The sequence below is a fragment of the Halalkalibacter lacteus genome, from assembly GCF_036663595.1.
Taxonomy (GTDB): domain Bacteria; phylum Bacillota; class Bacilli; order Bacillales; family Bacillaceae_D; genus Halalkalibacter; species Halalkalibacter lacteus.
Window position 1 is genome coordinate 1 of record NZ_JAWRVL010000015.1, and the last position, 57,671, is coordinate 57,671.

Here is a 57,671-nt window from a genome sequence, read left to right on the forward strand (position 1 = left end):
GCGGGGGACGGATTTGAACCGCCGACCTTCGGGTTATGAGCCCGACGAGCTACCAGACTGCTCCACCCCGCGTCGTTTTAAAGTAAACGATGATGCCATTTTTTAGATGTTGTCTTTTCCTCTACTCGATTCACTCTGATGCGTATGCGTCAAGAGGAAATACTTTATTTATTACTATAGAAATAAAATGGAGGAGGAAGAGGGATTCGAACCCCCGCGCGGTTTGACCCGCCTGTCGGTTTTCAAGACCGATCCCTTCAGCCAGACTTGGGTATTCCTCCGAAATCTTTTCTTGGTGGATCCTGTAGGACTCGAACCTACGACCAATCGGTTATGAGCCGACCGCTCTGACCAACTGAGCTAAGGATCCCAACTATAAATAGCGGCGGAGGGAGTCGAACCCACGACCTCACGGGTATGAACCGTACGCTCTAGCCAGCTGAGCTACACCGCCACAACATCATATTGGTGGAGCCTAGCGGGATCGAACCGCTGACCTCCTGCGTGCAAGGCAGGCGCTCTCCCAGCTGAGCTAAGGCCCCATTAGATTATGATAGAAGATTAACAACTTTCTAATCTGAAAGCAGGAAACTAGTAACAACCCTCGTCCTTAAAGCTAAATAGCAAGAGAGCGAATCTAGCTTATCGCTACCATCATACTTTTTCCGGCTCAGAATTTATACTCTACCACAAGATAATTCAAATAACAACAGGATGTTGGAAGTTTTTGTTCCAGTTCCACCTTAATCATGAATTAAATTTGCTGAGTCCAAGCACCGTACGTCAGTTTCGTATTCTTCCCCGGTAAAACACTACCATTCCGGGGGAGGCACGAAACCTGCGCTAACATGCTCTTACATCTACCTACCCTTTAACTCGATTCACCAACGGCTCAAATCCACTAATCCGCGATTCAACAACATCGCCGTCTCGAATGACGACTGGGTTAGGGGTGCCGGTCATAATAATATCTCCAGGAAGTAATGTCATGACTTTAGAGTGAAAGGCGACAAGATATGAAGGATTGTACCTCATATTAGCAACCGTATTCTGATGTTCCACTGTCCCATTTAACACCGTTGAAACTTCTAAAGTATGGACATCATCGCACTCATCGATCGTTATATAAGGTTATTCCTTTCGAGAAAGTTCTCATCTAAAATGGAAAAACAAGCGCTTGTTAAACAACTTTTAACACCCTTCTACGACCCTATAATCTTGTTCATAGCTAGGTTTCTTCACGTTATGGTGGACTTGCCTAAGAACCGCGAATTCATTTGTTTTTAGCGGTCTCATGTGACAGATTTTGTTTCTGATGTTGATTGTTTTTTGTAGGAGAACATATTTTTCTTTTGAGGTATAAAGTAGATTATGCATCTCGGCGATGTTGATGAGACTCCCGTAAGATTGCATGTTTGCTTGATATCTAGGAGACAACCGTTCCTCGATAAGATGTTTCAAGTGGGTTTCGATGTCATAAATGAGAGCAAAGGCTTGTAAGTGGTTGATTTTGTTTAGGTCCATTTATAACCTCCTTATGATATTCGTACAACCTTTTTCTTCGTAAAACGGTTATTCCCCTTCTTTTTGGAAATTTTATAATGAAACATTATATTACATATGTGTACATACCTCCATATCTATATATATGGAATTGATTGCAAAAAAATTCTAGGTAACCTGTAGAATTAGTTACCTAGATACCATTCTTATTGGAACAACCCATCCACGACTCTCCCTACATTCCCCACTAAATCCCTTTTCGACAAAAACCGGGCGGTAGCACCCGGAAAGATGTTTATGCCCGTTCAAATGTGGTAATAGAAAATATGGAGTATTATTATTGAATAAGATAAGATATAGACATATTAATTGCCAAATATGAAACTCTATAAAAAACGAAATGTTTGGTCCAGTAGGAAAAATAAAAAAGTTGTTTTACGATAGGGGGATTGGGATGGAATTCATTCCTGACGACATGTTAGCCTCTCTCATACCCTTGCTCCTTAGCATCTTGCTCAGTGGACTTATTGGGTTTGAAAGAGAAATAAAAAATCACCCTGCAGGATTACGCACGCATATATTAGTCGGGTTAGGCGCTTGTTTATTAATGCTTCTGTCTCTCAATGGTTTTTCTAGTTTTATTGAAAGTCATCAAGACACAGCAAGAGTCGATCCAGGTAGAATCCCTTCCTATGTAATAAGTGGGATCGGGTTCTTAGGAGCCGGAACCATTCTTGTTCAAGGCGGCTTGAGTGTGAAAGGCTTAACGACAGCTGCATCGATTTGGATTGTTGCCGGAATTGGGCTTGTCGTAGGGGCTGGCATGTATTTTGAAGCAATCGTCACTACACTGATTGTCTTAATCGTTTTATTTACGTTAAATAAGCTTGAAACGAAAATACTTCATAAGCAAACGGAAACAGTCTTACTTACGGTAACCGCAGAAAAAGGTGATCAAATCTTTACCGAAGTCTATACCCTTTTAAACGAAACACCCGTTACAATCCTAGAGACGAAAATGGAGAATAAAAACGAGGGCGAATCGATCTATTCATTTTTAATGAAAGAAACGAAGACAATGGAACTAATGGAGAAGCTCCAACAACTCAAAAAGATAAAGAAGATATCAGTCGTAAAACATCCGTAATAATTCCGTACATTTGGAATTATTACGGATGTTTTCTCATGAGGGAGGAAAAAAGAGGTATCTTAAAAGGGTCAGACACTTACTTATTAATTACTGTTTGTTTATCATCTAAAGAACGCTTCGTTAAAACAAGTCCTTTCAATGACACCCAAAATGTCGTTCCAATACCTACCTCGCTTATGACACCATATTTACCATTCATTAGCTTAGTAAGTTGAGCAACAATCGCTAACCCTAAACCTGTTCCTTTCCATTTGCTCATACACGTTTCACTTCTATAGAAGGGTTCAAAAATTAATTCAAGTTCATCACTTTGTATCCCAATACCCGTATCTTGAAAATACAATTTCATTTCTTCATTGTTTGTATCATACTCGGCATAGATACATACTTTACCACTTGGTTTATTATACGTAATAGCATTGTTTAATAAATTTGTTATGACTTGATTCAAACGTAATGGATCAGCCTCAATAAAAATAGCGTCATCCATATTTTCTATCTCAACAGTAATATCTGAATTGTTTGTATCAAAAATAGAGCTTACACAATGGTTAAGGAACGTTTTTAAGTGAATTTCCTCTAAGTTTATGCTTATTTTACCTGATTCCATTGCTGAAAAATCTAAGATTTCCTCGATTAACTGCAATAAATGCTTAGATGCATAAAGTATTTTTTGAACATTATATTGATAGTTTTTTTTGTGATTATCCAAAAGCATGATCTGTGAATAGCCTTGTATCGTATTTAATGGAGTCCGTAAGTCATGACTCATTTGTGATAAAAAAATATTTTTCATATAATTCGCTTTTTCTGCGTTTACCTTTGCAAGTTTAAGATGCTGTTCTCTTTCTTTTTGACGAGCCTTATCAACTAATAACCTCTGATTTTTTTTCTTTAACATTTTATTTTCTCTCTCAATCTTTAACAGCCGATCTCTTTCGGAATTTGATATCGTTAACAAATGGTTTTGATGGTAGAAAGGAGATTTCACAATTTGATCATCAATCATAAGATATTTATGCACTTTCAGCATTTCGGTTTGTATAACAGAAGAAGTAGTAAGTGAATTATACGAACAAACGGCTAGTATACTCTCTCCTCCCAAAAATTTATCGCACTCACACTCGTACATTCTCAACTCATAAACCAAGGAATTCTCGACTAAAACCTGTCCCCATATTCTCGTCATTTGCTTTTTATCTATATGAGGTTTTAATATTTTAACAAGGTTTTGAAAACTATCTTCAGCATTAAATTTACGATCTGAAAAATAATAGTCAGAATTACAAATATATGAAATCGATTCCAATTGATTGTTAGAATACCCTTTTAATAGTAATTTTTCTTTTACAGCATCGATAAATTCTTGACTTTCAACAAGTATTACTTTATCGGCTTTATCAATTCCCCCAGCTATAAAATCAGTAGCATTATTAATATACTTATCATACTCATTAAACATATATAGGATATGAGCACCATTTGAATCTAAACGATTATCTATTAGCTTTTGAAGAGTAAGGGCCTCTTTATTAACTCCTGATGCATAATCTTGTGCTGACATGACATGTTACCCCTCCATAAATTCTTATTATTAAATTAAGACCGTTACTTGACCCTGATTTGTTAACACTTCATCATGAAATAGTTTACATATAAAACTGTATTATCGATAATCAGAATTGTCAACTGAGTTAACACAAAATTTTGAATAATAAGACCTAGTACCCATGTAGCATTCATTGATTTCAAGTATCTTTCGCCGTTATCAACAGGCGCGCGGCGGAACCTATAAGTTGGCAGTGAAAGAGAACGATGCTACCAGAAGACTGGGCAATTAGTAAAGGTTGTCAAACGAGGGAAATTACAAAGTGAAATTGAAAAAGAGTTCGTATTCGTGGAAATGCCCACCCGGAGATGGGCTAGGAGTTGAGCAAAGGAGAAGTGAAGATACGATTTTAATGGTGATGAAAATGTACACAGTAGATAAAGCTAGTAGAGAAATATTGTAGGAGACTAAGAGAACAAATGATTAGCAGTCTGTAACGTTCGTAATCGCCATTCCGACCTCAAGGTACGGTAAGCTTTACATACCAAATATTATTTCGGTTGTTCGCGGAACCGCTTACAATAAAATCGATATAGTTCCTTCTTTCAAACACTATCAATGATGTTACCTAAAGTAGAATTTACTGTTAGAATGACCGTATCAATTTCAAAAGGTTTTTCTATATATTGTTTTATTCCAAGTTTTCCAATAAAATATTTCATTCGATAATTCGTTTCCTCAACGACACATATTAGTCCTGATGTGGTTACAGAAAACTCTGTTTTTCGTAATAATTGAAATAAAACCTCAAATTGATGGAAAGACTTAACTTCTAAAATTATAACGTCTGGCCTCAATAATTCGTAAGTCGTTACGATATGCTCAACTTGATTTACTGTATAAACGTTTTGATAACCTGCATTACTTAGGGAACATTTCAATAGTTTATTTAACCCTTCATATTCCTGGAAAATGAGTATCTTTCCTTTCAAAACACTAGTCATTTTCATCAACTACTTTCCTCGTATTATAGAAATATCGGGTATGTGTAGTTTAGAGGAAAATGAATCTTTTTGTCTACTTATGTTAGACCCCTTTCAACTAGTATTATTGCCACTTCAGCTTTTTTATATGCCCTTTCAGAAGCTATTTTTAACATTTTGTCAGATTCAATTTTCAAGACGGTTCTTTAGGAAACAACGTTGTTAGTGTCTCCTGTTCTTAGAAATAGTCGTTCTTGCATTTGTCCTTTACCATTCGTAAGTTTTATTACCGCTTCGTCTATATATTCCATAAGCATGGTTATCCATTTTAAGACACAACAAAAGACCTAACATAATAGGTCTTTTATTTGACGATTTTGCAACCCTATTATACTACTGAATTAGCTTTTGCACTTCGCTTATTTTCAATTTTGAAATATGAGCCGTTTCAGGATAGTTATCGAAATACGCTAAATATGTCTTTCCGATTGTCTCTACGCATCGCACATGATTAAGGTTAACAATATATGAGCGATGCGTTTGAAAGAATGCTGGATGAGAAATATTTTCAGAGAGCGTTTTGAGTGATTCAAGAGTTGTATAAGTCTCATTTTTTGTATGGATGACCGTCTCTTTTCCGGACTTCTCGATAAAATAAATAGCATTTATAGGAATATAAAAAGTTGACCGACCTTTTCTTAAAATTAACTTATTTTGATTATTATTTAATCCCTTTTTCTTACAGTCATTTTCAAGATTTATTAAGTTAAACGCTTTCTGAATTGCTTCAAATAATCTTTGTTGTTCAATAGGCTTTACGACATAATCAATTGCCGATATATTAAATGCTTCTACCGCATATTCATTATATCCAGTAATAAAAATAAACTTCAAATTAGGAATAAACTTCGTGCAAAGTTTAATTGCTTCCATCCCATTCAAGTTTGGCATTCCTATATCTGCTAGAACTAAGTCAATTTCTATTTCCTGTTTTGATACTAGTTCGAATAACTCTTTCCCATCTTTTACTTGGCTTACTACTTTAACGTCTGGCATATAACTAAGAAAACTCGTTAATATTTCTCTAGAATCTTCATTATCATCAGCAATAACGATATTATATACTGTCATACCTATCCTTCCTTACTGAAAAAACACCATAATTGTAAGTCCGATTAACGTAAGAAGTCCTGGGTTTGTAAGTTTTGTATTTGTATTTGTCATTTGGATATCCTCCTAAAATGTTGATTGATCTCTTTAAGTTGTCTTAATCATATCAATCATGAAAGGAGCTGTAATGGTTTGTGTTAGGTTATATAACACAGAAGAACATATATATTACATACATATTTTAAGATTGACCTAGGAAGCAAGCACACATTCTTTTTACACCGTGAAAAGGTACCTCAACCAAAAAGGGAATAAGTCTGATTCACAACCCCCTTCGCCTTAAATACGGAATATAGAGAAAAGCCTTCTCCATTTCCCTTTAGTTCCCCACTTCTCTTTAGGCTGTTGTATCGCTTCTTCTAAACGTTTATTAAAATCATTTTGTGAACGCCATTCTTTTTGCTGTTCGTCCCGCATTTTTTGTAATTCTTTTTGTAAGAATTCGCTTTTTTGTTTTTCTTGTTGCAGCAATGTTTCATAATTGGTCTTTTGTTGTTCAGTTAATTTCTCAATTTTAGCATGAGTTTTTTGTGCTGAATTTCCAATAGTAGAACTTATAACGTGATGATCTTGCTGGAGCCGGGAAACAGTTGTTTTAAGTTGAGACATACCGTTTGTCAATTGGACATTCATTTCACGTGTCGCTGCAAGTTCATTGCTTACAAACAGTAAGATCTCTTTTAATTGATTGGGATCGTGGGGTAAATTGTCATATGTATCGGGTATCGCTATTTCTGTTTCATTGAATCCTTCTAATCTTTCTTTTTGTTGATACACAAGGTCTTTTGCTGTATCGTCTAGGGGCTTGTCCGTATCGCGTAGCGCTATAAGCGCGTTGATGTCGGATTGAACAAAGATACGCCGTTCGCCATCTTTTAAAAACTCATACCCATTTCGCTCTAAGATTTGGCCATATTTTCGAACAGTCGGTGTTGCAATCCCCGCTTCTTCTGCTGCTTCCTTTGAAGAGAAAGATCGTTCATTCGGTTGGATATCGTGTCGCATATCGTACCTCCTTTTCTATTAAATATGAAGGTTTTTTGACAAATTTGCAAGCTATATCGCCCAGCGATACAGATTGTCATCTGTATCGGGTATCGCTATCTCTGTTTTATTGAACCTTCTACTCTTTCTTTTTGTTAATACACAAGGTCTTTTGCTGTATCGTCTAGGGACTTGTCCATATCGTGTGCCGCTATAAGCGCTTTGGTGTCGGATTGAAACTTAGATACGCAGATCGCAACCTTTTAAAAACTCAGCTATCGTCAAAGTAATTATTTCACGGGAAATACATGATACGACAAATTTCTTTTTTGAACGCACACTAAAAAAATGAGAGCAGATAGCAACTTATCATCCGCTCTCACTTATTAGTTTCATTCGACAAACTTCGGGTGGTGCCATGCACTAAGCCGCTTTCTCAGCAGTTTTTTGCTTTCGGCGATACACGATTTTGGATAATAACACACTACATTCATATAGAAAGAGCAGCGGGATAATAACTAGAATATCAGAAAGAAAATCCGGTGGAGTAATGAGCACCGACGTCACAATCAAGGCAAAATAAGCATATTTTCTAACTTTCTGTAAGCGATAAGGATTTAATATCCCGATACTTGTCAGGAACATAATAATGACTGGAAGTTCAAATAACAACCCGAATGGAAGGGTCATATTAATCAAAAAACGGAAATACTTCTCCGCCGTAAAGAAGTTCATAAACATATCTTCTGACAATGAAAGAAGGAAGTTAAAGACTATTGGAAAAATGAGAAAATATCCGAAGCATATACCAACAATAAAAAGGATAAATAAGGCTGGTATATAAGCAATCGTAACTTTTTGCTCGTTTTTATTTAATGCGGGCCGGACAAACAGCCATATTTGATGAGCTGCAATCGGTATCGTTCCTGCAAGGGCAATCACACTAGATAAAATTAAGTATACCCATAAAATATCACTAGGTCCTAGAATAGCCAGCTTTATTGTTAAGTCCTGAATTAGCCAGTTATAGATATTCTGTACATAAACAAAAGATAAAATAAAAAACACAATGAAGGTACCAACAGTAATGATTAGACGTTTACGCATTTCCTCTAAATGGCCAACAAGATTCATACCGTTTTTTCCCATTATTCACACCTCTAATTACAAAAAGAAGATGCAAGTTACTTAAGCTACTTACATCTTACTAGATTTATTTTGTTACATTGCCTTTTCTTTCTCAGCTTTTGATTGCTTTAATTCTGGCTCTTCATCTGAAACTAATTCTCGCGTTGATTTCTTAAATTCCTTTAATGTTGATCCTACTGCACGACCGAGTTCTGGCAATTTTGAAGGGCCGAAAATGATTAATGCAATAACGAGAACCAAGATCAAACCGGGAATCCCTATATTTTGTAGCATAACGTTGACCTCCTATTCATATGACCGTTTGAAGCCGTTGCTCCTTTTGGGGAAAGTAATTGAACAATTTGAAATCGGCTTTTTGACAACATACCTGGCATTTGTAATTTCCGAATCTTTTATCTTCCTTTGAAAGTGAATGAATGTGTGGAAGGTGAATGACCTCTAAACCTTCCTTCACATGGTTAGTGCATACTATGATCATTCATCATGCTCCTTCCACTCCTAGTATCATTCTTTGTTATTTAAAACTACCACCTTGAACCGCGACTAGACTCGAACGGCCAAAACTTTGCCCCGGATACTGATTCCACGTATCGGGATGCTGAACATCTAAAAATAAAGTCGTTTCATCAGGTGTTAACCATGGTCCCGTTACTTCGCAGCCTTTTGGACCTGATGCAAATTGTTGTGGAATCCCGTAGTTTTTCCCATCTGTTGGGATCATGAACACACCACAGTTTTTATAAGGCGCATAGACATTGTCTTCTGTAGCACCATAATCTTCTACAACCCAAAGGTTCCCTTTGCTGTCAAAGTGAAGGTTATCTGGGCAAGTAATGCCGCTTTTCTTCCCTCCAGCAACAAAAACTTCAAACGTAAATGAATCACTACCATGGTCACCATTTTTAGGTGCAAATCGAACAATTTGCCCATGGAAATTTCCGTGATTTGAATTATTCGTCAATGCTAAGAAAACTGTACCATCATGTGGGTGAATTTCGACATCTTCAGGACGATCTAGTAATGTACCTCCGACCACATGAGCTGCTGCACGTGCATTCGTTAACACATCGGCTTGATCAGCAAATTCTTTTTGAAGAGCGGAATTGGATGCATAATCAAGCGCAACCCATTGTTGCTTGCTAAGGTTAGCGACGTACAAGGTTCCTTCTTCTAAAATATCGAAATTCGCTTCGCGGTTTGCCGGATTGAACTGTTTCTTACTAATGAACTTATAGAAGCACTCATCACGTTTATCATCGCCCATATAAACGACAACTCTGCCGTCTTCTGTTAAGCCCATTGCTGTGTTTTCATGAGCGAAACGCCCTAATGCAGTATGCTTGCGTACCGGTTTCGTTGCATCAAATGGGTCGACTTCCACTACCCAACCGTAATGCTCTTCAGTAAAGTCAGGCCATCCATACGAGCTCGCATAGCCTGTATTTTCCTCACAAGATAAAGCCGTATTCCATAACGTGCGTCCGCCACTACAGTTTCCAAGGGAACCTTCAACTGTTGTCGCACCACCTACAGCCTTACTTCCACGAGCTGGACCTGTTAATTCGATCGTAGTTGTCCCATCGACACGACGGTTATATGTATCATCTTTTACAAGCTTCCATTCGCCTTTTTCTTTTTTTACACGAATAACAGAACCACCAACTGCTTCTTTTTCCATTTTCAGTAGCTTAGGATAGTTCTTTAGATCTTGTTTTTTAAACGTAGATGCATTCATTCCTAACATCTCCATGTAGTTCCCTGGCTCTGGGAATTCATGGTTTACCCAAATGAGTCCCTCTTCTGAATTGTTGCCACCTTTTAAACTGTCAATCGGAAAGTACACGGTAAGATCTGCTGCATCTCCAAATATTTCCCCTTTAGAGTTAATTTCATCTCCATAAGAGGCAATAATGTTATAGTTATAACCATTTGGCAAAATTAATTCATTTTCCCAACTACGTTCAACTGGTTTAAAAGGAACGGTAAGTGGTTTCCCTCCACCTTTAGCTTGTCCATCCATTAAATGATCTGCTGTCATCGCACTTGCTTTATTTGTTAAGGCATCAAGTCCTGATGATGCTGCAACTAATGCCGCAGTACTGCTTCCCATGTAAGTTAAAAATTTACGTCGACTAAATTGATTAGACATTCTGAACACCTCAACTTTTGTTTTTGGATTACAAGATTTATCATAAGGTATAATTATTAATCCACTGTTGAGTAAATGTTGAATTATTGTAAAAATAATGAAAACGTGGATTTTGATACATTCGAGTGATGACAAGCACCCAAACGAAATGTAAAATGAAAGAGATTTATACTTACGACTAGGGAGACTATCAAAAATGACGTTTCGATTAGAGTTATGTAGAAGTTTGAAAGACCCAGATACAAAATTCGACCAGTTACAAATTGCGGAAGTAGTGCCTCTTAATCTTGGAAAAATCACTTTTATTCTTTTCCTAAGTCTGATTGTCTCCTGTATTCAAGCCTACTTTGCATTGAATACAGAAGGGCTATCTCATCTAATAGCCGACTACTCGACAAATGAATTTGAATTAGCGAAATTTCTAATAGGTTTTGGTGGAATACTAGATGCTATCGTCTCTCCCCTCACCTATCTATTATTCACAAGTCTTTGGTTTTGGGTATTTCTTGATGAAGTCCATTTCCGACAAGCCTTTGTCGTAAATACAATTAGTATCTTTATCTTCACGATTGGCAAAATGATGTTACTCCCTTTTGAAATATGGCTTGGCGTTAATTCAGTCACATCTCCCTTTGCCTTAGGTGTAGTTGCACACCTTTTCACGATAAATGAATATTTAATCTATTTCTTTGGACATATATCAATATTTTTACTATGGACAATGATTATTCAAATTTATGCATTCTCAAGATTAGCTACTAATCGAAAAGTAGTTATTGTCCTTGTTACTGTATCTGTGCACGTATTGATCATTTTATTTACAGTATTTCTTCAATATGTAGTAACCTTTTTTTACTCTTAATCGATTGGTGGGAAACATTGTGAAAGCTTGGAAAAAATATAGTTTCGTCCTCATATGTATCGTCCTTTTTACTGTAAATATCCTTTTAATTGTAGATAGTGAAAATAACATTTCCCGCTTACAAATCATCGATCAACTGATTTTACCAGTAGAAGTAGATATCGTTCAATCGATTGAAAAGCCAGCTATCATTTCCTCCACAAACGAGAAGCATATCTATTACAATGAAAACCTTGGTTCCATGGGTGAGCTATATGTTGAAGACGAGCAAGAAGTTCAATTTGGTGACCTCTTATTTACATACAACAATATCGATTTAGATTCTGCTAAAAGAGAAATGGAATTGAAACTAGAACAAACTATCTTACGAACGGCTCAATTATCAGTAGAAATTGATTTACTTTATGCTCAACTATTAGAAGAAAGTGATTCACGTTATGCTCAACTTTCAGAAGGAAGTAACACCTTTACAAACAACACAGAAACTGAAACAACTGAAGAGAAAGTAGAGATTGATACGAGACGGTATGAAGTAGAAATTCTAGAGAAGCAGCATCAAATCGAGGAACTTCAATTGGAACAAGAAATCTATCAGCAATCTCTTTTGACAGTAAGTGAAAAAGAGCAAGAATTACAGATCACAAGTCCTGTTACAGGCATCGTCAAAGAGATTAGCACAAATAGAAACGATCCATTTATCACCCTTTTATCTACCCCTCTAGTAGTCAAAGGAGAGGTAACAGAAACGGAATCACTAGAAATAGATGAAGGAATGAGCGTACAAGTTTTCTATCATGATAAAGAACCTATTGACGGTACATTATCCCAAATTTCAAATCTCCCATCACAAGAGCCTACTCTTGAGAAAGAAACAACCTACCCATTTTTCGTGGACATAAATAACGAAGAGGATGGATTTAAAGTTGGGTACCATGTAGATGTAAGGATTATTCAAAGTGAAATTCCCAATGCGCTAACAGTTCCACCACACTCCTTGCTATCTAAGGAAGAAGAATATTTCGTGTTAGTTATTCAAGATGGACAAGTTGAAAAAAGAGACATCACTTTAGGGATGGTTACCACCAATATAAAGGAGGTAATAGCTGGCTTAGCTACAACTGATTTAATTGTTGCTGATCCTTCTACTATTACCTGGAACCATCCGTTTGTTACCACACTAAAGCTAGAAGAACTAGAAACGACTGCACTTTCATCCTTCAGAAAGAAAGAAATAGCCAAGCTTATGATAAAAGGATTTGTTCAATTGGGGCACCAAAGAGCAATACTCTAGCGATAAACTGTTTAACTGCCGCATGAAGATCGGCGAAGAATGGAATGTTTTTAAAAAGAAGTAACCACTCAACTCTTTGGTAGGATGAGGGGCGGTTACTTCTTTTTATTGGCGACTAGCTCGAAATTATCTCACTAATATCTATCAATCGTTTTAGTTACACTGCCTCTCCTATTTTTTCGTTTCATGTTAATACACCACCGCGCCTGGGACAGGAACGAAAAAAAAACTGAGAACCTAAAACAAGGACTCAGTTTTCCATATATTTATATTTTTAAATTTTATCTATTGAAAAAACACCATAAACGTAAGACCGATTAACGTCAGGATTCCTGGATTTTTAAGTTTTTTGTTTTTCATTTGGTTTACCTCCTAAAGTGATTGATCTCTTTTGGTTGTCTTAATCATATCAATCAAAAAAGGAGTTGTAAGGATTTGTGTGAGGTTATTTAACATAAAACATGTATTTGAAATATATGTTTAAACTTTCTCTATAAAGTAATCGGGAGGTGCCAGGCACCTCCCGATTTGGCACCTACTCGACATTCACAGGAATTTTCAATTCATTAATTCTCGATCCGTCTTTGGCACTTTCTTCAAAGAGGATCACTCTCCCTGAATAATCAGTTTTGTCATCAAGGTCAATGATGATCTCAAATTCTCCCCATCCAGGAGCACCTTCCGTCGCTGTTGTGAACCCTTCATCTAGGATATAATGTCCATCTTCAAATTCATATAATATAGTCGCTTCATATACCCGGGCTAATCCGCGTACAACGATACGGTCTTTCACTTCGGTGTCTGGGGCCGGTTCATAAATTCGGAAAGCTACGTTTTGCAATACGATCTCACGCGAATCTTTTTCATCAATCCATAGGTAGCTTTCAGGGTCGTTTGCTTCGATTGGGTCACCAATATAAAGATGCCCGAGCAATGTTTCAACAACTCTTCCCTCCACTAAAAGTTGAGTCCGATCAAATCCGAATTGCTTCATAATCATCGCAACTTGTTCCGCAAACATTAATTCGCCAGTTGAACCTAAGCTACTTTCCTGAATCTCTTTTGAAAAACTCACATGTGCAATGCCATCAACTTCTTCCACATATTCGATGATTACTTCTGAATCAACTAATCCTGTTAATTCTTCATGGTCAGGTCCATTGACCCAAGCTTCTAGTGCTAACTTTGCCAGTTGATCTCCTTTTCTTACATCAACGTCTTTTTCGATACGATACGTCTCCATTAAGTCATTATCAGAGAAGTAGAGAACGACTTGATGTGTTTCAACCGTTACGTCAGGTGTTGGAGATAAATTCGTTTCATCAACAGGTTGCTCATCTTGTTCCGTAGGGTCTTCCTGTTCCGTAGGATCTTCTTGTTCCACCTGTTCGTTCTGCTCCTCTTGACCTGGTTCAATCGTTGCATCAGAATCAGTTGGATCTTGAGCACAAGCGGATAAAATAACGAGGCAACCTAACATGCTCATCATCATAAGCGTCAACTTTTTTTTCATTGTGATATCCCCCTTGAAATTTTTTAACATACCGTTACTTCGTGCTTGCTTGATCTAGCTTACTTATACTATAGTCACCTTTTGTATCATGGAAATATAAGAAATGTAACATTTTTGTTACTTACGTTTTTTCGAAAAACAAGTGTATGCATGTTCCTTGTTTCTCTACTGTCTCAATGTCAATCCTCCCCTTATGCATCTCAACCATTTGCTTGACAATCGTTAATCCTAACCCACTGCCTTCTTGATTCCAGGCCGTTGCATCATTGGAACGGTAAAAGGGTTCAAAAATGTGAGGAAGATCTTCTTTCGAAATACCCATTCCTTGGTCGCATACACTGATTTTATTTTCATCTCGTTCCCTTTTGATGCTAATGTTCACGGATTTCCCTTGAGGAGAGTAGCGAATCGCATTGGAAACTACGTTATCAAGTCCGCGCAGAAACAATGCTCGATCGACATAGATAGTAATTGGATCAAGTTCAAACTCTAAAGTTATTTGTTTGGCTTCGGCAATATGTTGAAAGGACTGCTTTAAATGATGCTGTATGTCCCCGGCAACGAGTGTTACTTTTCCGAGAGGTTTATCCCATATCCGATTCATTTGTAATAATTGATCAACCATTTGTTTCATTTTTTGAACTTGGAAGGATAGGTCCTGTACAAACTCACGATACGTTTCTTCATTCTCACGTACATATGGCAGATTCTCAAGAATAAGCTGCATCGTTGCCAAAGGCGTTTTTAATTCATGTGAGGAAGTGCTTAAAAACCGTCGTTGTCGTTCATCATATAGGTTTAATTCTTCAACCATATTCTGTGTAGCATCAATTAATTCTTTAATTTCATCACGCCGCCGATGTTTCAAGGAAAACGTACGTTTTTGCGGGGTGATTTTCTTTAATTGAGAAATCATTTGACGGATTGGTTTTGAAAACCAGGTCGAGACAAAATAGGATATAAAAAAGAAAGCAATCACAGCGATAAACAGCGTTTGGACCATCCAGTTCTGGAAGGATTTTAATTCAGCATACAGTTGGTCAGCTTCTTGAATTACTAATAAATAACCTTCACTTTCTGCCGACTGAAAGGGGAGCAACGTATGTTGAACATAGCCGAAAGAGTCTGTTTCAGAAAAGAGAGAAGCCGGGACCATGTCTTGAGCTAATATCGTTAAATGTAAAGTTGTGTTTGGTTTAAGTTGCCCAAAACTATCTGCATAAACTTTTTTGTCATCGTCCAATAGAATCAATCTGCTGTTCAACCGTTCGCTGTATGTTCGAAGATAACCGATACTACGGTTGGGTGAATAGGGATAGGTGTCTTTTACTTGATTTAGAACGGGAGAGCTTTGAGCAATCGATATTTGTTCATACCCTATTTGTAAACGTTGTTCATACGTCGTTGATACAACCATGTATACGGCAAGGCAGACAACAATAAAAAGACAAGAAAAAATGAGCCATAATTGATAGTGGATTTTCATGACTTTCCTCTGAACCGGTACCCCATTCCTCTTACAGCATGAAAGTACTTCTTACCTGAGGCCTCCAGTAATTTTTTTCGTAATCGACTAATCGTAACATCTACGGTTCGTTCACTGTACTCTAGTGAACCGCCCCAAACCTGTTCATATAAAAGTTCCCGTGAATAAACATTATCCGGTTTCTTCATTAAAATTTCCATCAACTTATACTCATTGGCTGTAAGAGCAATGGATTGCTCTTTGAATAGAATCAGTAGCTTTTCACGGTCCAGTTTAAGCCCCTCATAGTGAAGCCACTGCTTCTCACGTCGATCATGACTCGTTGTTTCATTTCTTCTTAATAATGCATGAATTCTAGCCAATAATTCTCGTTGGTCAAACGGTTTCACGAGATAATCATCTGCGCCAAGCTCTAAGCCGATGATCTTATCTAAAATTTCACCTTTGGCCGTAAGCATCATGATAGGCACATTTGATTGTTGTCGGATTTGTTTACAAAGTTCTAACCCGTCTTTCTTCGGTAACGTCCAATCTAATAAAATAAGATCATATGCTTTCGATGTATAGGCTGCCCATCCCGCTTCTCCGTCATATTCTATATCTACATGATAGCCTTCTCGTTCTAGAAAAAAAGCAATATTTTTAGCTAAAATCCGTTCGTCCTCGACGAGTAAAAAATACTTCATTCTATTTCCCCCTCTTACTTACATTATGCCTAATGTTGGAGCATATTTATATCAAGGTTTGCTATTTTAAGTAAAAAGTGGGTACCCTCTTGTGTGCATAGTTGCCAAAACTCGCTCACGTGACTCTTTTACAGATCATCAGGCAAGCCAACGTGATGATATAACTCCTTCGGATCTATCACCTAAACTTTTACTTGAACAAAGTAGCCATCCCAAACCCGAGTGAAGCCATTGCCAACTTCTTAAACACGCTCTAAAAAGGCAGCTGACCAAGTAAATTTCACACAAAAAAGAAGTAACAACCCAACTCTCTTTAGTAAGAGCGACGGGCGGTTCCTTCTTTTTATCGGTAACTATTTACAACAAGTGTGATTATCGATGCATTTGCAACAAATATTGTAACAACCAATGTACCTAATTGAAATAGCCTAATCATTGCTTCATATCTCACCATTTTTAACACTATCTATCTTGTTTTCCCGCCTTACTTTAACAATCTGCCGTGCCGGGGGACAGGTTCGAATATTCCGTTTAAGATTTTTCCATTGGCCATTCTTCGCCTGCTGGAACATCATGGAGTGCCCATACAACACCTTCTACTCCACGAATTTGACCAATGTGTTTCAAAGAACACTGTCATTCCCTTCACCAAACCATCTAAACACCATTTTCATTGCTAACCACTCCATCTTTTTTCTGCAAAATTCACATTAAATAATTGGATGACTTCAGAAAATTTATCCGTCTGAAGGCGCGATCCTACAATTGTAACTTCCTTCTTTGTAATCGGAAGTTGCGAGATATTAGAAGGAAGCTAACCGACAATCTGAAAAAAGGGTCAGACCCCCGTACTTTTGCGATTGGGGTCTGACCCTTTTTAATTCTTATTAATATGCGCTTCCCATTCTCCATACATTCATTTTCTTCACTTCAGACTCTCCTTCTGTAAATAATTCTAAATAGAGAGAATCGTCTCTTGATGGATAGACGCGTGTCGTTAAACTGTTTACGCCATTAATATAAGCTTCAACCATGGAGCGGTCAAGAAAGATACGGAGGCGTAAAAGGTCGTCTTCAAACTCAACCTTTCCTCCTTGAATTCCTTTTTCCACATTATCTGAAAGACTAGAGTGCTCCCGATCGACATTCATCATTTGTTCGTCAAAATCATAGAATAGGAGCGTTTCTTCCTCTTGATCTGGTGATTGACGAACTTTTATCCCGACTTTTCGAGCCTCTTTTCTTTCAATTTCTAATTCAATTTCAAGCATGTCTCCACTGAGGTCTGCTATTTGTTGGTTCACGTCATCTATGGTAGAAGGGGTATCGAGTGCATAAAGGTGTTCTTCTCTTAAACGTTCTACTTCCTGAACAGGTTCCACTCCTAAACGGTGATCGTCACGAAGCGAAAGGACGATTGGTAAACCAGCATTGTGAGCCCATCCGGCATTGTACCTACTTTCTTCGGTTCTTCTATCCTGTGCAATCGAAAAAACAATGGCTCGGCCTTCCTCATCGACCATTCCACTTGGTCCTGTAAAGTGTTCGCCGACATCTAGCAACTGAGGATCCTCTTGATCAGGGATAAACTGATAGGTCTCATCATCCCACGAGCCGATCCAATACCAGACGTATTTCACCGCATATTCACTATCGCCGTCAAACCATGGATTAATGAGAAAAACATATTTTTCTTCACCGCTATCGTTTTCCCCAATTGGTAATAGAACGGGAAGCTCCCACACATCACCCGTTTCCGGATAGTTGAAGACATTCCCGATCATAAGAGGATGCTCATAATGCCAATCGATTAAGTTATCTGATGTGTAAACGAGCGCCGTTCCGCCAACTGACTCCTCGCCGTCTTTTATTCCTGAACCAACAAGTTGGACCCATTTATCTCCAGATTTAAAGACAAACGGATCTCTAAATTGACCATGCCAAACGGTTCCTTTCTCCGTTTGAATGTGTTCTTCTTGAATCGTTACGGGTTCTGGGTGCTTGATCCAATCAACTAAATCATAATTGTGATCATCTAAAAACGTACTTCTTGCTAGACCCGTCATTTGATTTGGCGTCATGCTATCATTTCCTGCGGTAAAAAATAGAGCAGGTTTGCCTTCATCATCGATAATCGAATCGCCAGACCATACACCATCAGGGTCGACTTGATCTGCTTCAGGGGCTAAGGCAATGGGTAAGTCTCTCCAGTGAATTAGATCATCACTGACTGCATGTCCCCAGTGAATCCCGCCCCAATAAGGACCAGCTGGATTAAACTGATAAAATAAATGGTACTGTCCGTTAAAATATAGCGGGGCATGCGGTTCGTTCATCCAATGCTCTGGGGGTGTAAAATGGTACTGGGGTCGATGACGATCCCCTTCATATCTGCTTCTGTCCCAGGCAAGTTCCGAACTAGGGTCAGGAAGCTCTTCAGCAAAGAATTGATCAAAACTCTCCACAATGATATGGGGTTCAAGTGCTGTTTGATAAAGTTTCACCTCATCAATTAATCCATTAAACATACTCGCATCAAATGTATCACTTATTTTAGCAGGGTCATTATTTTTTCCGATTCGAAGTTCTTGATCGGGTAAGGCGACCTGAGTATGAGGCGGAACCTCTAGATGGCCTGCTTGTTCGCCATTACGATAAAGGACGACTTCGTTTCTCTCTTGAGAAAAAACAGCAACAAGATGGGACCATTCATTTCGAGGAAGTTTAAATTCCTCACCTGCCCATACTTCTAACCATTCCTCGCCTGTCCCAAATTGGAACGACCATGTTCCATGACGAAACACGCCTAAATGAAAGCCTTGATTCTCCTCTTGGTTATGATAACTAACAATCGAAGAGAGTTTTCCTTCATTTCCCCACTCAAACGCACGAGGCGCGACCCAAGCTTCTAGTGTCAGCGCATCTTTTGGGATATCGAGTGTCGATCCATCAGCTGACACCCATGTCGAATAGCCGTCAAACAGCAAAGCGTGCCCAGAAATCCCTTGTTTCCAAAGGGGATCGCTGTTTGGTTTATCTGCCGCTTCATTAAAGACATAATGAATGTTATGTTCTTGATTGGTACGTGCTTCAACAGTCGTCGTACCTGTTCCTTCATCAAATTTCCATAAGGCAGCCACATCCTCTAAAGACTCATCTACGTCTTGAGATTCATCAAGAGGCTCCTCTTCAACTTGCTCTTGCTCGTCATCTGAATCACTTGTAGCAAACCAGATGATTAGCGCTATAACAATTATAAAAAAGATTACGAGATAACGTTTCATGTTGCTCCTCACTTTCCTATTGATTCAATGAAATAGATGAAACAGCCTCTCATTTTAATCATGAGAGGCTGACTCATTATCATTATCTGATTACACCTTGTCCTAACTCTGTCACAATATGCGAACGGTCACGATTCAATGCAATTTTTAAAGATGGTGCGGGCATTCCACCAAAATGTTCAAATTGAAACTCATGAGATTGGTGACCAACGTCTGCAATTGATAAGTCTCCTAAATCGGAAAAGTGTACAAAGCTAATCACCGTTCCATTAGGTAAAACTAACCATGAATAAGCTTGATATGGATTATCTTCAGGGTTAGCAATGACTAAGCCACTTCCATTTAACGGTTCATAACCTCCAAATAAATCGTCTGAAACAAATCCATATAGCCCTTCTGGACCTGTAATTCCTGGAGCAAATTTGTCAAAATGCGTGTCTGTGAATAGGTAATAGTTATTTCCTTTTACAATAATATGTGGTCTTTCAAGTTCTTGATTGACACAATTCGCTTCTAGTAATGGCGGGAGCAATTCAAATTCCGTATAGTCTTCATTGCTAGCCTTTGCGATCCCGATGCTTCCATTAAATAATACGGATACTTCTGGAACATCGTGGTTTTCAGCGAATTCAGGTGAACCGCTGTGTTCTGGCAAGCAAGAACGGTCAGCAGGCGCTCCGCTAGAATTTCCTTCAAAGACAATGTACTCTTCACCAGACTTAGGGTCTTTAAAGAATTCAGGGTCACGGAAAGCATAAGCAATATCGCCTTGACTTCCTTGTTCTTGAGTTTGATAGTATTCTCCGTCTGCTTCAAGGATAATTTGATGATCAGACCAATTTTTAAACGAGATTCCTTTTTTAGAGGCAACTACATCAGCGGAAGCTTTTGCAAAGCGCTGCTCATACGTAATACGTTCCTGTCCTTTACGTCCAGTAGCTGTATAGAAAAAGTGAAGTTGATCATCTTCGTCAATCATAGCTGATCCTGCCCATTGTCTTGAACCTAATGCTTTCCCTTCTTCAAAAACAGGACCTCCACTAATCCAATCTTTTCCGTTTTTCGAGTAGAAATAACGAATTTCGGCAATATCATGGACTTGACCAGGCAGTACATGGCTTGGAGCTGAAAGAGCAAAAATGATTTTATAGCCGTTCACAACAGCGACAGAGCCATCTTTATCTTTAAGAGGCCATGTATCCCAAGTATGATAGCCTTCATCTAACTTTTCTAATTCATCCATGTTAATAACCGGAGCCGTGTTACGATCATTTAGTTCGATATTCGTTACGTGTTCTCGCGTCCAATTGGACACCGTATAATCGTTAGCTGCGCCTACTGTTGCCAGTGGTGAAAGGATGGCAGATAGTCCGATAATCGTAGTCGCTAATAACAAACTTCTTTTCTTCTTTTTCATTTTCTTACCTCCTAGTTTTTTAGTATTTCGCTAAGCTGATTAACGTGAAAGAGAGTTATACCTTTATTTCCTCTTACTGAGTATTTACCGTAAGGATCTACCGTAAGGACCGAAAGGTTTGATTTCTCCAGCTTCCATTTCTTTCACGATCTTTGTTTTGTCACCGTTAAAGGATACCTTCAGCGTCGGTGCAAAAGTTCCACCAAATTGAACCTGACCATTCTCGTCTAAAGGTTCATTAATGAAGCTGATGACCTGACCATCGGGCGCAGCCCACCAAGAATAAGCTTGAAACGGTTTTTCCGCTGGATTGGCAACAACCAGACCAGTGCCGTTGACCGGCTTATAATCTGTACGCAAGCTTCCCTCGCCGACAAATCCGTACAATCCATCCGGACCGCTCAAGCCTGGGGCAAACGTAAATTCGTGACTGATCGTAAGCAGGTAGTAAGTGTCGCCTTTTACCACAACATGCGGACGTTCCAACTGATGGTTGACCCCAACCGACTCAAGAAGTGGTGGCAATAATTCCAGTTCAGTTACGTCGTCATCAAGCACTTTCGCAATCCCGATATTGCCGTTGTAAAATTTCGCATGATCCAAAACGGTATGAGTTTCACGGTATTCTTTATCACCGATATTTTCCGGTTTCAAATCACTTCTATTGGTGCCTGCCTGACCTTCCCAAATAATGTATTCTTCGCCTGTATTCGGATCTTTGAAGAAAAACGGATCGCGGAACCCAGTGATGATATTTCCGTGCTCTTGGAACTGTTCGATCGTTTCATAATGATGGCCGTCTGCTTCAAGAAGGATTTGGTGATCACCTTCATTCGTCAGATGCACTCCATTTTTGTCTGCACTGATATCAAATGTCGTCTTAGCGAGACGTTGCTCAGCTCTTTGCACCCATCCGTCTTTATTAAATTCTTTACCGCCATTGGCATTCATATCAGTGGTTGCCGTATAGAAGAAATGCACTTTTCCTTTCTCGTCCAACATAGCAGAACCAGCCCATTGCATGTGTCCTAACGCGTTGTCATAGTCGTATGGAATTCCGGCGTAAGTCCAATCCTTGCCGTTTTTAGAGTAGAACATACCGATTCTTGCTTCAGTATGACGGTCATGCCAAGTATAAGTACGCGGTGCAACCAATGCGAATGCAATTCTGTAGCCTTTCACGTTCGAAAGTGAACCGTCTCTATTCTGGAGGGGCCACGTATCCCAAACCCACACATCCGGAGCTACGTCTTCAAAGTCCATATCGATGATTGGGGCTGTCGTCTCTTCCGTCAGAGCCACTTTCTCAGCTTGCTGTCTGGACCAAGCCGACGTGTAATCATCCTCAATATCCCATTTAGAGTTCGCTGCAACGGTAGCAGTCATCAGACTGCTCGCTAAAATTGCAGCACACAAAACTAACTTTCCTGCCTTTTTGCAAGTTTTCATTTTCATTTGTTTTTTCCTCCCTTGAATTGATGAATATTTTTTCTTTTACAAATTAAATTATAATGAAATCTACCTTTTTGAAATACGGTTTAGATTGAGGATAATTTAGTCTTAAATTGATGCTATATGATATCTTTTGGAAGGACTTTGGAATAATGAATGTTATATCATTCACTTCACATCGAACCGACACCCAGTGATCAGCACGAATTTAGTATCGCGTTAGATAAGGACGTTACAAATGTTGGATCGAAGGAAACCCGCACCAATGGACTATAACGAGTTATATAAGAAGGATGGTATTAACCTAAGACTTTACGCCATGAACTGGTTCTACCTATGGCAAATTGTGAGACATCTAGGTCGACGAAACATAATACTCGCTCTCAAATAATCGCTACCTTTTCAATAGGGTACACCCTAATGAAATAAAAATAGACTGAACGGCAAAAACCAACCAGTCTATAAATAATTATCTTATTCCACTAAAGCGCCCGATGACTAAAAGGTAACAATGCACAATGGCGCTCAGTAAAAAAACTGAACGCCATTGCTTGTCCTTCTCGTTTATTCCTAACTCCGATAAGTCTTGCTATCCATCAGTGGGGGTTGAAGAATAACCCACTGATGTAAGTCTCACCTTATTTAAAAACCCCTTGCTTCTTTTCATGAAGGATTTTTGTTTCATTACGTGTGATCGATATTTTTAATGAAGGTGCCAGCATTCCACCGAAATGGTCCATTTGATATTCTGGTGATTGCTCGCCAATTTCATAAATATCTTTACCATCCACATCAACATAATTGACAAAACTGATGACAGTGCCATTCGACATAACCATCCAAGAATAGGCTTGATACGGATTATCGGTTGGATTCGCGATTACTAACCCGCTTTCATTCAAAGGTTGATAGCCTCCAAAAAGTGAGTCTGAAGTAAACCCGTATAACCCTTCCGGTGCATGAAGGCCGGAGGCGAATTTCTCACTGTGGGTCTTTACAAAAAGATAATAGTTGTTTCCTTTAACCATGACACTTGGTCTCTCCAGTTCATCGTTTACATAGTTCGCTTCCAACAATGGTGGCAGCAATTTAAATTTAGTCAAACCTTGATTCGTTGCTTTGGCAATGCCAACACTGCCATTGAACGCTTTTGATCCATCAGGGATAACATGGTTTTGACGAAATGCTGTGGAACCAATATATTCATGTTTATATGATCTGTCTTCAAGCTTCCCAGCAGAATTTCCTTCAAACAAAAGATATTCTTCCCCAGTCTTTGGATCCAGGAAAAAATACGGGTCACGGAATGCATATGACGATTCTACTGGACCTGTTTGTTCATTTGTTTGATAATATTCTCCATCAGCTTCAAGAATCATTTCATGTGTTGACCAACCTTCAAATGTCACACTTGTGTTCGTTGTTTTTATATTTGCCGTTGCGGTTGCTATTCGCTGATCATAGCTTAATTGAGTTTCACCTTTCTTACCTGTTGCGGTGTAAAAAATTTGTAATTTCCCATCTTTGTGAACAATCGAAGATCCAGCCCATTGTCTTGAGCCTAATGCTTCTCCATCTTTGAAAACAGGGCCGCCGGATTCCCAGCTCTTACCGTCCTTTGAAAAGAAATAATGAATTTCAGCTGTATCATGTCGCTTACCAGGAAGGACATCATTAGGCACTGACAAAGCAAAAATAATTTTAAAGCCATTTACGACAGCTGGATGGCCATTCTTTTCTTGCAATGGCCAAGTATCCCAAATATAAGAGTCTGATGTGATTTGAATAAGCTCGTCTTTATTAATAGTAGGTGCAGTATTATGAGCATTCATTGAAAGATTACTAACATCTTCACGAGTCCAATTATAAGGATCAATATTTTCTTTGGCAGATACACCTGCGCTTACAATAGGAGCGAATATAGCAGAAAGTCCTATCATTGCTGCTAAAAATAATTTGCCCTTTTTATCTCTTTTGCTTTCCATTTATGTTTCCCCCTAAATAGACTACTTATTCTTCAATAGATCATAGGCTAATACTTACTTTAAAATGAACAGAATGGTATAGCCCTTCTGGACCTTCAAGTCCCAGAGCGTACTTATTAATGTGAGTGTTGGAAAACAGATAGTACTTATCGTCCTTCACAATAATATGCGGACGCTCCAACTCATCGTTCACACAGTTAGCTTCGTGTCTGCGCCCTCGGCCTGAACAGAAAGATATGCAGAAACAATTTTTTCACTCTTACCTCCTTTCTTTTTGCTTGTTTACATATTAAATTATAATTAAAATCTACCTTTTTGAAATACGGTTTAGATTGAGGATAACTTAGTCTTAAATTGATACTGTCTGATATCTTATGGAAGGACTTTGGAATAATGAATGTTATATCATTCACTTCACATCGAACCGACACCCAGTGATCAGCACGAATTTAGTATCGCATTAGATAAGGACGTCACAAATTGGTATACATTCGAAGCGTTCGATCGAAGGAAACCCGCACAAATGGACTGTAACGAGTTATATAAGAAGGATGGTATTACTGCTGCTTTCCGTTTACACTCGGACAAAAAAAAATAGAAAGAACACTGGCTAGAGCAGACAGTGGTACTCTTTCTACTTTTTCTCTTCAGGTTGGACTTACCTAGCCGGTGGATGTACTGACTCTGTTTTGGATGACTATATCATAAGGTAAATCATATATTGATTGTAAATTAATCTTAAATTGATATAGGACTATATCTAATGTTCTATAGGACTATTCCATGTGTCGGAGCAGGCTGCAAAAAACGCCGCATGGGTGTCGAAGAAATGGATCGATAAGGAGGATCACCTCTGCGGGATGATAAATTATTTCCTCGCAGCCTTCTCCCACGACTTCTGCAACTCTTGCAGCAATTGATCATGATTAAGCTGTTTACCTACATAAGCTTGCATGGCAAGCCCGAACTCATGGTCGAACACATCCCTTGCTCCCCCAGGGTATTTAAACCAGTTAAAGGACAACGTCTTCTCATCTTTGGCGTAACGGATAATATCGTCTGCGAGCGGTCCTAAATTGTTTGTCTCAATATTTTTAAAAGCCGGAATAAATTTGAATTGTTCCGTCATAAATTGTGTTCCTTGTTCTGAAGAAACCATCCAGTTTAAAAATTTCTTTGCTTCTTTCTTCTTCTCCGGGTTCGTTTGTTTATTCACAACCCAGTAATTGGGTACACCGACCGCTAAGGCATCGTTTTTAGGATCGTCATTAATCGGGATTGGCAGAAATCCGATGTTCATATTTGGCGTTTGTTGATCTACCATTGGTTGAATCCAGTTCCCTTGCTGAATCATTGCTGCATTCCCAGTGGCAAACAGGCTCACTTCCATGTTGTAATCCGTAGTCAACGGATTCTCATTTCCATATCTAATCGTTACATCCAACAATCCGACCAGATCTTTGAATTTTTGATTGCGTTCAATTTCTTGCGTTCCGTCATTCAGGCCTTTAATAAAGGCATCCGGATCTTCCTGGTGCGCAAAGGCAATATTTAAAAGATGACCCAATTTCCACTTTTCATAATATCCGATTGCAAAAGGCATGATGCCTGATGCTTCCAATTTTTCTGCTGCTGCTATTAATTCAGTAAGCGTTTTTGGCAACGTTTCAATGCCTGCCTCTTTAAATAAATCTTTATTATAAATGAATCCGTACCCTTCAAGGTTTATAGGCATTCCGTAAATTTTGTCATCGATTTTCATTGATGTCAGCGCTTCTTCAAACACATTCTCAACCCAAGGTTGATCAGAAAGATCTTCCAAATATTTACTCCATAGTTTGGCCTCTTCATCACCACCGTTAGTAAATATATCAGGACCTTTTCCGGCAGCTAACTGTGCTATTAAATCGCTACGGTCATCGACCCCTCCGCCTACGGTACGAACGGTAATATCCACACCCTGATTTTCCATTTCATAAGCCAGAATCATCTCTTCGAACTGTGTGGAAATTTCGACTTTCCGATTCCACACTTCCAACGTGATCTTCTCATCTGCACTTATCGTTTCCGTTTTCACTATTTCATTGTCAGCCTCACAAGCGACAAGGGACATGATGAGCTGACCGGCCAAAAACATTTGCAAAATCTTTTTTTCCATTGTTTCCCCCTCAGGTAAATGTAACTATTTATGAATACGTCTTATTATAAAGGCCGAAAAATTAATTATCTACATTTTCTGTTTTGCCGTTTCCTCTCGTGATTCCGGTACTCGGTCGGTGTCATACCAACCATTTTTTTGAATAGCTTTGAAAAGAAGTTTCCGTCCTGATATCCAAGCTTTATTGAAATCGAGTTCATCTTCTCGTCCGTTTGAACTAACCACTGTTTCGCTTGTTCAATTCTTAGTTGAGTGACGTATTCTGACAGGGTCACTCCTTTTTCTTGTTTGAATCTTCTTGAGATATGTTCGCGACTCAAGAAAAAACGGTTGGACAGTTTTTCCAAACTCAACTCTTCTCTATAATACTTGTCTACATAAGCGAGAATGTCATGCATGCGCAAAGCATCATCCACATTGGTCAATCGGTGGATAGATCTGAAATTTTGGGCGGCCATTTCTCTTTGCGCAGATTGAAAAGACGTAGGTAGTTCTTCCAATGATATCAATGAAACTTCACTAACAAGACGAATAGGGATATCAAAGTGATGACTAATCCATTCTTCTACCGCTAACCATTGGCCATGTACAGTAATAACCACACAGAGATTATGGTCGTTCAGAAGCGCAAATGCATTCCCCCACTCTCGATCACAAAGCTCATTAGCCAACAACTGAATATAAGAATCGGAATCGTGCATTTCGTAAAAGGAAATTAAAGTAAGATCGTATCCATCAGCTTGCGGAAGACATGAGGCAATTTGTTCAGCGTCAAAAGGTTCGCTGTTACAAGCTGCAGTCACCACTCGGTTCATACGCAAACTTTTGACATCTTCATAGAATCCCGACTCTTTGTTACGGCGTTCCTCCTCTTCATTATCCCAAGCATTCACAGCTCCGAACAATGCTTCATTTAGCGCTTCAGCTTCAATCGGTTTCAACAAATAATCGAAGCTCCTGTACTGAATCGCTTTACGCATGAATGAATAGTCGTCACACACCGTGACCAAAATCACTTTACCCGGATAAGATATAGTATCTAACCACTCGATTAATTCAATACCGCTCATTTCGGGCATTTTTACGTCTGTAAAAATGATTTCCGGGGATTCCCGTTCGATCAACCTTTTTGCCTCTTTGCCATTGTTTGCTTCCAAAACAGTCGTAATCCCGTATTTTTCCCACTGTCCCAAAGCACGAATGACATCCCGTACATTGAATTCATCATCCACCAACAGAGCTTTCATGTGTTTCATCCTCCTTTGCAAGTAATGGAATCATAAGCCGCACGGAAAACCCTTGCCCACGCTTCGTATCTAGTTCAATTCCTGCTCTCGGTCCATAATTTAGAACTAATCGGTCATGAATATTTTTCAGACCGATATGTTCGTGTGAATCGGTTCCTTCATCTCCAGGCGTATAAATTTTTTCCCTTAACCTCTTTAGCTCTACATCCGTTATACTGGGTCCATTATTTTCTACAACCAGATATAAATGTTCTTCTCGTATTTCTCCATAAATGTGCAAATGAGCATCATAAACCCCCTCCTCATAACAGTGTTTAAAGAAATTTTCAACGAGCGGCTGTAGAATCATACTTGGAACGATAATATCAAGAATAGTCTCGTCTATATCAATAGAGTAGCTTAACCTGGTTCGAAAACGCTCCATTTGAAGTTCCAAATATGCTTTTATATAATCCACTTCACTTCGAACCGTCACCCATTGATCTGCACGAATTGAGTATCGCATCATTCTAGAGAGAGACGTCACATATTTATATACATCCGGAGAATTGGACCTTAAAGCAACCGCACCAATGGACTGTAATGAATTATATAAAAAGTGCGGATTAACCTGAGACTTTAGAGCCTTGAACTGGTTTTTCCTATTCTCAATCTCCAGTTTATATTCACGTTCAATGTGAAGATTAATCCGGTCCATCATCCCCTTTATATGCTTTTCCAGATGGCCGATTTCGTCTTCCCTTTGATCATCAAACGGCACGTCCACGTCCATATTCTCGCCTTCAATTCTCCGTACTTTCCTGCTAAGGAGTTTGATTGGACGAGTAATCTTGTAAGAAATAATGACTACCATTAATAAGCCCAAAAATACCACTCCCACACCGACAATGATATTTGTACGGGCCGTTTGTCTCACCTCATTGAATAAGAACTCACTCGGGGTTATCTTAACTAATTTCCATTGTTTTAACGGCTCCGACAACGTTTTGGACAAGATAATATCACCATCATCAGAATAGATATCCTCCTTATTTATCTGCGACTGTAAATCAGCAGGGATAGGTTTTCCGATCAAGTCTTGATCACCTGCGTATATGATAAAACCATCCGAATCAATTACAAATACCGATTCATCCCCACCCTGAATGAGACGGTCACTTATGCGAGCATATTCATCCATATCGATATCAATCGTGATGATGCCAAGTAATTCGTTTGACAGGACATCTACGACTTTATGATGAATAGTCAAAACCATCGTTTTGTCCGACTGGGGAATGATCGCCGCATCGTTATAATTCTCAATCTGATGCGGCGGCTCAATCATAAAATTCTGGTCAGAGTTTACCAGATTCTGAATAGAATTCAATAAATCCGGTTGATGCTTACGGGTACTTATCATCGCATTATAAACAGTAATCGAGTTTTTTTCTTTAGCAATATAATACCGAACTTGACGGATTTCTCTTCGCATCAAATAAAAAGTTTTCAGGGCTTTTTCAATTGCCAATGGATTTGAATAAGTCGAATTTTCAAAATTATTATTTGAAATTCGAAATAAATCAGGATTTCGATACAAAATATACGGAAGTTGGATCATGTCATGAAAGTATTGTTCCAGATGATCAGACACCTCTTGCATTTGATCGTGACTGCTTGCAAGCTCATACTGCTCCACATTCTTCTTCGTATACCCATAAATCAAAAGTACAGATAAAAAATACGGGAAGATGATAAAAATAATAAGCATGATCAATAGGCGACTTTGAATGCTTTTCACAAGAATGATGCTCCTTTCGCTCAGAAGCGATTGCCTTGTATTTTGCAATCCCTACTTGCTAACGCTACTAGCTCGCTAAGACTCTATCTAACTCTTACATCTGGATGTATCGTTTTAGACAAGGTATTACAACTTCAAAGTTTTGACCTAACCAATATCCGGAAGTCATATCTACAAAAGCTACACCCGTACTAAATTGTGCTCGAATACCCCAAACAAAATACGACAAAAACCGAGCGGTGCCAGGCACCCCTTAGTCAAGGAATTGTTCAAATTCCTGTTTGCAAAGCGGTTTACTAAATAAATAGCCTTGCATGTGATAGCACTCATTTTTTACTAACAACTCTTTTTGATATTCTTTCTCTACCCCTTCTGCTATTACATGTAAATTGAGACTGCGTGCAAGATTTATGATCGCCTCGACAATGGCAGAATTACCATGATCTTCTCTAATGTCTTGAATAAATGATCGATCTATTTTCAGGCAATTAATTGGCAATGTTCGTAAGTAACTTAACGAAGAATACCCTGTTCCAAAATCGTCAATCGAAATAGAAATTCCGTATTGTTGTAAATCTTTTAACGCTTTTATTGTTTCTTTCGAATTAAAAAGTAACGTACTTTCTGTAATTTCTATTTCAAAATAGTTTGCTGCTAATTGACAGTCGGAAAGTATTTCTTTCACCTGTTTGACTAAGGAAGCGGGATCTTGAAATTGCTTCGCTGAAAAGTTAACAGCAAGATGTAACGGTTCTACTCGATTTTCATTCCATTTCTTCACCTGGAAACAAGCTTCCTTCATCGCTATTTCCCACAAAGAATGAATAAGCCCTGTTTCCTCTGCAATGGAAATAAATGTCTCTGGTGATACGAGTCCAAGTTCCTCATCGGTCCATCTTAGCAATGCTTCTACTCCTGTAAGTACATCCGCGCGAGCATCGATTTTTGGCTGATAATAGACTTCAATCTTTTTATGTTTAATCGCTTTTCTCAAACGTGCTTCGATACGAAGTTTCTTATTCTTTTCTTTGTTTATTTCCTCATTATATATAATAACCTTATTGCCGCCTTGTTTCTTCGCCGCATACATAGCCCCATCAGCATATATCATCAGATCATCCAGGTTTTCCTCATGTTTTGAATACATGCTTATGCCACAACTAGCACTTACAATCACTTCATTTCCATCTAGTAAATAAGGTTGGTTGATGGTCGTTATAATTGTATCAGCTATAGCCTTGATTTCTTCTTCCTCAAGTTCGCTACATAAAATAACAAATTCATCCCCACCCTGTCTAGTGAGAACACTATTCCCACTAGACAGACCGTTCTTAATCCGCTCAGAAATAAGAATTAATAATTGATCCCCTTTGGCATGCCCTAAGGTGTCGTTCACATCTTTAAATCGATCGATATCAATAAATAATACAGCAACAGTCTCTCCTGTTTTCTTGCTACGTTCCATTCTCTGATGTAACTCTTCTTGAAAGTACCTTCTATTTAGTAACCCTGTAAGTGGATCATGAGAAGCTTGAAATTGAATAACTTCCTTGCTCTGTTTTAAATCAGCAACATAGCACTGCAAAGACTTTGATAACGCATTGACATTTTGCGCAAGATGACCTAATTCATCTTTTCGTTTCAACTCAATACTTTCTCCAAAATTCCCTTGAGCAATCGCATTTACCTTTTCTACAATATAATCAATCGGTCTTGTAATCGAACGTGAAAAAATAAAACTTGTAAGTAACACAATCAATATAAACGGGATCGATAAAAGGATGTGCTGCCATAATTCTTTATCAAGTTCTTTCTGAATTAAGCTATAATCGTAGGTTAGACCGATCACATAAGGTTCCTGCGTGTCTGTATTAATAGGAACGAGTGTTTTTGTCACAAATTCCCCATTTATTTCTTCCGTATAGCTCTGTGATTCCCCTGTTTTAACAGCTGTTTGTACCAATTTCACATCTACTGGTTTGTTTCCATATTCATAAGTACCATACCAGATCGGTTGATCAACGATCCGAATAAAGCTGTTTCCGTTTAAATGCACCATTTCAGTCTCTTGACCAAAGTTTTTCGGATTAAACACAGTCAGTTCAAGGACACCCTCAAGTTTATTCGTGAAACGTTCCATGACATTAGCTGGTCCAAAACGCTTCTCATATTCTAGTACCTGGTTGTCACGAAGATAAGGGTTGATGATATAATTCGTCGATTCATCATAATAATAACCCCATTTATCGGTATGGTCAGGATTACTGGAAGCCACCTCAATGGGACCTGTCCAATAGTTTGGCAGAGCTAATCCTTCTTCAACGGTAACAGGCGACAAACTGAATAGCTGTCTGAATGCATCGTACCAAAATAGCCATTCTTTTGTTGAGATATTAATCTCATGTGGATCAGAGGATTTTACACCTATGATGTCGTCCTCCGTTTGAGCCAATAATGTAATATGAGAGATCATAAGCTCATCAGCCAGCACTCTTAATTGTTCGTTTGTCACCTCTTCATGGTTTGCAGGCAAGGCGTTTCTTATCGCAATAGAAGCCGTTCGTAACTCTTTCCCCATCATATCTTCTACATAGAGAGCACCATTTATTGATTTTCCCACCAGATACGATACTTCCTGGGTAATCAATTCTATTTCTCTTTCATTGAAATCTATTAGTTTCTCTTTCGACCGCATATAGTGTAATGTACTATTCGCTATTAAAATACATAATACCAACGAGGTAAAAAGTAACGGTAGTTTCTTTTTTATTGACACAGTGATACCTCCTAATACAGAAAACAGGCTAGTTTTATAAAATCGTCCTGTTTCTTCTGAATGTGTCATGAATCGCAATATAATGAGTTTAGTAATAGTTGAGTTTAAGAACGAAAATATTATAGCACAATCTATGTACTTAAAATTGAATTATTAAAAACACAATAGATTAGGAGAAAACGAGTTTGCTATAATTTGAGTGTAACTACAAAGCAGGTGGCGGCTGAACTCCCTTTGAAAGGGGGTGAGGCAGATGACGACATACGAGGCATTTAGTTTAATGGTATACAAAAAGAACTAGCCATTCTGCCTCTTAATCCAAACGCTTTATATTTAAGGCACGTCTAAAAAACCCTACATAATTCCCCCTCATTCAGAATAGGATTTGATACAACCCTAGAAGAGCTGAGGAGGAATTCCAATGCGAAGGCAGAAATCGCCATTCATCATCATAATTCCATTCACCTTACTTGTGATGGTCGTACTCATTTTTACCCTAATCCCCTCTGAGACCCAACAAGCAAGAAAAATCGTAAATAAATTTTATAGTTATGAGCAGAAAGCTAACTTTGATTCCTCTTGGGAACTATTTCATGCAAAAATGAAAAACAAGTTTTCTAAATCAGCATACATGCAAGATAGAGTGCATACGTTTATGGGACATTTTGGCGCAGATACATTTACCTATTCAATAACGAAACCAAAAAAGGTCAACAGCTGGAAAATGACGAAGGAAGATGAGCCAATGGAAGTATATGAGGTAGTTGTAACAAAAGATTTTAAAGGGAAATATGGTCACTTTACCTTTTCTCAATATGTCTATGTGTCGCTAGATGAAGATGAGCCTAGTATTCTTTGGGATTATAAGGAATCCTAAGTATTAACGGTTCTCCTATTGGGGTTGGTAACCATAGTTACTTGAAATTCCTTGCACCTAATCCGTAATTAAATACTCAACGATATATTCAGTCCAAACCTCATGCCCGGCAGTATTCGGTCTTCCTATCTAAATACTTCTTTATGAATCGTTTCGTGATGGCTATTTACATACTGAAACAGTCGTCATTAATGATATATTCGTGAAAACAGATGACAAAATAACGGTCACAGCCATTATTACAACACATGCAGACTCCTGGTTGAAGAGAGTATTTCTCCTCTCACAAACATTTTACTTATATTTCGACAATTCTGGGGAAGTGGCAGGCACTGCTGCCCAAAACATTTGAAAGTAGTAAGGAATGGGCATTTCTAACTTTTTTATTTTCGAAATAATTTCTTTCATAAATCTGATAAATTCTACGTACTCTTCTGATGTCATCCCTGAATCGAGGGCTTCACTTACAATCTGGTCCCAATCAGATGTAGAATTGGTTTGCGAGCGTTCCATGTCTTTTTTCACGCAACTTTTATCACCCGTGTTAATAACCATATATATTCACCTTCACTTTCAATAAATTTATATCCTTCTATTATATATCTATACGTAGGTACACTTTTTTTTAGGGGGGGACCAGAAAAAAATCTTAGATTTTCTATTTCATTCGACCCGTTACAGATTTATTACTGAAAATCCTAAATTCAACAATTAGTAGTCAGATGGTACAGAAACGGTATTTTATCATGCTGAACAAGGCTAGTGCGGTCTGAGGACATGATACGGAATTTAACAATTAGTAGTCGACAAATTTCGGGTGGATCCAGGCACGCATAAGAAAAGCCCTAAGCAATGCTTAGGACTTTTAACTTAATGACTGTTAGGACTTAACATATGGCTTTAAACATGCGGCAATTTCCTCAACAAGTTGCTTTGAATTTGCACTAGCTGACTCCGTCCCTTTTTTATAAGCCTCTTCTAAAATTTGTACCAAACGTTGTTGTGTTAATATTTCGACTTCTTTCACCAAATCCATTTCTTCCTTCTCACCACCCGCAAAATACTACTTCTAATTTATTTAACATCTAGGCACCTTCACTATTTAAAAATTATTTAACAGTGACACTACACTAATTTCTAAGTCATTTACATATAGTACCACTCTCAAACACTAAATTGAAACAAGTATTGCTCGACAAAAATCGAGTGAAGGTGTTGCCAGACACTGTCTGATTGATAAGTAGCTTGAGAAACGTTATTTCCTTAAAAAGTCAGTTCCCCACTCTTTTCAATATTCATTCCACGACCGATAACGGTTTTCTCGCCCGCTAGCGAAGGGCTGATAAGTAAAATGCAGAAGGAAGGGTGAGGTGACACCTACCGAAACGGAAACAGAATCCGTTATTTGCTAAAAATCATAGGAAAATGATTGTCTGCTCCAAGCGGGGGAACCCACAAAACCTAGCATAATCCTCTCACCTTACGCATAACTATTTAATAAAATTCTAATAGAATCCATTTAAATGAGGTGTTGAGTCAATGGTACTCCTTGCGCAAAAAGAGGTAGAAGCGGCCATGGGCAATTTGAATGAAGAGCAAATCTACTTTCTGACATACCGAATGAAAATTAAAAAGAAGAGCCGCTGGTTACAAGTACTAGCAAACTACAAAGGAATTGACATAGACGAAAAAATGAGCAACCAAGACATCGAAGAAAAAATCAAGGATTGGGTTTTGGTTGATATTTTGGATGGAGGATATAAAAAACGGCCTTATAAGTGCGACTGCGGTCAATCTCTTCGCTTCCAATACATCATCCAAAACAAAAAGGAGGGGACAGTACGACAGTTAGGAGAGAATTGTTTTGAAAACTACCTCTCCCTCCCTTCTTCTGTCATTAAAGATGTGAAAAACGGAATGTATGCCATTGATCTAGAAAGAGATGAAATTCTAATTAAGTATAAAAAGAATTTATTTTACCCTTTAGCTTCTTATATGCATTTATCTCTCCCTCAAGATATCATCGACCAATATGAAGCAGGGCTACCGCTATCCGATAACCAGATTAAATTGGTCGAGCGGATTAACGCACGCTATGAGGAAGAAAAGAAATTATCGTTTCTGTTTCAACGATTAAATATCAATCAACAACAGTTTGTTTCAAAAATGAACCAGGAGGACCGGAGAGAATTGCTCCTATCCATTGAAGATGGATGTGCAGAAGGCTTTTTTCCAGATGAGGAAATCTTGGAATACGAGGAAACCACTCAAAGACAAATCCAACTGCACCTCCCTCTTCTTGAACGGCAAAAGCAAGAAGTAAGAGAATGGAAATTGGCAAAGGACAGACAGGAACAATTACATTCTTTGACTCCTGAACAACGAGAATTCATTCTCTCTTTTAGCAAAGAAGATCAAGCTGCCTTGTTAGATACGGTTCAAAAACCACTTTATTATTCCATTGAAAGCATTAAGAACCTTCCACTAGAAACACGTATAAAAAAACAGGTCGAGTTGAATTTACCTCTGTTAAAAGAACAGATTTATCAGATAAACGTAGCGCAAAACCGACTCCAAAATCTTTCCTGACCCTCGGCGCGCTAATCGGGAGGTGCCTAATCGGGAGGTGCCTGGCACCTCCCGAACTATATTTAGTAGGAAAGTATTGAATGAATTACGTTATATCGCCAGGCGATACAAAACTAAAAAAAGATCTGTTCAGGAGGGCACTGAAAAAGGTTGCTTTTTACCTTTTTCAGTGCCCTCTCTGTTCAGCCCCTTTTCTAAAGAGATTGCCACTTGTATCGAGTAACGCTCACCCTGTCTGTCTATCTACTCTTTCTTTTTGTTGATACACATGGTCTTTAGCTGTATCGGCTTGGGAGGTAAACGTATCGCGTGACGCTATAAGCGCTTCGATGTCAGGTGATACAAGCAGCCATTATTAAAACCCTCATATCCTTCTGCCAAAGATTGACCATGCTTTCGAACCGTTTGTTTTCATGCCCGACCATCCTTTTATCTATGGTGGTTTTCACAGGCGTGCCTGTCCATTTACAATATCGGTCAATAGTTTTTGATCGACCTTCCATTGTCTTAGCTATCCTCACAAAAATTATTTCACGGGAAATACATGATACGACAAATTTCTTTTTATCGTAGAAGCAATGCCTTATGACAACGTAACCATTTTCTCTACAGGGGGGGATGGTCGAACGTAAAACAAAATCATTCATTAGTTATAAAGGATTAGATGTTTTCAAAACCTATAATATTAATAAGGCCTTTATGGCTTCAACTGGTATCTCCATCACAAATGGCGTCACAAACTCTTCCCCACTTGAGAGTGAAATTAAAAGTTCAGCCGTGAAAAAATGTCCGCAAGTGTTTTTATTAGTGGATCATCAAAAATTTGATAAATATGCGTTAACGACCTACTGTGACTTAGAAGAAATCCACTATCTAGTAACAGATAAGCTTCCAAACGACGAGTATCAAGAGTTTGTAAAGAAACATAATATTATACTTATCTTTTAGGTAGCGCTTACCTAAAAGATAATCGTGGAGCCCACTCTTTTCAAAACGCTTTTACAATTTTCCCGTTAGAAACTGAGCCTCACCGTAGCCAAAGCTCCAATCGGCCGTTCCATTCGTGACGATTGAAATCATGATATCATTTGGCTCTATTCCACACTGTTTTCCTAATTCACTTACCATCAGTTGATAAAATTGCTGCTTTTGCTCCTCTGTTCGTTGTTTGCTCGTCACACTGATCACAACGACGTCCTTGCTACGTTCAAAACCTTGTGCCTATTTAAAGGGCTAGTTTTCAATGCTTCCTAGAGAACGAAAAAAACAACTACTTTCTGGCAATAAAGCCTAAAATAGTTGTTTTGTACTTGCTCTTTTGAAGAGAGGATTCGAGTGATAGAGTCTTACTCATCTACTTTCAGAAAACGAATACTATCTGCAATGACAATTTCACCATCACTCGCACTATTTGAAATTTCAACATATCCATTCAAACCAGTCTCAAAAGCAAATGCTTCATCACCTAATTGGACCCATTCACCACCAGCAACGGTTTGATCTACATAAAACGTTTCTTCCCCATCAGCATTATGGACCGTGTAAGGCGCTTGAGTTGTTCGATTAGAAGTACCATCAGGTAACCAATAATAGACTTCATACATACCTGGATTTGTAATATATGGAGTCCATCTCCCCTTACTTTCACTTCTTGATGTTCGGCGATAATAATAATTGAATTCATTATAATTGGCCTCTGCTGTTGAATTCCACCAACCAGTGGCGGCTGTCATTCTCTTATTGTCTACAATGATATCATTTAGTTCATCATATTCGACAATAATTTTTGCACCATCTAACGTATCTTTCAGCGCAAACTCATTCTCAGTTGAACCCGCAGTACCGATAAGAGCGATTCCATAAACCCCATCAGTAGAAATAAACCCACTATCTAAAGGAATATCAATTTCAATAACTTCACTTTCCTCGAGCTGACCACCTAAATAGGCACCATAAATATGACCATCTGTTTCCGGTTTCGTTTCCCAGGTGACAGAGTCTTCATCCCATTCTTCTGTTGTTTTCGTCACCTCAAAGTTTGTATTTCCAGATCCATTGGCTGCACTCTCCGTCAATTGAATCTTTACGGATTTAATTGATTTTCCTGTAATCCCATCTAAATCGAATTTCAAATAAGAAATCGCACTCTCTTGCCCCACTTGTAAAGAATCGCTGAAAGTTAAATTAGGATCACTTTGACGAACATGCGCGTTTTCTACCGCTGGAAAGATACTGACTTCATCAACATAATATTCATTTACTTGACGTGCTACATTCGTCTGCCATTCAATCATGTCCTCTTTTAGTTCTGCCTCGCTTCTAGAGCCCGTTCGTAAATCATCCATGAATAGATCATATTGTTCAAAGATCCAATTCTCTATATCAAATACATACTTCATAATGCCAGATTCTCCATAATACTCACCTGTCAGTGCGTAAGTATCAATAGTATGGTCTACGTTACGACCACAGCTGTATCCACATGCAGAATCGTCGTTATAATCGTACACTTGATGTCTCTTATTATTAACCTCTTCATACATATCTAATAAAACATCAGGAACTTCTCCTGAGTAAGGGAAGACAGGCACAAACACTCCAACAGCCGGCTCCCCATATGCAGCCCACATAGTACCCAATTTCCCTTCATACGGATCTTCTATTTTCGATCCATTTAACACAGCGCCGAAAGTGGATACAAATCGATTGAGATGGAACCCAGTCGGTTTCTCATCTCTAGGCATATAACCAATATTTCTAGAGAGCGTTTTTATATTCCAGTTGTCACCTAGTCCATACGAGCCTACATCATTTTGCATAAAATCTCGATAATTTATGAGGTGAGGATCACCCATCCGTAAACCTGCTCGAAAATGTCGATTAATCGCACTTGAGGACCAAGCCCAGTCGTGAATCCCATCAGATACATCTCCAGAATTTGTAATATCCCCAGACTCGTCAACTTCTGTTATATGATCATCAATAAAATAAGGAAACCCATTAGGTTTTGTGAAATCTATTAACGAAAGGTTCGCTCTCCAATCATAGCCACTATACTCCCCATCATTTGGATATGTTGTTCCTTTGTCATCAGTATGAACATCACTAAAAAATCCATTTTCATCCTGTTGATATTCTTCTGTTACATTACTACGTGCATAACTGTCTCCATCAATTTCAAATGTTGCTGCGTTTCCCCATCTATCAAACACACTAATCATTGTAGATGTATTTCGCGCAAAACTATGGTTAAATCCTCCACCATCATTTGTATCTATAAGAATTTGCTCTACCTCATCGATATGTTCTGCACGAGAAAGGACAACATGATTAAAAAAACCTGCTGGCATACCGTTATCCAAATCCTGAGAAACAGGGAACCCCTGATCTTGAGTGAAACTTGAAGTTAATGTATGACCAGCCCCCTGAACAAGACCCAACCCCTTCTCATTAATACCGACCCATGGGACTTGCTGTTGTGTATGTATATCTACTCCAGAATCCCCCTGAGCGGTTATGCCTACATAATCAAACCTTGATTTGTACTGATCACCACTACCGAATGAAGATGCATCCGCCACATATTGGAATGGATACACTTTCCATCCATCAGGGCTAGACCAATGATCTCGGTTCTTCCAAGCAACAGGACGACCATCACTAGTTGATTCGCCAGTTGAAATGGCAATTGTTGAAGCATGCACCGGTGATGAAGAGAAAATCGGACTAGCTAAAAGGGAGAAAATAGTCAGGACCGTAACAACGATAATTATTTTAGGATTATGTTTCATCTACGAACACTCCTCTTTCATTTTAGCTATTTGACAGATATCGAGCTTGCGGAAAACCTCTTTATAAAAAGCCGTGATGGTTACACTGAAAGCTTAGTAGCATCCGTTCTTTTTCATAACAAGCTGCCTTCTAAGTACGTCCCCATTTCCCACCACGACGCGGGTCTGCACTTCCCTCTATTTTGTCGAGAAGCAAAGATAGGGCATGCACGCCTCCATAAAAAATGGAATTTGGAGAATACTTCAAGGAATAACCTTTCTCAAGAAGACTCCTCTCTTCTGATTCTGATAATCTTTCTTCCATAAAAATGTGATCCTCGTCAATAAAATATCGAAACGCATCTGTCGCTTTTTGTAATGGCACTCCTTGCTTTATATGTTGAATTAATATCTTTGTCAGCATATTTGGTATTCTCTTCCCACCAGAAGAACCAATAACAATGGTTTCTTTTTCACTGATGAGGATGGATGGAGCGATAAAGCTTTGAGGTTTCTTTCCAGGTTCTACTTGATTCCGAGTTAGAGATGGCTCACTAAAATTACGCATTTGATTATTTAAGAAAAATCCCTTCACATAAACTCCCGAACCAAATAAATCACTTAATGTATTTGTGGTAGAAACCATCATTCCATTCTCATCGACTACAACAAAAGCTGTCGTATTGTTGTAATCAAAGGTTTGCGTCACACCTTGCTCTTTAGATAATTCACTTTTTACAAAAGCTTTATTTAACAGTATTTCACAGTGTTGTAGACTGAGAAGGTCACGTTGGTCCATATCGGAGAATTCAGGGTCCTCATTACATAAGGTGCGTTCTGTATAGCAAATACGTAACATTTGAGCCAGTTGATCAATAAAATCAGCACTATATCTATCACTTTGTTCTAGTTTCATCATTTCAGACATTTGAAGTAGTTGAATGAGCATACTGCCAGCTAAAGGGGCTGGAGCGCTATAAATAATGTAATCATCATATGAACCTTGGAGCACCTCGCTTTTCCTCACTGTGTAGCGTTGCAGATCATTTGGGTGTAGGTCTGGTACTGTATCACAAATGGCCTTTCCAATTTCACCGCTGTAAAAAACATCGGGACCATGCTTTGCAATTTTTGTTAATGTAGCCGCTAGCTGAGGTTGCTTAATGCTCGTTTTAAGCGCTTTAGGTACTCCATCATCGTAAAATTGAGACAAGCCACTCCGGTTAAGGTGCCCAGAAATATCGAGCTGCTTGATGAGTACAGAATGAGCAGAGTATCCATCTTCTGCTAGGCGTATGGCTGGCTCGATCAACTCGTTCCATTTTAATGTACCTAAGTCCTCATGAATTCGTTCCATCCCTTTTATAAACCCAGGTACGCCGATTTTCAGATTGGAAATAGCCCCTTCCCATGGTGCACACTCTCTATAGTCATAAAAACTCGGCTTTTTCTCCTCAGTGGAATGAATCATCATCACGCCACCACCACCAATTCCTGAACCATATGGCTCTAGAACACTTAGAGCAAAAGAAATCGCAATGGATGCGTCAACTGCATTCCCCCCTTTTTTCATAATATCTAATCCAATGTCCACTGCTTGGGGATGCGCTGCGCTTACTCCCGCTCTTTTCTTTTGAACATAGCCCATAACTGCCCCTCCTTTCTTCTTCCTCACAAGAGTTTATTTTCTTGTATGGTACAAATAAATTCTTGTAGAGCTTGCACCATGGAAATGAACAACTCGACATTTTCATTAGGATCCCTAAATTTTTTATTGAATTCCATTTGTAAACTTTGTAGACCGAGTTCATGATAACAATAGGATGTAACCGTTCCCGGATGTGTTGCAGGAAAAGCGGAGTTCTCACACGCATTCATGATGTTATATTTTTTAAACGTTTCTCTTAATTGGTCTACTACGTTTTGATTGATCGTTACCCCGTACTGCGTCCCAAGGTCTACATCGAACGCTCTCCCCTTTGAGGCACCATGGAGATCTATCACATAACGAATATCAAAAAGGGTAGCTATCTTTTTTATCTGTTCTTTATACGAACCGCCGATGACAAAATTAGGGTCTTCTGACGTGCAATGGGTTGTATAGATTAAATGACAATTTGTATAACGTTGTAGGAGAAGTCCGATTGTGCCGGTATAATCATCTTGTTCTTTTATTTGATTGTTCCTAACTAGTTTTGTCGCATGGGGAGCTGATAGTAAGATCGGTACAGATCCCCATTTAACATCAAAAGGAATTCTGGCCCCGGTTTGACCTATATAGTCATTCAAAGCAAATTGCTCCTCGAAAAAACGAGAGCACGAATACATTTCCTCTTCTGAAATCACCATTAAGCCTCCTTTCTTTTCGTTGGCTCCATGTTCTTGCAATCATCCGATGTCATTTGAGAACCAACTGGATAATGACAGGCCACAGAATGCCCATTTTGATTTGCATCCGTTAACTCTGGTGCATGTTCTTTACACACTTCATCTGCATAAGGACAGCGAGTATGAAACCTACAGCCCGTAGGCAAATCTACTGGACTTGGCATTTCGCCATACATTGTCTGTTGTTCTTGATTCGCACGTAGACTAGGATGGCTGACGGGAACAGACGCTAACAATGCTTCTGTATAGGGATGTTGTGGATTCGTAAGAAGTTGTTCTTTATCTGCTATTTCTACTATTTTCCCTAAGTACATCACAGCCACTCGATTACTGATATATTTAACAGCCGGGATTCCATGAGCTATAAATAGCAAAGTCAAATCAAATTCCTTTTGTAGCTTTAATAAAAGATTAAGAATTTGAGCCTGAATCGAGACATCCAATGCGGAAACAGGCTCATCACATACAATTAACTTCGGCCTTAATGCCAAAGCTCTAGCAATCCCAATTCTTTGCCTTTGCCCTCCACTAAATTCATGTGGATATCTACTCGCACTTTCTGCGTTTAGACCGACAACTTCGAGCATGTCAAACACTTGTTTCTTTAGTTCTGCACCTGATGCTATTTTGTGTGTTCTCAGTGGCTCAGCAACAATATCAAACACGTTCATCCTCGGATTTAAAGAAGAATAGGGATCCTGGAAAATCATCTGAATATCCTTACGTTTTTCTCGTAATCTTTTTGCAGATAACCGTGATAGGTCCATTCCCTCAAAAGAAATTACACCTTCTGTCGGATCTAGCAATTGTATAATTAATTGTCCTAGCGTTGACTTTCCGCACCCTGATTCCCCTACAATCCCGAGGATTTCTCCTTTATGAAGATCAAAATCAACACCATCAACAGCTTTCAAATATTTTTTTTTAAAGGGGAGCTTCCCCTCAGAAACATCAAAATGCTTTTTTAATCCTTTCACTTGTAGCAAAACATCTTGATTGAATTCCATAGTATAATCCTCCTAAACGTGAACGGTCTTAGCGTTTTCTTTATTGATCAACCAACACCTCACCTGATGGCCTTGTGACACCTCTACTAGTTCTGGTTCTTTCTTACAATCTTCGGCTGCATACTTGCATCGATCAAAAAATCTACATCCCGTCGGCATCGCTGTTGGAGGGGGAACAGTCCCTTCAATTGGCATTAATTCCTCTTGGGTAAAATCTAATTTCGGCGTGCTGTTTAATAAGGCTTTTGTATAAGGGTGTAGCGCACGGTCAAAAAGGGTAAATATATCGCCCTGTTCGACTACCTGACCTGCATACATCACAATGACTCGATCTGCTATTTCAGCTACAACACCTAAATCATGTGTGATGAATAAAATAGCAACCCCATCACGTTCTGATAGCTCTCTTACTATATTTAAAATCTGTTTTTGGATCGTAACATCGAGTGCTGTCGTAGGTTCATCTGCAATAAGGAGCTTCGGTTGACAACTAAGAGCCATCGCAATCATGACTCTTTGACGCATCCCACCACTTAATAGATGTGGATAAGAAGAAAATACGTTTTCCGCCCTTGGTATTCCCACTTTGGTTAATAATTCGATCGTCTGTTGTTTCGCCTTCGCTTTCCCAATTTTTTGATGCATCAATATACTTTCCGTAATTTGCTTTCCAATCGTCATCACTGGATTTAGCGAAGAAAGCGGCTCCTGAAAAATCATTGAAATCTCATTGCCTCTAATTCTCTGCATCTCCTTCTCAGATGCCTCTACTAGATTGAGTCCTTCAAAATGAATGCTTCCATGAACAATTTTCCCAGCCTCACTTAATAATCTCATGATGGATAACGAGGTCACACTTTTCCCTGACCCAGATTCTCCTACGATCGCTACTTTCTCTCCTTTTTGAACCGTAAATGATACGTCATCTACTGATGGAACCGTTCCATGTATCGTTAAAAAGTGTGTCTTTAGCTGGTTCACTTGTAAGATTGCCTTTTCGTTCATCGTCTCCCCTCCCACGTTTTTATTGCCTATATCCGCGTTGTCCTTTCTAGCCCCAATTGCATGTTCACGTTACGACCTTGCGGAACCTTGAGACTGTGGATCCAACACATCACGCAACCAATCACCTAATAAAATAATTCCTAATACCGTAATTGTGATTGCAATACCAGGAAATGTCGCAATCCACCAGCTTGTTGCTAAGTACTCTCTTCCATCACTCAAAAGAGCACCCCATGTTATAGCAGAAGGACCCAACCCTAGAAAACTAAGCGAGGATTCAACCATAATGGTCGTCGCAACACTAAGGGTTGAAATCACAATGATCGAAGATGTGACGTTAGGAAGCAAATGCCTTAAAAAAATCATATAATCTTTTACACCAATGGATTTGGCAGCTTTGACGTACTCTCGTTCTTTCAGGCTTAAAACTTCGCTCCGTACAACCCGAGCATAGGTGTACCAAGTAGCTATCCCAACAACTAAGATAAACATAAACAAGCTTGGATTAAAAAAACCTAATATAAACAGAGCGATGAGGATAACTGGAATAGCAATATTCGCATCAACAATTCGCATAAAGACACTGTCGATCCAGCCCCCATAATAGCCTGAGATCAAACCAATAGGTATGCCTATGAACCCAGCTACTAAAACGGAGCTTATCCCAACTAGCAAAGATATTTGACTTCCGTAAATGATTCTACTTAAGAGATCTCTTCCTAAGCGGTCTGTTCCTAGGAAATGTTCTGACTGACCACCATCGAGCCACACTGGAGGAAGCGATGCAGCAGCGAGATTCACTTCGCTTGCATCATGAGGTGCTAAGGCAGGAGCAAAGAGAGCTGTCAAAGCAACCAACAAAACAATTCCTATGCCAAAGCTGCCGGTTTTGCTGGCCAAAAGCAGTTTCCACCATTTCATCAACGTTGACTTATTCCTATCTTTCGGCAACATGAAGCATCTTCTCCTTATTTATACGTAATTCGAGGATCCACCACACGATATAATAGATCTGCAATTAAATTAGCCCCGATTACTAAAAGGGCAATGACAAACATACACGCTTGAACGACGGCCATATCTCTAGCATGTACAGCAGAGATAACCAATTGACCTATTCCCGGCCAGGCAAAAACAACTTCGGTTACTAAAGCACCCCCAACCAAAGTCGATACATTGATGGCTATCAATGTAATGACAGGAAGTAGCGAGTTACGTAACCCGTGCCGATAAATGACGCTAAAGCGACTTAATCCCTTACTTCTGGCTGTTCTCATATAATCTTGATGTAGAACATCTAACATTTTTGAACGTAACATTCGAGTGATTTCGGCAGCCATGGCTGTGCCTGTCGTAATTGCTGGCAATATTAAATGCGCTAACGAGCCCCTTCCCGATACAGGGAATAGTTGAAAATATACTGAAAACAGCAAGACTAGCATTAATCCCAGCCAAAAATTAGGCATTGCTTTTCCTAGAACCGATGAACCACTAATAAAAAGATCTAAAGCAGAATTCTTTTTGATGGCTGAAAGAACACCTAGCGGAATCGCTATGATAATGGATATAATGATCGCCGCTGTCATCAATTCAAACGTTGCCGGTAACCTTTCCAACACAATGGGTAACGCTTCTTGCTTATAAATAAAAGACTGACCGAATTCGCCCTGTATAACATTTAATAAAAAAATACCGTATTGGACGATGACCGGCTTATTGAGCCCCATCGCCTCTTGCATGGCTTGAATCTCTTCATTGCTAGCATTTTCCGGCAACATAAGAACAACTGGATCACCTGATACATTAACAAAAACAAAAACAACAAACGAAATAATCAATAAAACTGGTACAATTTGTGCTATTTTTTTCAGAAAATAGGTCACGTACTTGTCTCCTCCTCCCCAACAGATGCGTCGAAGAGAAACCTAAGAGGAAGGACCACCAACGATTTTGCTAGATCCTTACCTCTTATGTCCCTTTCACGTCATCAACTGGACATACACATTACTTAAATGAAGCGATTATTGAATAACCATATCCTTAATAACGAGCATGCTATCGGTTCTCGGAGTAAAGATCACGTGATCATTTACACCATACACCTCATTTTGCAAATATAAATAAATCTTTGGACGTTCTTCCGCTACGATTTCCTGTATTTTTTGGTACTGTTGCTCTCGTTCTTCGAAATTCATATTCGTTAGGGCTGTTTCCCAAAGCTCAACGATTTCATCATTTGCATAACTAGCTCGATCCCATGCCGTATCTGTAGCAAATTCCTGCAGTCCGATCGAAGAATCAAAAATGGAGTTTCCGTATGCAGCAAAATACATATCACCGTATTCACCGTTATTTCTTAATTCTAAGAACCTGCTCCATTCCTCAAACTGAAGATTCACATTAATCCCCACCTGACTTAACATGGCAGCAATTACTTCATTAATTTCATTTGATTTCAGATATTGATTATCCGGAGAAGTCAACGTAAGTTCTAATCCATCTGCATAACCTGCTTCTGCTAATAATTGTTTCGATTTTTCTATGTCGTACAAATTGCTGTTAAATAGATTTGGATGGGCTCCAAAATTGCCCGGGGTAATTCTCGTTCGTGTAGGCGTTCCTTCCCCTAACAAAATTTGTTGAGTAATCGCTTCACTATCTATTGCGAGTTCAATGGCTTCACGTACTCTTGGGTCAGATGTTGGGTGGTCATCCCCATGATGAATCCCAAGAAAACCGACTCTTTGTGACGGTGCTGATACGGCCGATACGCCATCTTGAGCGTTAATTCGTTCCATATCATCTGGTGTTATATCTGTAATAATGTCGACTCCACCTGTTAACAATTCATTAATTCTAGTAGACGTTTCTGGGATCACACGAAATACCACTTGATCTATGTTCTGAATTCCCCCTTCAAAATAGTTCTCATAAGGTTCAAGCACGACTCGGTCATCCCTTACCCACTCAACAAATTTTAGAGGACCTGTTCCGATCGGTTCATTTAAGAAGTGATCCCATCCATGTTCTTCAATGTAGTCTTTAGGCAAGATCCCTGACCCAATACGAGAAAGTAAGTTGAGCAACGTTGGTTGTGGACCGTCTGTTATAATCTCAAACTCGTAATCATTCAGTACCTTTACCTCTTCGATAACTTTTAAATTACTATGTTCTTGCAAGGTTTCATCTTTTGCCACTCTATCTAAGGTAAATTTGACATCCTCAGCTGTTAATGGATCACCATTATGGAATGTCACGCCCTCTTTTAGAGTCATAGACCAAGTAACATCGTCTACTGCTTCATAACTGTCCAATAAATCAGGTTCAATCTCCATGTTTGTTTGTCTTTTTAGTAAGTAACTAAAAACATTAATATGCACGGATTCCGTGTGTATTTGATTATGGTCGTGAATATCAAATGATGCGATATCTGATGGAATGGCAATGGTTAACTCTCCATCGTTTGTCGATTCTTCAATAGTAGATTCGTTCTCATCTAAAGTAGGTTCTTCCGCATTTTGACTTGTGTTTTCTGAATTTGAGCAAGCAGCTAGTACAAACATAAAAGCAAGCAACAGACCAATTACTTTTAGTCGATTCTTCATATTTCTTCGCCCCTTTTCTATTATCCTATTTCTCCAATTCGTGAACCCTTTGACTCATCACAGAACAAAAGGCAGTAGTAAATAGCAAAACAATTAAGGATAATTATATCTCTTTCCCCGCTCTTGGCCACACAGCAGATTAAGAAAAAGTGAAATCGGAACAACCTCCTTTTTAGCCATTTGTTTTTAAATAGGTAGTAGGGATCAAATGGGACTTCCCCCTAAGACTTCATAAAACAATGCAATAAAAAAATGACTGCAAACGTGAGAATATCATTTTAATGAAGTCTAATTCCCAATGAAAATGCTACCTATTTTGTTGTGTCAAACGCATCGGTTTGTAAATCAATCATAATAAAATTCTGAATTGTCATACAACTGTCAAAAATATAGAACTGAAAAACAAATAACTATAAACTCCCCGTAACTACTGGCATCAAGCAATAGGTAGGACACATTTTTACCACTTTAATGAACAAGTAAAATAATGGCGGTTCAGCATAATAACAGGTTTAGCCGACACAATTATCATTAAGTAGTGAGTCTTCCTTGTCTACTCCTAATGTAAGTTACAGCGACATTTGTGGTATGAGTAGGATTGTAGTAAAATTAAAAAATACAATATTCAGAATTCATTTTATGTATTTTATAAATCGAGCAAAAGCAATATGAAATGTGAGAAGGGGCATATATGATCCAGTTTTTTAGAGGGAAGTATTTCCTAAAGATTTTATTAATAGTTAGCACCAGTATCTCTACCTTAATGTTGTGTATATCATTAGCACTCTATTTCATTAGCGATGCTCATTTAGAAAGAGAATTAATTGAGTCCAATCTTGAAGTAGTTGGACAACTGAAAGAACGAATAGAAAATGAGTTGGACTTTATTCAAAGCGGAATTTCGGAGACGATTGTAAACAGAGACGTCATACAAGCTCTATATAATAAACAACTTGAAAATGACTATGAGAAGATCGTTCCCTTGAACCAAAAATTAATTAATACTTCTTTGATACTAAAGAATGTCTATAGTGCCGATTTGTATTTACCTGCATCTCAAATAGTAATATCGAGTATCAATGGTGCTACCTCATTTAACAACCTTTCCACTCAAAGGAAGGAATTATATCAAACTGTTCAAGCTATCCGTAAACCTTATTGGAACTTCAACAGCCCAAGCACAAACACGAATGTCATTTCTTTTTTTCAACCTCTCCCTGTCGGCTCAAATTTTCCTCAGGGGTATTTTTCAATACACGTTCACGAAACAATGCTACGAACGATTCTTGATAACGCTTCTCTCTCAGACGTTGGCAATTATTATGTTATGAGACGAAACGAACGGATTATGTTACATAAAGATAAGGAGAAAGTGGGGGGAGCTTCAGAGTTACCATCTGAATTTACTTCACGTATTCTTACAGGATCAGAAGTTGGTTACTATGAACATCCTACGGAAGATAAGCTGCTATTCTATGGAAGAATAAGCCAGAATGATTGGGTAATCATCTATGAGATTCCAGAATCAAAACTTCATTCCAGCAATAGCCTAGGTTTTACTATGTTATCTGCTACAGGAATAGGACTGGTCTTATCCCTAATAACGGCATTCATCATCACAGCTTATTTATACTCTCCGCTACACAGAAGGCTTGCGGATATAAATAAACCGACTGATTCACTTTTATTTCATGAATGGGATCTTATTGATTCTGTTCAACAGAAAGAAAAGAAAAAAATAACAGAGCTATCAACAAAGGTTCAAGATAATCAAGAGCAATTATTAGATGCGTTCTTAGTGAAATCTCTCTTAGGTTCCAACGATTTGTTCCGTAACCCTAGTGCATCTACCTTATTTACCCATCTGCAAAATACGTTTCCAGTTATCCTTGTTGTTGAAGTTGAAAAGTCAAAGGGCAATGAACAAAAAGGGAATCAATTTATTATGGACATGAAAAGAGTTTGTCGAGATGCTAGTAAACAGTATGACATCAAAGTCATCTGTGTCCCTATCAAAGAGCAACAATTTGCACTGATCCTCCCTTTTAAAAAGCTTTTAATTGATCCGGTTAAACATGATACGATTCTGAATTTAGCCGAAAGGATTCAACAATCCGTTCAAAATGAACTTCAGCTTCAAATCTCTATAGGTATTGGTACGTTACAAGAAAGATTTGCAGACCTAAGGTGTTCATATTTAGAAGCGTTGGAAGCCTTACAATTTAAGCTGATAAAAGGAAACAATCGAATTATTAGTTTTGAAGAATTGCGCTACACGGATGCTTTGCAATACCCATATTCCATAGAAGATAAGATCATAAAAGCATTAAAGAATGATCATGACCAAGCCTATATGGATCATTTTGACCAATTTGTCGATCATCTTAAAGATCAAAATTGTACTCCAGAGAGTATATACCATGCTTTTAGTATGTTATACACCTCTCTCTACAGAGCCTTGGACGAACACAATGCGGTTGACAATTTTACCTTGAACAAATTTTATGCAGTCTTGCATCAGAAGAACTCACTAAGGACCTTAAAAAAGTGGTTCAAATCGGAAATTCTTTTAGAATTCATGGAGAAAGCGGAGCAATTGAATGAAAATCGAAGTGGACAAAAGATACAAAAAGTAATGGATTACTTACAAGACAATGTAACAGAGGCTCACACGTTAACTTCTGTTTCAGACCATTTTGATCTTAATGCGAGTTATTTGAGTAGGCGTTTCAAGCAATCTACCGGCAAAAGTTTTGTGCAGTATGTAACCGAATTAAAGATTCAAGTCGCAAAACAAATGTTAATAGAGACAAATCTATCCGTGTCAGAAGTCGCTATTCACGTCGGGTATACAGAAAGGACTTTCAGTAGAGCATTCAAAAAGATAACGAATACTACCCCTGCCAATTATAGATTAAAACATAAATAACTTTGGTATGAAGCCAGGGTCAAATGTTTTAGATCATGGCACATCTATAGGAAAAATACCATGATAAAAAGAGGTGTCCCAAAGGTCAAAATCAGACCTTTGGGACACCTCTATGCGAGTTTTGGTTTACTTTACTTCACTATACATATACTGATTTGTGGTATTCACTTGATGGTGCTTTAAGAAATCTAAGGCAAATTGAGCTAGCAAAGCAGTTCCGTAGGGCATTGCTTCTTCATCAATATCAAACAAAGGATGATGATGGGGGTAACTTACCCCTTTTTCTTCATTTTGAACTCCTAGCCTAAAAAATAGACTCGGTACTTTCTCTGTATAATAAGAAAAATCTTCTCCGCCCATGGATGGGGAATTAAATGTTAGTTTGTTCTTACCCAAAACTCTTTCTGTCGTTTTTTCAAATAAAGAGACTAATTCTGAGTCATTTCTAACAGATGGATACCCATCTTCATAATCAAATTCATAGGCTGCATCAAATGCTAGGCACACGCCAGAAACGACTCTTTCTAACTCATTTCGTACCAGTAGCTTTACATCTTTCTCTAATGTACGAACCGTCCCCTCTAACGTTACGCTAGGAGCTATTATATTTCTAGCAAACCCTCCTTGTATTGTTCCTATTGTGATAACGGCACTGTCCAAAGGATTTACTTTCCTACTGACAATATTCTGGATCGACGAGATCACTTGTGCCGTAACTGCAATGGAGTCAATGGTTTGATGAGGATGTGCAGCGTGCCCCCCTTTCCCGATTATTTTTAAGACAAATCGATCGGAATTAGCCGTACTCACTTTCGGACTAACTGTTACAAACCCAGTCGGTAACGTCGGTTGAACGTGTAATGCCGCAGCAGCTTTTACATCGTAAAAATCTAATACATTCTCATCAATCATCTTTTTAGCACCCGCTAAGCCTTCCTCCGCCGGCTGAAAAATAATTTGGATATTTCCCGTCTCAATCTCCACTTCTGATAAAAGTTTGACTACTCCGAGCATCATGGTTACATGGGCATCATGTCCACATAAATGAGCTTTATTTTTCACTTTTGACCTATAAGGTACTTCTTTCTCATCTTGGATCGGAAGTGCATCCATATCTGCTCTTAGCATAACCGTCGGACCTTGCGATTTCCCTTTTATTAAAGCAGATATTCCCGTACCGGCAATATGTTTAATTTCATTAACTTTTAATCTGTCTAATTGTTCCCTTATAAATCTTGATGTTTGATATTCTTCAAAGCCTAGTTCCGGATTTTGGTGAAGCTTCCTCCGCCATTCAATCATTTTCGGGTTAAATGCTTTCGCTCTCATTAACAAATCATCCACAAGTACTCTCTCCTTTTTACCTTCTCAATCTATTGACTAAAGTTATCTATTAATCTGCAGCAATTCCAACTAGACTTACGTCGATACAAGCTACATTTGTTCCATTTTTAACGATTGTTCCGGGTAATACGAATAGCGTTGTAACCGTACCGCCAACCTCACTTGCTATTTTCTCTACTAACCCATCACTTGTTACTATTTCAATTAATGGCTCCCATTCATACACATACGTACGTTCCTTGCACAATACACTAACGACTTTTCCAGAAACGGCACTTCGTATATTTTCACTTACATTCAACACACGTTACCCCTTTCTTATAGCTACACCTTCGTGTAACTCTTCAAATTAGTTTCCTTTCTACAAATACATTTGCAAATTTAATGCCAAGTTTGAGAACGTTAGAAAATTTGTTATCTTTTTCACCGAAAATCCCTCGTAACCGGTAAAAATATGGCGTTTAACTAGTTAGAATCTTTAAATAATATCTCTTATATGGTACTTTGTACTGTAAGCGATCTAAAAAAACCGGTTTAATTGGTTAATCAAATAACACATTTAACCAATTGAGATGGAAGGGTGCTAAGCGAAATGCCAAAATTTCTAACAATCGTTTCATTGCATAAAAACACATTGGTGGCATTTGAGAAGGAAATCACAGGTATGTTTCAAGATAATGTAAAGATTAAGCAATATTGTTTTGAAGATGAGACTATTTATGAGGGCATTGACGGAGACGTAATTCTCATTTCTAATTACAAAGTATTTGAACAAGCTCGTCGTTATATTAAAAATGGAAATGCCGCTGTTATTATTGCTAGAAGAACATTGAGTGAACAAGGAATGAAAAAGATTAAGAACCTACAGAAAGGGACGAATGCGATTTTATATAACGTCACCCTTGAAATGGCCATAGAAACGATTTCAACCATTTACCAATTAGGTATACGCCAAATCAACCTTATTCCTGCCCATAAAGATATGAATCCCTTACCTAATGTCGATCTAGTTATCACACCAGGTGAACAACTAGAAACGGCAATTGATGTAGAGAAAATAGATATTGGAAGTCGCATTTTAGATTTAAGTACATACATGGATATATTAGCCAAAATGGATAGTAACCATCCTATGTTAGAGGAGAAAGTAAAACTCCATTTTGCTAACATTGTTCCAATTAGCTACGGTTTAGATAACATTCTTGATAAAAAGGATCAACTCGCTTCACAGCTTGATTTATTCTTACAAATAATCCCAAATGGCATTATTGCCATAGACTCTTTCGGTATGGTGACTATTTTTAATGACACAGCTGCAAACCTAGTTCATAAAAAACCATCAACTGTAATTGGGCAGTGCTACGAAACCGTCTTTCCTGATCTTAAATTTTCGAAAGTACTTTCCGGAGAAATGGAAAATGTAGAAGAACTAATGAATTTCGGGCAAACATCCATCGTCGTAACCATTAACTCATTAAAAATGGGAAATGTAATAACCGGAGCCGTGGCAAGACTAGTGCCTTATCAAGAAACAGAAAAGCGCCAACACCGACTTCGTTCCCAGTTGCTAGGCAAAGGCTTTGTCCCTAAATACCACTTCTTTCATATTATTGGAGAGTCTGCCCCCATTAAGAAGCAGAAAAAAATCGCCCAACGAATGGCTACATCCGATGCATCTATTTTAATTAATGGAGAAAGTGGGACAGGAAAGGAATTATTTGCACAAGCGATTCATAACCACTCTCCAAGAAGTCAGTATGCCTTTGTTGCCTTTAATTGTGCCGCATTACCTGAACAATTGTTAGAAAGTGAGCTGTTTGGTTATGTAGAAGGTGCCTTTACAGGGGCCAGAAAAGGGGGGAAACCTGGGCTATTTGAACACGGTCATTTAGGAACTGTTTTTCTAGATGAGATAGGCGAGATGCCTAAGGTTTTACAAGCTAGGCTTTTACGTGTTCTTCAAGAAAAAGAAGTGATGAGAGTTGGCGGAGACTCTATCATCCCTGTTGACATTCGGATTATCGCTGCAACGAATCGTGATCTAAAATCAGAAGTTGCACAAGGGAAATTTAGAGAAGATCTATATTATAGGTTAAATGTATTGCCTTTAAGTATTCCTCCACTCCGGGAAAGAACAGAAGATATCCTCCCATTATTTTCATATTTCATTCAAGATCACGACATCATTTTGACGGAGGAAGCTCGTCATTATATTGAGCATTATCCTTGGCCTGGGAATATCCGCGAATTAGAAAATTGTGCAAATTACTTACTAAATTACGGAAAACGCATTGTAGAACCGATTGATTTGCCAATTTTTAAAGAAACCAACGTAGCTCAAGTAGATAACGCTTCTGCCTATCAGACAATAGAGCAAGATCTTACATGTACGGAAATGTTACTATTAGATATTCTCTATCAATCTTTTCTAGCAAAAAAAAGAGTCGGGCGTAAACGAATCGCTGAGGTTGCTTTCAAAAGAGACACATTTCTTTCTGAGCAGCAACTGAGAAGCTACCTAACATCAATGAAAGAACGCGGCTTAGTTGAAATAACCCAAGGACGAGGAGGGACAACGATAACGCAAAATGGAATCAAAACGTTTCTAAAAACGCGGAATTAGGTATATCATTAGCAATTAATTACATTGTTATCCCCCACCACGTTAACACATCACTGTACTGGGGAACATCTTTTAGCGAAGTGGGACAGTGAACCTGTCCCTACTGTCCCCTAAACAACTTCGCGATCCTCGTGTCGATGGGCCGCAATTGCCTGGATAAGCTTCTTAGTGAATTCCTTTTTCTCACCACCGTAAACAACAACCCCTGGACTGCTATCCATATTGTCTACAAGTAGCGACTTTCCTTCTTGGGTAGCACCTATTGGTTTGTAATGAGAAAATGCTTCTTCGATAAAGTAGGTAGCTTGCTTGTGAAAAGTTTTGTTTTCCTTACTACCACTAACAATATAAACAGCATCAAACAAAACAGAGTCTGCTGTTAGAAACGTATGATCAACTTTCAATTCTGTTCCATCAGTGCTCTTTACCACTCCTAACTTCTCACTTAAAAACTCAGGCTGAATACCTACTGCTTTTAACTCATCTAAAACTGGTTTGACTTCTGTTCCATTAAAATCACTGCCAATGATAACTGCGACCTTGCGAGTAGTAGGCTTCTTTTTGTATTTTCCTGACTTAAATAGTAACCCCGCTTACCTTCGTCAGAGGAGCAGGGGATTGTTTAACTTCGACAAAATCTGTCAATTCTCGGGTAGTGTCAGGCACGCATTCTCAAACCCTCATATCCTTCTGCCAAAGCTTGAACCATCGCTTGATGGGCAGCATCTAATAACATTCTTACAGATTGTTCATCTCTACCTTCTATTAAATCAAATCGTATTAAAGGCATGTATTTCCCCTCCACTTTATCATAATTACTTACCGTTTATTCTTCCACTACAGGTAATCGCTTTCACCTGATCATCTAGTTAACTCGCTTTACTATCGTTTTTACTATCAGCCGCTGCTTCTAATTTCTTATTTGAGCTGTACCAGAACCAACCGATTATACCTATATAAAATGAATATTTTAGATAAATAGAATCTGTATATCCGAGTGGATAAACTAATCCAACCAAACACCTAAAAAAATAATAAATTTCCAATTTTTATAGTATTCATCAAATACACCCTTCTAAAAAAGTATTGATTAAAAAGAAAATATAGAATAATATTGGTAAAAAAAGGAGAGATTGTAAACGTGAGAAAACACACAATTAGGTTTTTAATTGCTTTACTTATTATTTCATCAATTTCATTTTCAGTTCCAGGTTCCGAAGCTGAAGCTAGTACTGCTGTAATAGATTCTTATATCAGCGTGAATAGCGTTACTAAAAATGCTACTAATCAAACCATTAGCGTAAAATATACGGTTAAGAAAACTATACCTTCAGCTATTGGTCTTTGTATAGGCTATGAATGGCCTAGTACTTATCGATTGTCAAGCTCTTATAATTATTGCAAGGCTGTTAACAAAACAGCAGGTTCTTATACTATGAGTATACCGAAACCAAGTATTAATATAATTGGTAGTCAAAATGTGGTTGTGAAACTTTCTGGTGGGTATAGTGAAAAGAAAAATGTGAAATCAGTATTTAACTACCCAACAACAAAGGTGGTAAAACCACATACTGTTACAAAAGCTGATGCCTTAGCTGAATATTTTGTTGTTGGTGGTATTGGCGTTGGAGTTAAATTTATGAAAAATAATGCATTAGGTTTCGTAACAAAGACAGCGTATGCTGGATATACTACATACTATGGTCTTAAAGGAATAGGAGTTATATCAGGATTCCCTCCTGCAGCAGTAGGTCAGTATTATATAGTGGAAACTTGGTACAACTCCAATGGTTTAAATGTAAAAAATACGATATGGGCTTCAAAAGCAGCATACGATAGTAAACATCAACCAATTTACACTGGTACAGTAGTCTCTAGATGGTAAATGGAAAGAAAACGTTGACCAAGGTTGGCGTTTTTTTTCTTCACACCATCAACCGCCTCCTATGATTCCCAACCTCCTCTCTCACTCTCTCAACAACAAAAAAACCACCAAGCTTCAGCATAGCAATCCACACTCCACTCAGTAGGCCTTCAGTTTTCACAGTACATCAGGAGGGACAAGGAACCTGTCCCCTGAATAATTTAGCAAAACAAGAACAAAATAACAGGAAAGTTGGGAGGGGATATCGTTTGAGTATTTTCAGAAAAAAGTTTTATAAAAAGCTATTGAATGATAAACGAGACGATCATGTTCACACCCCAGCTGATTCACATTTGAATGAGGACCAATTAAAATTAACAGAGAATTTACAAGAGAATTTGGACAGTATTATACAGGAATTTGGCCACTCATCTGATTTCGTTAGTCGTAAGTTTATAATGGGGCATCCAAGATCAATTTATGTAGTGGCCCTATATATAGAAGGGTTAGCAAATGAAGATATGGTTAATGAACTCATTACTCATTGCCATTCCTTATCCTTAGAGTCAGCTGAACTATTGGAGATCGAAGAAAATGAGAAATCTTATATTGAAAATACCTTTAATCTAACTAGAGAAATGGTATCAACTGTTGGAAACGTAAGTGTCGTTACAGATTATCGGAACGTTCTTTCCTCTCTTTTGGATGGAAATACGATTTTGTTATTTCAAGGTATGAATCATGGTTTAATTGTTAGTACATTAGGCAGTAATTACAGAGCCATCACTGAACCTACTTCAGAAACAGTAGTGAAAGGCTCTAAAGAGGGATTTATCGAATCGGTTAGTGAGAACACGGCAATAATGCGGCGACGTCTGAAAACAGGCAAACTAAGAGTAGAAAGAAGAAAAATGGGTGATCTCTCAAATACGGATATAGCCATCATGTATATAGATGGCATTGTAAATGATAAGGTTCTAGATGAAGTAAAAGAACGCTTAAATAACATCAATGCTGAGGCTATTTTAGAATCCAACCATATTGAAGAGTTGATTGAGGAAAAAAGAATCACTTTATTTCCTACTGTGCTTAGCAC

General features: G+C 38.4%; 43 protein-coding genes, 4 tRNA genes and 5 pseudogenes (1 of these 52 running past the window's edge). 10 read left to right on the forward strand and 42 right to left on the reverse strand.

The window, feature by feature from the left end; all coding sequences use genetic code 11:
• Positions 1 to 188: 188 nt before the first annotated feature.
• From SAZ04_RS12210 to SAZ04_RS12235, 6 genes are all read right to left on the reverse strand, one after another.
• Positions 189 to 281, reverse strand: a tRNA-Ser gene (locus tag SAZ04_RS12210).
• A gap of 12 nt (positions 282 to 293) precedes the next feature.
• Positions 294 to 370 (reverse strand) — tRNA-Ile (locus tag SAZ04_RS12215).
• 10 nt (positions 371 to 380) lie between these two features.
• Positions 381 to 454: transfer RNA gene (locus SAZ04_RS12220), tRNA-Met, on the reverse strand.
• Positions 455 to 466: 12 nt separating this feature from the next.
• Positions 467 to 542, reverse strand: a tRNA-Ala gene (locus tag SAZ04_RS12225).
• 322 nt (positions 543 to 864) lie between these two features.
• Positions 865 to 1,125: a fumarylacetoacetate hydrolase family protein gene (locus tag SAZ04_RS12230; protein WP_332695655.1), complete on the reverse strand. Its 261-nt coding sequence runs from the start codon at positions 1,123 to 1,125 to the stop codon at positions 865 to 867.
• Between the two features lie 66 nt (positions 1,126 to 1,191).
• Positions 1,192 to 1,524, reverse strand: coding sequence for a hypothetical protein (locus tag SAZ04_RS12235; protein WP_332695484.1), 333 nt, complete (start codon positions 1,522 to 1,524; stop codon positions 1,192 to 1,194).
• 433 nt (positions 1,525 to 1,957) lie between these two features.
• Between SAZ04_RS12235 and SAZ04_RS12240 the strand changes: the two genes are divergently transcribed.
• On the forward strand, positions 1,958 to 2,650 hold the full coding sequence (locus tag SAZ04_RS12240) for an MgtC/SapB family protein (protein ID WP_332695485.1): 693 nt from the start codon (positions 1,958 to 1,960) through the stop codon (positions 2,648 to 2,650).
• 79 nt (positions 2,651 to 2,729) lie between these two features.
• Here the strand turns inward: SAZ04_RS12240 and SAZ04_RS12245 are convergent, their stop codons facing one another.
• From SAZ04_RS12245 to SAZ04_RS12275, 7 genes are all read right to left on the reverse strand, one after another.
• On the reverse strand, positions 2,730 to 4,217 hold the full coding sequence (locus SAZ04_RS12245; RefSeq protein ID WP_332695486.1) for an ATP-binding protein: 1,488 nt from the start codon (positions 4,215 to 4,217) through the stop codon (positions 2,730 to 2,732).
• A 590-nt stretch (positions 4,218 to 4,807) separates the two neighbouring features.
• Entirely contained in the window at positions 4,808 to 5,212 is a 405-nt protein-coding gene (locus SAZ04_RS12250) for a response regulator (RefSeq protein WP_332695488.1), read from the reverse strand.
• Between the two features lie 366 nt (positions 5,213 to 5,578).
• A complete protein-coding gene (locus tag SAZ04_RS12255) occupies positions 5,579 to 6,316 on the reverse strand; it encodes a LytR/AlgR family response regulator transcription factor (RefSeq protein ID WP_332695490.1) in 738 nt (245 codons plus the stop codon).
• A gap of 318 nt (positions 6,317 to 6,634) precedes the next feature.
• Positions 6,635 to 7,360 (reverse strand): hypothetical protein, encoded by a 726-nt coding sequence (locus tag SAZ04_RS12260; protein ID WP_332695491.1) that lies wholly within the window; start codon positions 7,358 to 7,360, stop codon positions 6,635 to 6,637.
• Between the two features lie 402 nt (positions 7,361 to 7,762).
• Positions 7,763 to 8,488 carry a twin-arginine translocase subunit TatC gene (gene tatC, locus SAZ04_RS12265; RefSeq protein WP_332695493.1) on the reverse strand — a complete coding sequence of 242 codons (726 nt, stop codon included), beginning with the start codon at positions 8,486 to 8,488 and terminating at the stop codon, positions 7,763 to 7,765.
• 72 nt (positions 8,489 to 8,560) lie between these two features.
• Positions 8,561 to 8,761 (reverse strand): twin-arginine translocase TatA/TatE family subunit, encoded by a 201-nt coding sequence (locus SAZ04_RS12270; protein ID WP_332695495.1) that lies wholly within the window; start codon positions 8,759 to 8,761, stop codon positions 8,561 to 8,563.
• A gap of 241 nt (positions 8,762 to 9,002) precedes the next feature.
• Positions 9,003 to 10,637, reverse strand: coding sequence for a PhoX family protein (locus SAZ04_RS12275; RefSeq protein ID WP_332695497.1), 1,635 nt, complete (start codon positions 10,635 to 10,637; stop codon positions 9,003 to 9,005).
• Positions 10,638 to 10,833: 196 nt separating this feature from the next.
• Between SAZ04_RS12275 and SAZ04_RS12280 the strand changes: the two genes are divergently transcribed.
• The gene (locus SAZ04_RS12280; protein ID WP_332695499.1) at positions 10,834 to 11,499 is read left to right on the forward strand and encodes a hypothetical protein; all 666 of its coding nucleotides are present in this window, start codon (positions 10,834 to 10,836) and stop codon (positions 11,497 to 11,499) included.
• Between the two features lie 19 nt (positions 11,500 to 11,518).
• Positions 11,519 to 12,790, forward strand: coding sequence for an efflux RND transporter periplasmic adaptor subunit (locus tag SAZ04_RS12285; protein WP_332695501.1), 1,272 nt, complete (start codon positions 11,519 to 11,521; stop codon positions 12,788 to 12,790).
• A 535-nt stretch (positions 12,791 to 13,325) separates the two neighbouring features.
• Here the strand turns inward: SAZ04_RS12285 and SAZ04_RS12290 are convergent.
• From SAZ04_RS12290 to SAZ04_RS12355, 14 genes and pseudogenes are all read right to left on the reverse strand, one after another.
• A complete protein-coding gene (locus tag SAZ04_RS12290; protein ID WP_332695503.1) occupies positions 13,326 to 14,303 on the reverse strand; it encodes a Gmad2 immunoglobulin-like domain-containing protein in 978 nt (325 codons plus the stop codon).
• A gap of 121 nt (positions 14,304 to 14,424) precedes the next feature.
• Entirely contained in the window at positions 14,425 to 15,789 is a 1,365-nt protein-coding gene (locus SAZ04_RS12295; protein WP_332695505.1) for a sensor histidine kinase, read from the reverse strand.
• Entirely contained in the window at positions 15,786 to 16,475 is a 690-nt protein-coding gene (locus SAZ04_RS12300; protein WP_332695507.1) for a response regulator transcription factor, read from the reverse strand. Before SAZ04_RS12300 ends, SAZ04_RS12295 begins: the two co-directional genes overlap by 4 nt.
• 537 nt (positions 16,476 to 17,012) lie before the next feature.
• Positions 17,013 to 17,149: pseudogene (locus SAZ04_RS12305) on the reverse strand (mannonate dehydratase); the annotation flags it as partial.
• A gap of 35 nt (positions 17,150 to 17,184) precedes the next feature.
• A pseudogene (locus tag SAZ04_RS12310) lies at positions 17,185 to 17,283 on the reverse strand (alcohol dehydrogenase); the annotation flags it as partial.
• Between the two features lie 79 nt (positions 17,284 to 17,362).
• Positions 17,363 to 19,759: a GH32 C-terminal domain-containing protein gene (locus tag SAZ04_RS12315; protein ID WP_332695509.1), complete on the reverse strand. Its 2,397-nt coding sequence runs from the start codon at positions 19,757 to 19,759 to the stop codon at positions 17,363 to 17,365.
• Positions 19,760 to 19,841: 82 nt separating this feature from the next.
• On the reverse strand, positions 19,842 to 21,176 hold the full coding sequence (locus SAZ04_RS12320) for a glycoside hydrolase family 68 protein (protein ID WP_332695511.1): 1,335 nt from the start codon (positions 21,174 to 21,176) through the stop codon (positions 19,842 to 19,844).
• A gap of 84 nt (positions 21,177 to 21,260) precedes the next feature.
• On the reverse strand, positions 21,261 to 22,631 hold the full coding sequence (locus SAZ04_RS12325) for a glycoside hydrolase family 68 protein (RefSeq protein ID WP_332695513.1): 1,371 nt from the start codon (positions 22,629 to 22,631) through the stop codon (positions 21,261 to 21,263).
• A gap of 635 nt (positions 22,632 to 23,266) precedes the next feature.
• Complete coding sequence (locus SAZ04_RS12330; protein ID WP_332695515.1) at positions 23,267 to 24,613, reverse strand: glycoside hydrolase family 68 protein; 1,347 nt, start codon at positions 24,611 to 24,613, stop codon at positions 23,267 to 23,269.
• A 40-nt stretch (positions 24,614 to 24,653) separates the two neighbouring features.
• Positions 24,654 to 24,806, reverse strand: coding sequence for a glycoside hydrolase family 68 protein (locus SAZ04_RS12335; RefSeq protein ID WP_332695517.1), 153 nt, complete (start codon positions 24,804 to 24,806; stop codon positions 24,654 to 24,656).
• Between the two features lie 675 nt (positions 24,807 to 25,481).
• Positions 25,482 to 26,771 carry an ABC transporter substrate-binding protein gene (locus tag SAZ04_RS12340; protein ID WP_332695518.1) on the reverse strand — a complete coding sequence of 430 codons (1,290 nt, stop codon included), beginning with the start codon at positions 26,769 to 26,771 and terminating at the stop codon, positions 25,482 to 25,484.
• A 65-nt stretch (positions 26,772 to 26,836) separates the two neighbouring features.
• On the reverse strand, positions 26,837 to 28,018 hold the full coding sequence (locus SAZ04_RS12345; protein WP_332695520.1) for a response regulator transcription factor: 1,182 nt from the start codon (positions 28,016 to 28,018) through the stop codon (positions 26,837 to 26,839).
• A complete protein-coding gene (locus SAZ04_RS12350) occupies positions 27,996 to 29,798 on the reverse strand; it encodes a cache domain-containing sensor histidine kinase (protein WP_332695522.1) in 1,803 nt (600 codons plus the stop codon). Before SAZ04_RS12350 ends, SAZ04_RS12345 begins: the two co-directional genes overlap by 23 nt.
• Before the next feature lie 253 nt (positions 29,799 to 30,051).
• Positions 30,052 to 32,574 carry a bifunctional diguanylate cyclase/phosphodiesterase gene (locus SAZ04_RS12355; protein WP_332695524.1) on the reverse strand — a complete coding sequence of 841 codons (2,523 nt, stop codon included), beginning with the start codon at positions 32,572 to 32,574 and terminating at the stop codon, positions 30,052 to 30,054.
• A 421-nt stretch (positions 32,575 to 32,995) separates the two neighbouring features.
• Here SAZ04_RS12355 and SAZ04_RS12360 point away from each other — a divergent pair, with 421 nt between their 5' ends.
• Positions 32,996 to 33,451, forward strand: coding sequence for a hypothetical protein (locus SAZ04_RS12360; RefSeq protein WP_332695526.1), 456 nt, complete (start codon positions 32,996 to 32,998; stop codon positions 33,449 to 33,451).
• Between the two features lie 294 nt (positions 33,452 to 33,745).
• On the opposite strand, the gene SAZ04_RS12365 is transcribed toward SAZ04_RS12360, so the two are convergent.
• Together SAZ04_RS12365 and SAZ04_RS12370 are read right to left on the reverse strand one after the other, a co-directional pair.
• Positions 33,746 to 34,006 (reverse strand): hypothetical protein, encoded by a 261-nt coding sequence (locus SAZ04_RS12365; protein WP_332695528.1) that lies wholly within the window; start codon positions 34,004 to 34,006, stop codon positions 33,746 to 33,748.
• 325 nt (positions 34,007 to 34,331) lie between these two features.
• A complete protein-coding gene (locus tag SAZ04_RS12370) occupies positions 34,332 to 34,487 on the reverse strand; it encodes a YwzD family small protein (RefSeq protein WP_332695530.1) in 156 nt (51 codons plus the stop codon).
• A gap of 503 nt (positions 34,488 to 34,990) precedes the next feature.
• Here SAZ04_RS12370 and SAZ04_RS12375 point away from each other — a divergent pair.
• Positions 34,991 to 36,040, forward strand: coding sequence for a hypothetical protein (locus SAZ04_RS12375; RefSeq protein WP_332695532.1), 1,050 nt, complete (start codon positions 34,991 to 34,993; stop codon positions 36,038 to 36,040).
• Positions 36,041 to 36,658: 618 nt separating this feature from the next.
• Positions 36,659 to 36,988, forward strand: coding sequence for a DeoR/GlpR family DNA-binding transcription regulator (locus tag SAZ04_RS12380; protein WP_332695534.1), 330 nt, complete (start codon positions 36,659 to 36,661; stop codon positions 36,986 to 36,988).
• A gap of 51 nt (positions 36,989 to 37,039) precedes the next feature.
• Here the strand turns inward: SAZ04_RS12380 and SAZ04_RS12385 are convergent.
• The 9 genes and pseudogenes from SAZ04_RS12385 to SAZ04_RS12425 all read right to left on the reverse strand — a co-directional run.
• Positions 37,040 to 37,255, reverse strand: a pseudogene (locus SAZ04_RS12385) (tautomerase family protein); the annotation flags it as partial.
• A 131-nt stretch (positions 37,256 to 37,386) separates the two neighbouring features.
• Entirely contained in the window at positions 37,387 to 39,831 is a 2,445-nt protein-coding gene (locus SAZ04_RS12390) for a golvesin C-terminal-like domain-containing protein (RefSeq protein WP_332695536.1), read from the reverse strand.
• A gap of 130 nt (positions 39,832 to 39,961) precedes the next feature.
• Positions 39,962 to 41,458 (reverse strand): gamma-glutamyltransferase, encoded by a 1,497-nt coding sequence (locus SAZ04_RS12395; protein ID WP_332695538.1) that lies wholly within the window; start codon positions 41,456 to 41,458, stop codon positions 39,962 to 39,964.
• Positions 41,459 to 41,481: 23 nt separating this feature from the next.
• On the reverse strand, positions 41,482 to 42,159 hold the full coding sequence (locus SAZ04_RS12400; RefSeq protein ID WP_332695540.1) for a hypothetical protein: 678 nt from the start codon (positions 42,157 to 42,159) through the stop codon (positions 41,482 to 41,484).
• Positions 42,159 to 43,205 (reverse strand): ABC transporter ATP-binding protein, encoded by a 1,047-nt coding sequence (locus SAZ04_RS12405; RefSeq protein WP_332695542.1) that lies wholly within the window; start codon positions 43,203 to 43,205, stop codon positions 42,159 to 42,161. Before SAZ04_RS12405 ends, SAZ04_RS12400 begins: the two co-directional genes overlap by 1 nt.
• Before the next feature lie 12 nt (positions 43,206 to 43,217).
• Positions 43,218 to 44,210, reverse strand: coding sequence for an ABC transporter ATP-binding protein (locus SAZ04_RS12410; RefSeq protein WP_332695544.1), 993 nt, complete (start codon positions 44,208 to 44,210; stop codon positions 43,218 to 43,220).
• Positions 44,211 to 44,279: 69 nt separating this feature from the next.
• Complete coding sequence (locus tag SAZ04_RS12415; RefSeq protein ID WP_332695546.1) at positions 44,280 to 45,164, reverse strand: ABC transporter permease; 885 nt, start codon at positions 45,162 to 45,164, stop codon at positions 44,280 to 44,282.
• 14 nt (positions 45,165 to 45,178) lie between these two features.
• Complete coding sequence (locus tag SAZ04_RS12420; protein WP_332695548.1) at positions 45,179 to 46,093, reverse strand: ABC transporter permease; 915 nt, start codon at positions 46,091 to 46,093, stop codon at positions 45,179 to 45,181.
• A 138-nt stretch (positions 46,094 to 46,231) separates the two neighbouring features.
• The gene (locus SAZ04_RS12425) at positions 46,232 to 47,815 is read right to left on the reverse strand and encodes an ABC transporter substrate-binding protein (RefSeq protein WP_332695550.1); all 1,584 of its coding nucleotides are present in this window, start codon (positions 47,813 to 47,815) and stop codon (positions 46,232 to 46,234) included.
• 691 nt (positions 47,816 to 48,506) lie between these two features.
• Between SAZ04_RS12425 and SAZ04_RS12430 the strand changes: the two genes are divergently transcribed.
• Entirely contained in the window at positions 48,507 to 50,744 is a 2,238-nt protein-coding gene (locus SAZ04_RS12430; RefSeq protein ID WP_332695552.1) for a helix-turn-helix domain-containing protein, read from the forward strand.
• Between the two features lie 126 nt (positions 50,745 to 50,870).
• On the opposite strand, the gene SAZ04_RS12435 is transcribed toward SAZ04_RS12430, so the two are convergent.
• Positions 50,871 to 52,088, reverse strand: a complete 1,218-nt coding sequence (locus SAZ04_RS12435; RefSeq protein ID WP_332695554.1) for a M20 metallopeptidase family protein — start codon at positions 52,086 to 52,088, stop codon at positions 50,871 to 50,873.
• Positions 52,089 to 52,137: 49 nt separating this feature from the next.
• Positions 52,138 to 52,389: a biotin/lipoyl attachment domain-containing protein gene (locus SAZ04_RS12440; RefSeq protein ID WP_332695556.1), complete on the reverse strand. Its 252-nt coding sequence runs from the start codon at positions 52,387 to 52,389 to the stop codon at positions 52,138 to 52,140.
• A gap of 291 nt (positions 52,390 to 52,680) precedes the next feature.
• On the opposite strand from SAZ04_RS12440, the gene SAZ04_RS12445 reads away from it, so the two are divergent.
• Entirely contained in the window at positions 52,681 to 54,711 is a 2,031-nt protein-coding gene (locus SAZ04_RS12445; protein ID WP_332695558.1) for a sigma 54-interacting transcriptional regulator, read from the forward strand.
• 110 nt (positions 54,712 to 54,821) lie between these two features.
• Here SAZ04_RS12445 and SAZ04_RS12450 read toward each other — a convergent pair.
• Together SAZ04_RS12450 and SAZ04_RS12455 are read right to left on the reverse strand one after the other, a co-directional pair.
• A pseudogene (locus tag SAZ04_RS12450) lies at positions 54,822 to 55,247 on the reverse strand (DJ-1/PfpI family protein); the annotation flags it as partial.
• 161 nt (positions 55,248 to 55,408) lie between these two features.
• Positions 55,409 to 55,501, reverse strand: a pseudogene (locus tag SAZ04_RS12455) (tautomerase family protein); the annotation flags it as partial.
• A 351-nt stretch (positions 55,502 to 55,852) separates the two neighbouring features.
• Between SAZ04_RS12455 and SAZ04_RS12460 the strand changes: the two are divergent.
• Both SAZ04_RS12460 and SAZ04_RS12465 read left to right on the forward strand, forming a co-directional pair.
• Positions 55,853 to 56,596, forward strand: coding sequence for a hypothetical protein (locus SAZ04_RS12460; RefSeq protein WP_332695560.1), 744 nt, complete (start codon positions 55,853 to 55,855; stop codon positions 56,594 to 56,596).
• Positions 56,597 to 56,844: 248 nt separating this feature from the next.
• Positions 56,845 to 57,671: the 5' portion of a spore germination protein gene (locus SAZ04_RS12465; RefSeq protein WP_332695562.1), read on the forward strand. Its footprint extends 751 nt past the window's final position; 827 of the gene's 1,578 nt are visible here — the first part of the coding sequence; it begins with the start codon at positions 56,845 to 56,847; the stop codon falls past the right edge of the window.

What these genes read in the sequence shown, in the direction of transcription:
- SAZ04_RS12235 (WP_332695484.1), bottom strand. Translation starts at nt 1,524, where the DNA reads ATGGACCTAAACAAAATCAACCACTTACAAGCCTTTGCTCTCATTTAT.
- SAZ04_RS12240 (WP_332695485.1), top strand. Translation starts at nt 1,958, where the DNA reads ATGGAATTCATTCCTGACGACATGTTAGCCTCTCTCATACCCTTGCTC.
- SAZ04_RS12245 (WP_332695486.1), bottom strand. Translation starts at nt 4,217, where the DNA reads ATGTCAGCACAAGATTATGCATCAGGAGTTAATAAAGAGGCCCTTACT.
- SAZ04_RS12250 (WP_332695488.1), bottom strand. Translation starts at nt 5,212, where the DNA reads ATGAAAATGACTAGTGTTTTGAAAGGAAAGATACTCATTTTCCAGGAA.
- SAZ04_RS12255 (WP_332695490.1), bottom strand. Translation starts at nt 6,316, where the DNA reads ATGACAGTATATAATATCGTTATTGCTGATGATAATGAAGATTCTAGA.
- SAZ04_RS12260 (WP_332695491.1), bottom strand. Translation starts at nt 7,360, where the DNA reads ATGCGACACGATATCCAACCGAATGAACGATCTTTCTCTTCAAAGGAA.
- tatC (WP_332695493.1), bottom strand. Translation starts at nt 8,488, where the DNA reads ATGGGAAAAAACGGTATGAATCTTGTTGGCCATTTAGAGGAAATGCGT.
- SAZ04_RS12270 (WP_332695495.1), bottom strand. Translation starts at nt 8,761, where the DNA reads ATGCTACAAAATATAGGGATTCCCGGTTTGATCTTGGTTCTCGTTATT.
- SAZ04_RS12275 (WP_332695497.1), bottom strand. Translation starts at nt 10,637, where the DNA reads ATGTCTAATCAATTTAGTCGACGTAAATTTTTAACTTACATGGGAAGC.
- SAZ04_RS12280 (WP_332695499.1), top strand. Translation starts at nt 10,834, where the DNA reads ATGACGTTTCGATTAGAGTTATGTAGAAGTTTGAAAGACCCAGATACA.
- SAZ04_RS12290 (WP_332695503.1), bottom strand. Translation starts at nt 14,303, where the DNA reads ATGAAAAAAAAGTTGACGCTTATGATGATGAGCATGTTAGGTTGCCTC.
- SAZ04_RS12295 (WP_332695505.1), bottom strand. Translation starts at nt 15,789, where the DNA reads ATGAAAATCCACTATCAATTATGGCTCATTTTTTCTTGTCTTTTTATT.
- SAZ04_RS12300 (WP_332695507.1), bottom strand. Translation starts at nt 16,475, where the DNA reads ATGAAGTATTTTTTACTCGTCGAGGACGAACGGATTTTAGCTAAAAAT.
- SAZ04_RS12315 (WP_332695509.1), bottom strand. Translation starts at nt 19,759, where the DNA reads ATGAAACGTTATCTCGTAATCTTTTTTATAATTGTTATAGCGCTAATC.
- SAZ04_RS12320 (WP_332695511.1), bottom strand. Translation starts at nt 21,176, where the DNA reads ATGAAAAAGAAGAAAAGAAGTTTGTTATTAGCGACTACGATTATCGGA.
- SAZ04_RS12325 (WP_332695513.1), bottom strand. Translation starts at nt 22,631, where the DNA reads ATGAAAATGAAAACTTGCAAAAAGGCAGGAAAGTTAGTTTTGTGTGCT.
- SAZ04_RS12330 (WP_332695515.1), bottom strand. Translation starts at nt 24,613, where the DNA reads ATGGAAAGCAAAAGAGATAAAAAGGGCAAATTATTTTTAGCAGCAATG.
- SAZ04_RS12340 (WP_332695518.1), bottom strand. Translation starts at nt 26,771, where the DNA reads ATGGAAAAAAAGATTTTGCAAATGTTTTTGGCCGGTCAGCTCATCATG.
- SAZ04_RS12345 (WP_332695520.1), bottom strand. Translation starts at nt 28,018, where the DNA reads ATGAAAGCTCTGTTGGTGGATGATGAATTCAATGTACGGGATGTCATT.
- SAZ04_RS12360 (WP_332695526.1), top strand. Translation starts at nt 32,996, where the DNA reads ATGCGAAGGCAGAAATCGCCATTCATCATCATAATTCCATTCACCTTA.
- SAZ04_RS12365 (WP_332695528.1), bottom strand. Translation starts at nt 34,006, where the DNA reads ATGGTTATTAACACGGGTGATAAAAGTTGCGTGAAAAAAGACATGGAA.
- SAZ04_RS12370 (WP_332695530.1), bottom strand. Translation starts at nt 34,487, where the DNA reads ATGGATTTGGTGAAAGAAGTCGAAATATTAACACAACAACGTTTGGTA.
- SAZ04_RS12375 (WP_332695532.1), top strand. Translation starts at nt 34,991, where the DNA reads ATGGTACTCCTTGCGCAAAAAGAGGTAGAAGCGGCCATGGGCAATTTG.
- SAZ04_RS12380 (WP_332695534.1), top strand. Translation starts at nt 36,659, where the DNA reads ATGGTCGAACGTAAAACAAAATCATTCATTAGTTATAAAGGATTAGAT.
- SAZ04_RS12390 (WP_332695536.1), bottom strand. Translation starts at nt 39,831, where the DNA reads ATGAAACATAATCCTAAAATAATTATCGTTGTTACGGTCCTGACTATT.
- SAZ04_RS12395 (WP_332695538.1), bottom strand. Translation starts at nt 41,458, where the DNA reads ATGGGCTATGTTCAAAAGAAAAGAGCGGGAGTAAGCGCAGCGCATCCC.
- SAZ04_RS12400 (WP_332695540.1), bottom strand. Translation starts at nt 42,159, where the DNA reads ATGGTGATTTCAGAAGAGGAAATGTATTCGTGCTCTCGTTTTTTCGAG.
- SAZ04_RS12405 (WP_332695542.1), bottom strand. Translation starts at nt 43,205, where the DNA reads ATGGAATTCAATCAAGATGTTTTGCTACAAGTGAAAGGATTAAAAAAG.
- SAZ04_RS12410 (WP_332695544.1), bottom strand. Translation starts at nt 44,210, where the DNA reads ATGAACGAAAAGGCAATCTTACAAGTGAACCAGCTAAAGACACACTTT.
- SAZ04_RS12415 (WP_332695546.1), bottom strand. Translation starts at nt 45,164, where the DNA reads ATGTTGCCGAAAGATAGGAATAAGTCAACGTTGATGAAATGGTGGAAA.
- SAZ04_RS12425 (WP_332695550.1), bottom strand. Translation starts at nt 47,815, where the DNA reads ATGAAGAATCGACTAAAAGTAATTGGTCTGTTGCTTGCTTTTATGTTT.
- SAZ04_RS12430 (WP_332695552.1), top strand. Translation starts at nt 48,507, where the DNA reads ATGATCCAGTTTTTTAGAGGGAAGTATTTCCTAAAGATTTTATTAATA.
- SAZ04_RS12445 (WP_332695558.1), top strand. Translation starts at nt 52,681, where the DNA reads ATGCCAAAATTTCTAACAATCGTTTCATTGCATAAAAACACATTGGTG.